This window comes from Agrococcus beijingensis, assembly GCF_030758955.1.
GTDB lineage: Bacteria > Actinomycetota > Actinomycetes > Actinomycetales > Microbacteriaceae > Agrococcus > Agrococcus beijingensis.
On record NZ_CP132360.1, the window covers coordinates 2,054,298 to 2,109,057 of the forward strand.

Sequence of the window (54,760 nt, forward strand, 5' to 3'; positions counted from 1 at the left end):
GCGCTCGCGTGCTCGAGCGGCTCGCCGGCCGCCTCACGGGCACCGTGCTCACGGTCAGCGCCTCGGAGCACCGCTCGCAGCTCGACAACCGCAACGCGGCGCGACGCCGCATCATCGCGCTGCTGGGCGATGCGGTCGTGCCTGCCTCCGTGCGGCGCGCGACCCGGCCCACGCGCGGCTCGCAGCGTCGGCGCAGCGAGGCGAAGATCCAGCGATCCGAGACCAAGCGCAACCGCAGGCCGCCGCGCCCGGAGTGACTCCTGCGCGAGCGCCGATCAGGCGGTCGCGCTGCGGATCGCCTCCAGCCGCTCGATTGCTCGGTCGATGAGGGCGGCGTCGGTGCCGCGCACGACGATGTTCGTGCCGTAGCCCGTGGTGTCGCGGAACGGGTAGGAGCCGATGCTCAACGTCGGCAGCGCGGCGGCGAGCTCGCGCAAGGGAGCCGCGATGCGGCCCTCGCCGACCTCGAAGCGCACCTCGCGCGACAGCACGGGGCTGCCCGCCTCGAGGCTGGGCAGCAGCTCGTCGAGCATCGCGACGAAGATGTCGGGCACGCCGGCCATGACGTGCACGTTGCCGACGCTGAACCCCGGCGCGCCGCTGATGCGGTTGACGATGAGCTCCGCGCCGGCCGGGATGCGCGCCATGCGCAGGTGCTCGGCGGTCAGCACCCGCCCCACGCCGACGGCGGCCTGCATCTGCTGGCGAGCATCGTCGCGCACCTCGACCGCGACGCCGAACGCGGCGGCCACGGCATCCACCGTGATGTCGTCGTGCGTCGGCCCGATGCCGCCCGAAGTGAAGACGTGCCGGTGCGCGGCGCGCAGGGCGTTGAGCGCATCGACGATCACGCCGTGGTCGTCGGGCACGACGCGGATCTCGCGCAGCTCGATCCCGACCGGGGTCAGCCGACCGGCGAGGTGGTAGGCGTTCGCCTCGCGGGTGCGGCCTGACAGGATCTCGTCGCCGATCACGAGCATTGCGGCGGTCGGGTTCGACATAGGTCAAGACTGCCGTGCCCGCGGGCCGGAAGCCAACCGACGGGGGCCGCGAATGTGGAAGCCCCTCGCGCCGAGGCGGAGGGGCTGTCACTGGGCCTTCATCCAAGACGTTTCCCGCCCCAGGAGTACCGGGATCCAGACTGCCAGCGCGCGCCTGGGCAGATGCTGGACGGCGGCTTTGAGCGCCCTCCACAGGCGACCGCTCGAGAGCAGGTCGACGGCGAACCGGGGCTCGCCCGACTATCCACAGGTGCGACTGCTGCCCACCCCGCGAGAGCAGCGGATGCGCCATCGTGCCGCTCATGACGATCACGCCGACCGAGCCACCGCACCCGACACCGCTGCAGGACGCTGAGCCGCCACGTCGAGGCAAGCCGTGGAACGAGGATGACTTCCTCGAGCTCATGCGCGCGTGCCGCGGCGGCTCCACGCTGGCCGAGATCGCTCGACGAGTCGGGCGCTCAGAGTCGAGCATCGGACCGCAGCTGCGACGCCTGCTCCCCACAGAAGAGCGGCATCTCCCTGTCGAACTCGCCCTGCCACGACTGCGTCAGCTCGACCGCGACGGCGACTACGACTGGCTCTCGGCGCTCGCCCAGCGATCGAAGTCGCCGTGGGAGATCGAGCGGGAGGCGCTGGCGGAGCGTGACGCGCGGGGCATCGGCACGTTCAACGACGAGGAGCTGCTGACCGTCGCTCTCGCCTTGGCGAGCTGCTCGCTCCCGTTGCAGACCACGGTCACGCAGCGATGCGCGCAGGAGCTGGACCGGCGACGACTCACCGACGAGCTGCACCGTCGTGCGGCGCGCCTCACCCAGGCCGCGGCGGAGCGACTGTTCGGGCGCGATCGGTACCGCGATGATTACCAGCCCTACTGGCAGGTCGAAGAGCATCCGTCGATCGTCGACGCACAGGGCTGGCTCGCGCGCGGCGGCCAGTCGCCGCAATACGGCGGCGAGTAGGCACCGGACCGAGGCCCTGTGCTCATCGCGCTACGCGCGAGCGCGCGTCGCGGCGCGAAGGGCCAATCGCAGCGCGTCCACCTCTGCCGCCACCCGCGCGGAACCCACGTCCTGGAAGGAGCCCATACCCCCGACGTAGAGCAACGACGCCTCCCGGGCGCCCTGCCGAAGCGCATCCGCATCGGCGACGTCGACGAACAGCTCCTCGAGCCATGCAGCAGTCGATCGTCGCCGCGAGTCTCCGTCCGCTGCGCACGCGTCGCGCAGCCGCTCGATCGCTCGGCGGACGTCGTCGAGTTGCGACTGCCAGCGAACCATCGTCACCCCGTCACTCCCGCCGCCACCGAGAGCGCGCGGACGCCAGCAGCAGCACTACCCCGTCGCGAAGCCTTCGGCTGGCGTTGGGACCCGTCACGGCGAGCCGGTCGCTCCCCCGGTAGGCCTGGACGGCACGATCGAACGCTTCGGCGGGAAGCTGCAGCGGCGCCATCGCCAGGTCACGTTGCGCCAATCGGTCGGCGAGCTCGGCGACCACGGTGCGCATCCCTCCGCGCCCTCGCACCGCGCTGCGGACGCGGTCGCCCTCCCCGGTCAGGCTCAGGCTCCAGCCCGAGCCGACCTCGGCGATCCCCGACCCGACCAGGATCGACCATGCCGTCTCCATGCGTTCCCGATCGGGGACATCCGCCTGCAGCATGTCCCAGCCGGACACCAAGGATCTCAGCCCTTGCGATCGCCCGGTTCCCTGCAGCAGCGTCATCACCGTGGCTGCATCGCCGATGTCGCCGCGACCGATCATGAGCGCCAGCCTAACCGCGAGCCCGACGGGCCCGGGTCGGGGGCCGAACTCACACGTCGAAGCGGAACGTGGTTCGGCACCCTGACCCGTACTGCAGCACCCCGCAGGGCCAGGGAACTAGCGGAATCACGCCAGGCGGACTCGGGTGCCCACCGCGGCTTACTGGGACTCCTGCGGACTCGGTGCGGACCGCAGGCCCCGGTCCGCTCCCCCGGTTTCCTCCCGCTCGAAGACCGCAACTCGCTCAAGCAACGCTTCGACTTCGCTCGCAAGCTCGCGCTGTCGCTTGCCCGCGCTCTTGACGTCGAGTGCCGCATGGACGCGATTGAGCAAGGCTGCAGCGTCGAGCATCAGCAACCGCCCGTCCTCACGACGGCGCATCTCGATGATGTCCCCGAGGATCACGCGAAGCCCTTCCTCGGTCCTGTCCGCGAAGCGGTCGGTCGAGTCGAAAGTGGGGTGACCCTCCGGAAGCCAGGGCTGCTCGATCCGATTCAGCAGAACCTGCTCGGCACGCTCGGCCCGTTCCGTGTCCACGTCCCGCAACATGCGACGGGCGAGTAGCGCGTCATCACGGAGCAGAGCCTGGCGTGCCAACCTAGCCACGACCGACCATCCGACAACGGTGCCGCCATCCTGCTCGAATCCAAGCGCGTCCTGAAGCTCGGAGACCGGCACTCCCACCTCCAGCGCTAGACCCTCCACATCGAACACGACGCCAGCGCCGTCTCGCCAGTACTTGTACTCCCAGTGCGGGGACTTCTCGTCTTCGAGCACCGCCATCGCAACGTCGAGCGCTGGCCAGCCCGGCCAGTCGGACGTCAATCGAGCCCAGCGAGCATCCTCATCGCGGAGGGCCTCGACGTCCGCCCAAGGCGCCTTCAGACGGCCTGGAGGCACCGCCTTCCGCCCTGTCTCGAAGCCCTCCTCGAACAGGACCACGCGCACGCGCGGCGGCCGACTGTCGGGCACGATCGCTTGGATGAGCGCCTCGAGGTAATCGCTCTTCCCGGGCTCCTTGTACGCCCAGCGTTCTCCGGGCTCGAAGTGCGCTCGCACCTCGTCGAGCGTCCACCGAGTGTCGCTGCCGCGCCTGAACTTCACCACGACCGCATCCTCCCGCATCTCGCGTCCGAACGATGCGAAGACCGGTGCCCAGCGCCTATCCGCGGAACGTCCTGCCGCTGCTGCAGGCAATCGGAGTCGGCGTTGGCGAAGGGACTGCAGCGGTGCGACGCACGCTCGCCAGTTGGTGGTGCAACGCACGCGGTCCGGGTCGTCTTCGCCAGTCGTCAGCTGAACCGCGCCAGCATCAACCCAACGATCGCGAGTACGGCCGCGACCAGACCCATCGTTGCGTACGAGCCGGTCGCGCTCGCGAGGACGGGGCCGAGCGCGGGGCCGAGCGCTGTCACCGCGGTGATCGGCGCGGCGAACGCGCCGTTGATCGCCCCGTAGTTCCGCGTTCCCCACCGATCCGCCACCGCGGAGCCCTGCACGAGGGTCTGCGCGCCGCGCACGGCGCCTGCGCCGATCCCGATGAGGATCAGCAGCCAGGGTGGGCCGGGCACGAGTGCCAGCAGACCGAGCGCGAGTGCGCTCAACCCGGCGGTCAGTGCGAGCGGCACCCAGGGCGACGCGCCGTGCGGCAGCACGACGTAGACGATGCGTCCGAGCACCTGCCCAGCACCAAGTAGTCCGAGCCCCCACGCCGCGAGCTCGAAGGTCATACCGTGCTCGGTGTACAGCGGGATGATCGCGAGCGTCACGCTGTACAGCGCCGCCGCGACCGCGATCATCGCCAGCTCCAGCGTCCAGAAGCGGCGTGTCCGCAGCACCGTCGAGACGGAGTGGTGCGGCTCCTCCGCCACTCCCGCTGACCGTGGCGGCCACATCCGCTCGAGGCTCAACCAGTGGAGCGGTGTCGTGGTCACCACCAAGACGACGGCGAGTGCGAGCATGGTCGCCCGCCAGTCGAGCACGCTCAGCATCCCGGCGACGACGGGCGCGAACACCGTCGACGCCAGACCGCCCGCGAGCGTGACGACGGTCATCGCGCGGCGCCGGCCGGATGCGTGCCTGCGCGTGATGACCGTAAACGCGGCCTGGTAGAGCACGGCGGACTGACCCAGCCCGACGACGATCCACCCGATCACGAACACTGGCAGGTCGTGCGCGGCGCTGACGACCACGAGGCCGAGCGCGCCGACGAGGCTGCCGCCAGTCATGACGACGCGGGGGCTGCCACGGTCGAGCCACCGCCCGACGAGGATGCCCGCGATCGCGGACGCCACGAGGCCTGCCGAGAACGCGAGCATCACCGTCGCGAGCGGCCAGCCCGTGTCGGTCGAGACGACCGGCGCAGCGACGATCAGCGCGTAGTACAAGATTCCCCAGCTGATCACCTGCCCGGTGGACAGCGTCGCGAGCCGCCAGCGCTGCGAGCCGGGCGCGAGACCGACCTCGTCCGGCGGAGCGTCGGTGCTCACCCGGCAGTTCCTGTCAGAACGCGCGCAGCGCGGCGGCGGCGTCGTCGAGCGCCGGGCGCACGACGGAGTAGTACGCCCACTTGCCTCGCTGCGCGCGCTCGACCAGTCCAGCCTCGGTGAGGATGCGCATGTGGTGCGAGACCGTGCTCTGCGAGAGCCCGACGGGATCGGTGAGGTCGCAGACGCAGGCCTCACCCTGCTCACCCGCGGCGATCAGCGAGAGCAGACGGACTCGCGTGGGATCGCCCATCGCTTTGAAGACCGCCGCCATGCGCACCACCTCCTGCGCCGACACCGCCGACTCTGCCGGCGTGCAGCAGGTCTCTGGAGCCTCAGCGGCGACGATTGTCGTGGGGGTCATGGCGGCAGTCTGCCACACGCATTGACAAACGTCGATACGTTGCTGGAGGATCAACGCATCGACGGACTTCAATGCGAGGAGCATCCATGTCTGACCTTCCCGTCATCGTCATCGGCGCCGGCCCTCAAGGACTCGCCGCCGCGGCGCACCTGCTTGAGCGCGGCTTCGAGCCGATCGTGTTGGAGCGGGGCGCGAGCGCGGGCGCTGCCGTGTCGGAGTGGGGTCACGTGCGGCTGTTCTCGGCCTGGGACGAGCTCGTCGACTCGGCGAGTCGACGGCTGCTGCAAGCGGAGGGGCAGGCTATCCCGACCTCGGGCTACCCCAAGGGCGAGGCGTGGGTGCGCGACTACCTCGCGCCGCTCGCCGCAGCACTGGGCGACCGCGTGCGCTTCGGCTTCGAGGTGACCTCGGTCACTCGACTCGGCCGAGACAAGGTCGTCGACGGAGGCCGCGCAGAGCAGCCGTTCGCGGTGCGGGTGATCGACCGCGAGGGAAGCGAGCAGCGCCTGCTCGCACAGGCCGTGCTCGACGCATCCGGCACGTGGACCCAACCCGGCCCAGCGGGCGCCGACGGCACGCCCGCGCTCGGCGAGCGAGCCGCAGCCGACCACATCGAGTACCGCATCCCCGCCGACGTCAGCGCGCTCGCCGGGACGCACGTGGCCGTCGTCGGTGCGGGCCACTCTGCGGTGCACGCGGTGCTGCGGCTGGCCGAGCTCGCGGAGCGCCACCCCGGCACGCGCGTCACCTGGCTCGTGCGGCGGCCCTCGGTCGAGGGCGCACTCGGCGGCGGGGAGGCGGATGCGCTCCCCCAGCGCGCCTCACTGGGCGTGCGCGCTCGCCGTGCCATCGAGCGCGGCTCGGTCGAGCTGATGACCGGCTTCCGCGTCGAGGAGATCCGACGCGCGGGCGACGGCATCGTGCTCGTCGCTGAGGACGGCCGCGAGCTCGGACCGGTCGCGCGGCTGTTCGCGCTCACCGGATTCCGTCCGGACCTCTCCATCGTGTCCGAGGTGCGGGTCGCGATCGATCCCGCCCTCGACTCGGTCGCCGGCCTCGCGGCGGAGATCGACCCCAACATCCACTCGTGCGGCACGGTCGCCGCGACCGGAGCGGCCGAGCTCGCTCAGCCGGAGCCGAGCCTGTACATCATCGGTGCGAAGAGCTACGGCCGTGCGCCCACATTCCTGGCGCTCACCGGCTACGAGCAGGTGCGGAGCGTCGTCGCGGAGCTCGCGGGCGACCACGAGGCAGCGTCCCGGAATGAACTCGTCCTGCCTGAGACGGGCGTGTGCGGCGGCAGCGGCGACTTCGGCGGCAGTAGCTGCTGTGCCGCGCCTGAGACGATTCAGCTCGCGGCCGCGGCGGTCTGACCGAAACCGTCGCGGAGCGCTCCGCGCGTCGGCTTGCTCCGTACATCTAGTTCCGTCAATATAGAGATGTGTCTATGCAAACTACAGAGCTCGTCATTGTCGGTTCGGGTCCGGCTGGTTACACGGCTGCCATCTACGCGGCGCGCGCGGGCCTGGCCCCCGTGGTGATTGCGGGATCCGTCACGGCGGGTGGTGCGCTCATGACCACCACTGAGGTCGAGAACTTTCCCGGCTTCGTGAACGGCGTCCAGGGCCCAGAGCTCATGGAGTCGCTGCGTGCGCAGGCAGAGCGCTTCGGTGCCCGCATCCTGCTCGACGACGCGATCGAACTCGATCTCGAGGCACCCGTCAAGCGCATCCGCACCGGCTCTGGCGACGAGTTCGCTGCGAGCGCCGTGATCCTGACGATGGGTTCCGCCTACCGGAAGCTCGGCCTGCCAGCCGAGGACCGCCTCAGCGGGCACGGCGTCTCGTGGTGCGCGACGTGCGACGGGTTCTTCTTCCGCGAGCGGGAGATCGCGGTGATCGGTGGCGGCGACTCGGCGATGGAGGAGGCGCTGTTCCTCACCCGGTTCGCATCCAAGGTGACGATCGTGCACCGCCGCGACGCCTTCCGTGCATCGCGGATCATGGCCGAGCGGGCCCTCACGCACCCGAAGATCGACGTGGCCTGGAACAGCGAGGTCGTCGATCTCGTCGGCGACCAGCAGCTCGAGTCGATCACGCTTCGCGACACCGTGACCGGCGCCGAGCGCGCACTCCCCGTCAGCGGCGCCTTCATCGCGATCGGCCACGACCCCCGGTCAGAGCTGGTCGTTGGGCAGGTCACGACCGACAGTGACGGCTACGTCCTCGTCGATCACCCCTCGACGCGCACCAACGTCGCAGGCGTCTTCGCAGCGGGCGACCTCGTCGACCACACCTACCGGCAGGCGATCACCGCCGCCGGCACCGGCTGCGCGGCCGCGCAGGACGCCCAGCACTACCTCGCAGCACTCGAGCTCGCGCAACCTGCCCACCTCGTCGAGAGCCTCGTCGCGTGACCGTCGCCACCAGCGCCGAGCAGGCGCCGATCGAGGCAGCTGCTCCTCGCCGCCTCTCCGCTCTGGACCGCTGGCTGCCGCTATGGATCGCGCTGGCCATGGGCGCTGGGCTGCTGCTCGGCAGCACCGTGCCCGCCGTCGGCGCGCTCCTCGCGCAGCTGGAGATCGGCGGGATCTCGCTGCCGATCGCGCTGGGCCTCCTGGTGATGATGTACCCGGTGCTCGCCAAGGTTCGGTATGACCGAGTCGCCGCCATCGCGGGCGACCGGCGTCTGCTGATCTCGTCCCTCGTGCTCAACTGGCTCGTCGGGCCGGCGCTCATGTTCGCCCTTGCCTGGCTGCTCCTGCCCGACCTGCCCGAGTACCGCACCGGCCTGATCATCGTCGGCCTCGCTCGATGCATCGCCATGGTGGTCATCTGGAACGATCTCGCCTGCGGCGATCGAGAAGCAGCGGCCGTGCTCGTCGCCATCAACTCCGTCTTCCAGGTCGTCGCCTTCGCCGTGCTGGGATGGTTCTACCTCAGCGTGCTGCCGGCATGGCTCGGCCTCGAGGTGCAGGGACTCGACATCTCCATGGGCGAGATCGCGGTCAACGTGCTGATCTTCCTCGGAATCCCGCTCGCCGCCGGGTTCGCGTCGCGCTGGATCGGCGAGCGCACGCGGGGACGCCAGTGGTACGAAGGCACATACCTCCCCGCGGTCGGTCCGTGGGCGCTCTACGGCCTGCTCTTCACGATCGTGCTGCTGTTCGCCCTGCAGGGCGAGAACGTCGTGCAGCGACCGCTCGACGTCGCCCGCATCGCACTCCCGCTGCTGGCCTACTTCGCGCTGATGTGGTCGATCGGCCTCGTCACCGGCAAGGCCCTCAGGCTCGGCTACGCGCGCTCGACGACGCTCGCATTCACCGCGGCCGGCAACAACTTCGAGCTCGCGATCGCCGTCGCGATCGGGACCTTCGGTGCCGCATCGGGCCAGGCGCTCGCCGGCGTCGTCGGACCCCTGATCGAGGTGCCGGTGCTCGTAGGGCTCGTCTACGTCTCGCTCTGGGCGCGCCGCGTCTGGTTCCGCACCGATCCTGTCCCTTCCGAGCCTGAAGTCGGCTCCCTGTCGAGCCGAGAGCGGAGCACGCCATGACGACCTTGACTCAATCGCCGTCCTGCTCGACGACGGTGTCGCACGCCATCGGTGATGCGGCTGCGGCAGCAATCGCGATGATGATGAAATCGCTCGCCGACCCGTTGCGCCTGCGCATGCTCTCCGCGATCGCTTCCGATCCCCGGGCTGAATCGTGCGTCTGCGATCTCGCCGAACTCGCTGACGTGTCGCAGCCGACCGTCTCTCACCATCTCAAGGTGCTGAAGGACGCTGGAGTGCTCGTCTCTGAGCGTCGCGGCACGTGGGTCTGGTACTCGATCGAAGCCTCGCTCCGACCGGCGATCACGACCCTGCTCGAGTCGTTCGCACCGGCTGCGCTGGCCCCGTCGGCGTTGACAGACCGCTACCAGGGCCTCGAGGACGTCGACGAGGCGCTCACGCACATGGCTGCCACCCTCTCCGCTCGGCACCCGCAGTTGAGCGCGGACGCCGTCGCCGGCGTGGTGCGCGAGTCGTATGCCGGATTGGCTCGAGCTGCGCGGATCACCACGCACCTCGTGCCGCTGACCGAGCGCTTCGCCCGGCAACGGCTGGCCGATCTCGCGCGCGACCGGGTCGCTGCGCCGCCGCAGGTGTTGTTCGTGTGCGTCGCGAACGCTGGCCGTTCGCAGCTGGCGGCGGCCATGATCGAGCGAGCCTCGCAAGGACGTGTCGTCGCCCGATCCGCGGGCTCGTCGCCAGCGGCAGCGGTCCACCCGAGCGTGCGCCCGCTGCTCGAAGAGCTGGGCGTCGGGGCACCGCTCGAAGCGTTCCCCAAGCCGCTGACCGACGACGCGGTTCGCGCCGCCGACGTCGTCATCACGATGGGTTGCGGCGACGTCTGCCCGATCATCCCGGGAGTCCGGTACGAGGATTGGGCTGTCGGAGATCCAGCGTTGGCCTCGCCTGAGGGCGCCACCGCGATCAGGGACGACATCGCCGTCCGTGTCGATGCGCTGCTCGAGAGCCTCCTCGGTCCGACCATGGACCCTGCACCGCGCGTCGCCACAGAGCAGAACAGGAGCCGAGGTGCTCGGCGATAGCATCGGAAGATGGGAGCCCGCGCGATCGACCCGGCCGATCACGCCGGCCGACGGCCCCTCGACCGCGGAAGCGCCGAGTCGATCGCGCAGACGCTGCGCGCACTCGCCGATCCGACTCGTCTGCAGTTGCTCAGCCTGATCGCCAGCGCTCCCGATGGGCAAGTGACCATCGGCGTCCTCGCTGACGCTCTCGGGCTTCGTCAGCCGACGGTGACGCACCACATCCGGATCCTGGTAGCCGATGGCGTCGTGCAGCGCGAGCCCGTCGGCCGCCAAGTCTGGATCTCCCTGAGTCCAGACCGCCGCGACGACATCCTCGATCTCCTGCGATGACCCGGCGGCCGGCGGTCTCGGGCGCTGCGCTCGACGTTGCGGCGGCGAATGCGCGCGTTATGCAGCTGAAGGCGCTCGCAGACCCTCTGAGCCTGCAAGTGCTGAGCGTCGCGGCGACACGCGGAGCTGTGCAACGAGATGCCCTCAACGAAGCCCTTGAGGCCTCAGCGTCCGACCTCGCAGCCGCCATCGAGGGTTTGTCTGCCGCTGGGCTGCTCGAGTCGCGTCTCGATGAGCTCTCCCCCACGCCCGACGCCCTCGTCCGGTTCGGGCGCATCCTCGCCGCCGACTCTCGCAGCGCGCCGCCCGCCGACCCGGTCGCGAGAGGCGCACTCCCCCCGGCGATCGAGCGGGTCGCGGCTGACCTCGGCTACCGGTTCAGCTCCACCTTCGCTGCCGAGACGGTGCATCGATACGTGGGTGAGAGCTATGACCTGCTCCGGTCGCGCGCGAGCATCTCGACGCATCTGCCTTCGCTCACCGCTCGATTCGCCGCCGACCGCCTGGGCGCGCTCGCAACCGCACGGGGACTCGTGCTCGCTGGGACGCCGGAGGTGCTCTTCGTCTGTGTGCAGAACGCGGGCCGTTCGCAGATCGCGGCGGCCACGCTTCGGCACCTGGCGGGAACTCGTGTGCATGTGCGGACCGCCGGCTCTGCGCCGGCGTCGCGGGTCCACTCCGACATCGTCGATCTGATGGACGAGGTGGGCATCCCTATGGCCGCCGAGTTCCCGAAGCCGCTGACGGACGAGGTCGTGCTGGCAGCCGACGTCGTGGTCACGATGGGATGCGGAGACGCCTGCCCAGTGCTGCCGGGGCGCCGCTATCTGGACTGGGCGCTCGACGACCCGGTGGGCAAGGACCGAGAGCAGCAGCGCGCGATCCGCGACGCGATCCGTTCGGAGGTTGAGGGCCTGCTCGACGAACTGGGCGTCACACTTCGCTGAGGCGGAGGCAGTAACCGACGCGGGCTACCGGCTCCACGACGATCCCCCCACCCGCGGCGGCGCGCAGCTCGGCTCGGACCGCGGCGATCGCGCGACGAACCGCCTTCCGCGTCACGGGCGTGCCGCCTGGGCGCAGGGCCAGTTCATCGAACCGCGCCGGCTCGGGATACGCGCGCATCAGCCGCTGCAGCTGGTCGAGCTGGCTGCGACGAAGAGGAATGTCGGTCTCCGCCCACCGCGCCAGGTCGCGATGCAGGTCGAGCGTCAGCTTGCCGACTCGGAGCGCGTTCGCCGACGCGCGAGGCGCCGCTCGAAGCGCGTGGTGGGCTGCACTGCCCAATTCCGCCGCCGTCACCGGAGCATGCAGCAGCGTGTTGACGCCCCGCTGGATCGCGATCCCGACTGCCTCGGAGGTCCATCCGTTCGCCAGGGCTAGGAGGACCGGAATGGACTCCAGACGCTGCACGAGCTCAAGGAGCTCGATGAGGAGCGCAGGCTCGAGCGACGTCGGCACGAGCAGCACCGCGTCGTGGTGCCGGATGGCCTCGGCAAGCGCCCCGAGCGGATCTGGTCGTTGCGCGACATGGAAGTGATGAAACCGGTGCTCGGCGGGGCTGCCTCGCACGAGCGACTCTCCGACCGCGACAACGGTCGCGTGGCCGGTCGCCGCCAGCATCAGCCGAACTTGCCGGAGATGTAGTCAGAGGTCCGCTCGTCCACCGGACGCTCGAAGATCTGCGAGGTGCGGCCGAACTCGACGAGCGCGCCGAAGCGATGGCCGTGCTCGTCGACCTGCGCGGTCAGGAACGCCGTCCGGTCCGCCACTCGGGCCGCCTGCTGCATGTTGTGCGTGACGATCACGATGGTGTAGTCGTCGCGCAGCGATTGCATGAGGTCCTCGATGCGGGATGTGGCAATGGGGTCCAGTGCGGAGCAGGGCTCGTCCATGAGGATCACGTCGGGCTTGACCGCGATCGTCCTCGCGATGCACAACCGCTGCTGCTGCCCTCCGGACAGGCCGAGCGCGGAGTCCTTCAGCTTGTCCTTGACCTCGTCCCACAGCGCAGCGCGCGTGAGCGCCTCCTCCACGAGGTCATCCATCGAGCCCACGCGCATGCCGGTGACGCGCGGTCCGTAAGCGACATTGTCGAAGATCGACTTCGGGAAGGGGTTCGGCTTCTGGAACACCATCCCGATCCTGCGGCGCACCTCGATGGGATCGACGTCCCGGGCATACAGGTCCTGCTGGTGGAAGAGCACCTTCCCGTCCACACGGGCGCCTTCGATCAAGTCGTTCATCCGGTTCAGCGAGCGCAGCAGCGTCGACTTCCCGCAACCGGACGGGCCGATCAGGGCCGTGATCTCGTTGAGGCCGAAGTCGAGGTCGATGCCGCGGACTGCACGGAAGTCGCCGTAGCTGACGTCGACGCCCTCGCAGCTGAGGACCGGCTGCGGCGGGAAGTCGTCGATCTCATGTCGGCGGCGGGCCTGGACGTGCACGGTGGGCTTGTGTGATTCGGTGGACATGGGTCACCAACGCTTCTGGAATCGGTTGCGGATGAGGATTGCGACGGCGTTCATCGCGAGCAGCACGCCGAGCAGCAGCACGCTGGTCGCGGCTGCGAGCTCGTGGAAGCCCGCCTGGGGCCGTCCCGTCCACCCGAAGATCTGGATCGGCAGGGTCGTGTAGCCCGAGAGCAGCCCGTTCGGGTCGAAGCTGACGAACACCAGCGCTCCGAGCACGAGTAGCGGCGCTGCCTCTCCGAGCGCTCGGGAGAGCGCCAGGATCGTGCCGGTCGCGATGCCGGGGACTGCGGAGGGCAGCGTCTGCCGCCACGTCGTCTGGAGCGGGGTCGCTCCGAGTGCGAGCGAACCATGGCGGATCTCCATCGGCACGGATCGCAGCGCCTCGCGGGTCGCGATGATGACGACCGGAAGGATGAGCAGCGAGAGCGCGAGCGCTCCCCCGATGACGATGCTCTTGTCGCGCACACCCAGCAGCGAGAGGAACGCAAGGGCGAGAAGGCCGTAGACAATGGATGGAACCGCAGCGAGGTTCTGCACGTTGAGCTCGATGAGGCGGTTGAACCAATTTCGGTGGTCGGCGAACTCCTCAAGGTGCACGGCGGCCGCGACGCCGAGCGGGACCGTCATGACCGCCGTCGTGATGATCACCCATATGGAACCGAGGATGGCGGGGCGCGCACCGGCCTCGTCGGGCGACGACGCCGGGTACTCGGTGAACAGTCGCGTCGTGAACTGCGGCATGCCCTCGAGGACGATCGTGATGATGAGCGTGACGAGCACGCTGAACGCTACGACGAGTGAGAGCCAGAGCAGTATCAGGAAGAGCACCGGTCCCGGGCGGCGTTCGCCGCCGCGCCCCGTGAGCGGTCGGGTGCCGCGGATCGCGGACTGCAAGCTCGTCATCAGTAGGCCTCTCGGAAGCGTCGCACGAGGGCGATGCTGATCGCGTTGATCACCAAGGTGATGCAGAAGAGCAGTAGGCCGACGGCGAAGAGGGTGTCGTACTCGAGCGAGCCGACGCGGGAGTCGCCGAGCGCGGCGTTCGCGATGAAGCCCGTCATCGTCTGCCCTTGCTGCAGCGGGTCAGAGACCATCACCGCCTGGTTGCCGGCGGCGATGGCGACGATCATCGTCTCACCGACGGCGCGGGACACCCCGAGCACGACCGCGGCGATGATGCCCGAGAGGGCGGCCGGGAAGACGACGCGGACTGTGGTCTGCATGCGGTTCGCACCCAGCGCTGCAGAGCCCTGTCGGAGCGCCTGCGGCACGGCGGACATCGCGTCCTCCGAGATCGACGCGATGGTCGGGATGATCATGATGCCCATCACGAGGCCTGCGGCGAGGACGCTGAACGCGCCCGTCGGCAGCTGCAGCCATTCGCGCAGCACGGTGGCCTGTACGAACTGGAGCGCGAAGAAGCCATACACGACCGTCGGCACACCCGCGAGGATCTCGAGGAGCGGCTTGAGCACCTTGCGGAGCCTGGCGCTCGCGTACTCCGACAGCAGGATTGCGGCGCCCAGGCCGAGCGGTACCGCGACCACGAGCGAGATCACCGTGGTCCAGAGAGTGGCGGTCACGAGCGGCAGGACGCCGAATGACGAGTCCGCGAAGCGGGGCGCCCAGCGGTCGCCGAACAGGAAGTCCGTCAGGGGCACCTCGGCGAAGAAGCCGAGTGACGGCACGAGGAGGGCGACGACGATGCCGAGGGTCGTGACGACGGTGATGCCGGCTGCGACCCGCAGCGCCAGCCTGACCAGCGCTTCACCCGGTCGGCGACGGCCGCGCAGGGAGGGCGAGGCCGGGAGGCCCGGGTCCAGACCCGGGCCTCCCTTCCGTGCAGTGATGCTCGTCATGTGCGTCGCTCGCCTCAGCTGAGCGTGGCCAGCTCGTCCTGGGCGACCTGGACCTGCTCCTCGGTCAGCGGCACGAAGAGCGAAGCCTCGGCGATCTCGGCGTGGCTGTCGAGCGAGAAGTCGACGAAGGCGGCGACCTGCGGCTTCTCGGCGTACGAGGCGTTGTTCACGTAAATGAAGAGCTCGCGGCCCAGCGGCGTGTAGGTGCCGTCCTGCACCGTCTCGGTCGAGGGCATGACGCCATCGACTGCGACCGCGCGGATCGCGCCCTCGTTCTCCTCGACGTAGCTGAGGCCGAAGAAGCCAATCGCGCCGACGTCGCCGGAGACTCCCTGGACCGTGATGTTGTCGTCCTCGGAGGGGCTGTAGTCGGTGCGGATCGCGCCCTCCTCGCCGTTGACGGCGTCCGTGAAGTAGTCGAACGTGCCCGAGTCGGTACCGGCCCCGAAGAGGGTGAGCGGCTGGTCGGGGAACGACGGGTCGACCTGGTTCCAGTTCATGATCTCGCCCTCGGACTCCGGCGACCAGATCGTCTGTAGCTGCTCGACGGTCAGGTCCTGTGCCCAGTCGTTCTCGGGGTTGACGACGACCGAAAGGCCGTCGTTCGCGACCACGATCTCGGTGAACTCGATGCCGGCCGCAGCACAAGCCTCTGCCTCTTCGTCCTTGATGGCGCGCGATGCGTTCGAAATGTCAGTCTCTCCCGCACAGAACGCCTGGAAACCGCCACCGGTGCCGCTCGTGGCGACGGTGACGTTGACGTCGGGCTCCACGTCGCGGAACAGGTCCGCGGCAGCCTCGCTGAGCGGAGCGACGGTGGACGAGCCGTCGGCGACGACGGGGCCCGAGAGCACGCTGTCTCCGGCGGCCGACCCCGACGGGGACTGCGGAGCTGCCTGACCACCGCATGCGGTGAGCATCAGCGCTGCGGCGCCGATGGCGGCAGTCAGCACTGCCGACTTGGTGAAGGACTTGGTCACGATGTTCCTCTCGTGTGCGGGCCATGCCGCGGAATCGAAGCCGCGATGACCGCGACAGACACATAGAAGACCTTCTATGTGAACGACGAGTGAACGGGGGCTTGCCATAGATGGTCATCTATCAATCGCTTGTTGGCAACCCGGTCGTCGCAGACGAGACAATCAAGGCAAGCGGCCCGCCGAGAACCGCTCATGGGCAGGTCGTTCACCTGCGCTTCACCTGACTGCGGTACATATAGATGAGCGTCGAGCAGACGCTTCGCCGCGCTGAGGGTCAGCGCTCGACCGAAGGGACCCACGTTGTCCGAGAACCCCACCGTCCTGTTCGTCTGCGTGCACAACGCCGGCCGCTCCCAGATGGCTGCCGGATTCGCGGCGGCGCTCTCGAACGGCGCCGTCGAGGTGCTCTCCGCCGGCAGCGCGCCGAAGGAGCAGATCAACCCCGTCGCCATCGAGGCGATGGCTGAGGTCGGCATCGATATCGCCGGCAACACCCCTAAGGTGCTCACCGTCGACGCCGTCCGCGAATCCGACGCCGTGATCACCATGGGCTGTGGTGACGCCTGCCCTATCTTCCCCGGCAAGCGCTACGAGGACTGGGAGCTCGAGGACCCGGCCGGCAAGGACATCGAGACCGTTCGCCGCGTCCGGGACGACATCAGGGGCCGCGTCGAGCGCCTGCTCGCCGAACTCGTGCCCAGCGCGAGCTGAGGATGGACCAGCTCGACGTCGGCACACGCCGCGGCCTGCCCGGGATCACCTATCCCGAGCGCTTCCTGCACGCACTCACCGACGAGCTGAGCACGGACTTCCATGGCATCTTCGCGAGCGAGACGATCGAGCGCTATGTCCTCGAGTCGTACACCGCGCTCCTGCGCACGTCGGCAGTGAAGGCGCACCTCGTCACGCGGGTCACCCGGTTCGCGAAGGACCGGCTGCACGCCCTCGCTGAGGCGAAGGGCGCAATCCCGCAGGACCGCCCCAGCGTGCTGTTCGTGTGCGTGCAGAACGCAGGTCGCTCCCAGATGGCCGCCGCCATCGCCGCCGAGCGCTCGAGCGGACGCCTGGTCGTGCGCTCCGCGGGTTCGATGCCCGCGACCTCGCTGAACCCTGCCGTCGTCTCGGCCATGGCCGAGATCGGGCTCGACTTGACCGGAGAATTCCCGAAACCGCTGACCGACGACGTCGTGCGCGCCGCGGACGTCGTGGTGACGATGGGGTGCGGCGACGCGTGCCCCATCTACCCCGGCAAGCACTACGAGGACTGGCAGCTCGACGATCCCGAGCACGCGACGCCGGAGGACGTGCGACGCGTCCGCGACGAGATCACGGTCCACGTCGACCGCATGCTGGATCAGCTCGGCATCGCATCCGTCTGAGACCCACGCTGTGAGTCGCATCGCCCGACCGCCCGCATCGGCACGCCCATGACGGCGCCGCGGTCGATCGCCGTCATCGGCGGCGGTCAGTCTGCCCTCGCGGTCGGCTACTTCCTGGCGCGGCTGCGTCGCGATGCCGCCCAAGGGCGACGAGAGTCGGCCCCGGAGTTCGAGCTCCTCGAGAGCCGCCCCGAAGGAGGCGGCTCGTGGGCCGACATGTGGCCGAGCCTGCGCCTCTTCTCGCCCGCCGACTTCTCGTCGCTGCCGGGCATGCGCATGCCCCAGTCGCGCGAGGAAACCGCTTCAGCTCCCGAGGTGGTCGACTACCTCCGCGCGTATGCGCAGCGATACGAGCTGCCCGTCTCGCACGGCGAGGAGGTCTCCCAGATCCGACGGGGCGGCGACCACAGGTTCGAGATCGACGCCACCAGCGGCACGCGCCGCGCCGACGTGGTCGTCATGGCTACGGGCACCTGGGGCCGGCCGTTCGTGCCCTCCGTGCCAGGGATCGACGACTTCGGTGGCCGCCAGCTCCACACGCGCGACTACGCCGGGCCGGCCGAGTTCGAGGGTCTTCGCGTGTGCGTCGTCGGCGGAGGCAACAGCGGCGCGCAGATCGCGGCGGACCTCGAACCGTCCGCCGACGTGACCTGGGTCACCAGACGCATCCCGCGGTTCCTGCCGGACGAGGTCGGTGGACGCGAGCTGTTCGCCGCAGCGACGCAACAGGTGGAGGGACACAGCCGAGGCGTGGCGGATCTCGGCGACATCGTGGCGCTGCCGCCCGTGCGTGCCGCTCGAGGCCGCGGGCTGCGGGCGCGCTGGAATCTCGACAGGCTCATCCCCACGGGCGTGCGCTGGACGGACGGCTCCGAGACCCTCGTGGACGTCGTCATCTGGTGCACGGGCTTCCGGCCGGACCTCGCGCCGGCGCTGTCGCTCGAGCTCGACCGCGCCGGAGGCGCGCCCCAGGTGCGCAGCGACCTCATGACCGCGTCGGCCTCTGTCCCGGGTCTCTACTTCGTCGGCTACGGCGACTGGTGCGGCCCGGCATCCGCCACGCTGGTCGGCGTCGGGCGGATGGCACGCGCCACCGTCGCCGACATCGACTCGCATCATCGATAGAAGGGCACACCATGCACGTCGTCGCCATCGGAGGCAGTGACGCGGGCATCTCCGCGGCCTTGCGCGCACGCGAGCTCGACCCGTCCGTCGACGTCACCGTCGTCGTCGCCGACTCGTACCCGAACTTCTCCATCTGCGGGATCCCGTACTACATCTCCGGCGAGGTGCAGCCGTGGCAGTCACTTGCGCACCGCACGCTCGCAGACCTCGAGGCGACCGGGATGGACCTACGGCTGAACTCGCTCGCTACAGAGATCGACGTCACTAGACGACTCCTCGCCGTCCGCGACGAGCGAGGCCGCCGCTCCGAGGTGCGCTACGACGAGCTGATCGTCGGGACGGGCGCGCTTCCGGCGCACGCGGGCATCATTGGGCTCGACGCGCTCACGCCTGAGGACGGCGTGCACGTGATGCACTCCATGGGCGACACGTTCGCGCTCGAGCGATTCCTCGACGAGCGCGAACCCACGCGCGCGATCATCGTCGGCGCCGGGTATGTCGGCCTCGAGATGGCGGAGGCATTCACCATGCGCGGCCTGTCCGTCACGCAGATCCAGCGCGGCCCTCAAGTGCTCTCGACCCTGGACTCCGAGCTCGGCTCGATCGTGCGCACCGAGGTCGAGCGGCACGGCGTCGAGGTGCTCACCGACTCGACCGTCGTCGGCGTCGAGAAAACCGACGGCGGCGTGGTCGTCCGCGGCACTCGCCGCGGCGAGCCCTTCTCGCGCGCTGCTGACCTCGTGCTCGTGGTCGTCGGCGTCCGCCCCAACACCGAGCTGCTCGAACGCGCTGGCGCACGACTCGGCGCGGGGCGCGCCGTGGTCGTCGACCGCGCGATGCGCACCGGCCTGCCGAACGTGTGGGCCGCCGGCGACGGGGTCATCACCCATCATCGCCTGCTCGGCGAGACCTACCTGCCGCTCGGCACGACCAGCCACAAGCAGGGCAGAACCGCCGGCGAGAACGCAGTCGGTGGCGACGCCCGATTTGCCGGGAGCGTCGGCACGCAGGTCGTGAAGGTCTTCGACGTGGTCGCCGCCCGGACGGGTCTCCGCGACCATGAGGCCCGCGTCGTCGGCCTCACGCCCCGCACGGCCGCGGCGGTCGCCGATGACCACAAGCGCTACTACCCGGGTGCCCAGCCCATCAGCATCCGCATCACCGGCGACGAGCTCGACGGCCGCCTACTCGGAGCACAACTGGTGGGCAGGCTCGGCACGGAGACAGCGAAGCGCGTGGACACCTATGCCACCGCGTTGTTCGCAGGCCTGACCGTCGAGCAGATCGGCGAGCTCGACCTGTCCTACACACCACCGCTCGGATCACCCTGGGACGCCGTCCAGGTCGCGAGCCAGCAGTGGAGCCGCATCCGAACGAAGGAGCCGAACTCGTGACGACACCCACCGTCCTCTTCCTCTGCACGCACAACGCCGGACGATCGCAGCTCGGCGCAGCGCTGCTCGAGCTCCTCGCTGGCGAGCGCTACACAGCCGCCTCGGCCGGGTTCGCGCCCGCCGACACGGTAAACCCAGCGGTCGCAGCTGCCGTCGCCGAGCTCGGACTCGACATCACGGATCGCGTGCCGCGCAAGGTGACGGCTGAGGACGTCGAGCGCGCCGACGTCGTCGTCGCGATGAAACCGGGACTCAACATCCCCGGCACGCCCAAGCGACTCATCGAGTGGAGCTTCCCTGACCCGGATGCTTGGGATGTCGAACACGTTCGATCCCTTCGAGAGGCGGTCGCGGCAGCGGTCACCGAGGAGTTCGCCGACTGACCAAATACCGCCGAGGAGGGACACCGACGAAGGGGAGACCCCTTCGCCGCGGGTCAGGCTAGTGACCGGCGCCGAGGTTGCCGGTCAGGCGTGTCGGCATGTGGATGCTCAAGTCGTTGAGCCGGTGCGCCTCGACCCGCTTGTCGTCGAGGTCGTATCGGGAAGTGCGCGCTGACCGGGTCCCGTCACTCCGGCCGACCGGGGCGATGCGCACGATGCGGCCGCTGAGTTGGCGGAGGCGAGCGAGATGCAGCCGCACGTCACAGGTGCGGTCCGCCCCGACGCAAACTGCACTCCTCGGGGCGTGCTGTTCAGCAGCCACTCCGTCCGCAGCCTCAGACGAGTCCCTGCACACAGGTGCAACCACGAGTCAGTGCCGACATGCGGGTACGCGAAAAAACCCCCCAGACCCGTACAGGCCGCGAGCACCAGAACGCGAAGCGGCCGGAGCGCGTACCGCTTCCTACCCTCCCTCCCCCTACTCAGCAGACCGCGCACTGAGGCCGGCCGCCGCATGGACGGAAGCCGAGCGTCACCCGCTGGCCCATGGCTGTCAAGCGCGCACACATGGTCACTCGCGGCTATCTCGAAGCGTGGTCCAACGCCCGCAGGCAGGTGCATGTGTGGGACATGGAGCACAAGATCGACGGCGTGCGCGCTCTCGGCGACGCAACGGTCATTGGCCATGCGTATCGCACGTTCGTCGTGACGCACGATCTCGAGGGCGAGTACGGGAAGATCGAGAATGCGGCCGTCCCTGCTCTGGGCGCGCTCGCCACCGGCGGAGATCCGAATCGCGCGGGCAGAGCCGTGATCATCGCGTTCTTGGACATGCACGTTGAGCGAGGACGATACGCCGACCAGGCGAGCGTCACGCTTCCAGCGGCGACCGGCAACATGGACGGCTCGATCGAGCTCGTGGAGATGGGCCTTGGTGACCGACTGTCGCTGGCTGAGGCGCTGGACCGACAAGCTCCTCGACTCAGCGGCCTGCAGCTCGAGCGCAAGCGCTGGCACGTGATCGACTTTGGCACGGATCAGCCGATCACCGGTGACGGCTCCGTCCTCCCTTTCGGCGAGCGCGATCAGACTCGAACAGTGACGTTTCCGCTGTCACCGGCGAAGCTCTTGTGATCGGTGACAACGTGCTGGGGCGCAACGTGTCATTCAACTGGCTCGTGGCGCAGCGGTCGCATCGGTGGCTCGTGAGCCATGTCGACGGTCACATCGCTCGAGCGCTTCGCTTTCGGACTTCGTAGGCGCTATTGGCGACAGCTCGCCACAGCAGAAGCACTTGGCTCGATTCCTCTGGGCGCTGACGGGACGCGCCTGCGTATTAGCCCTGGACCCGGGCGCGAAGACCACGCCGCAACCAGCGCCAGGACGATGGACGACGAGACTGCAGAACAGCCTCGATGCGCGCGACGTCGGCTTTCGACTGCTTCAGCACGCGAGCGACGGTTCTGACGCCAGTGCGCTGTCCGGCGCCGCGAAGCGTCAAATCGATCGTGCGCACGTCCGACCTCGAAGCCGGCCAGAGCGTCGACCCAGCGACGACCACGATCAGAGTGCTGACCGCGATCACCATTTCTAGACCCGACGACACCGCCGCCGCCAAGCTCCCGGCGGTCAGCGCCACTGGCATCCCCCAGATCGGTATCCGCTCGTCCAGCCCTCTCCCGGAGCTGTGTATCGACGACGCGATCCAGCACGCTCCCACGAGCAGGCAGGACGCAAGGACAAACACGGCGACGTCGCTGAGCCTGGGGGCAGCCATTGTGACGGCCCACTGAGCGACGACCGCGGCTGCGGATGCTGCCAGCACGTTCACGAGCAGAGCGGCCCACGTCGGTCCGGCCGCGGCCAGACCGAGTTGCTCCAAGCGTCGACGCGCCCAATCCATCGTGATCTTGGCCTCCACCAGTTGCTGCTCGGGGTCGAAGGTGGCCATGCGGCCGAGCATGACCGTCAGGGCAAGTGTCACGAACGCGGCCGGACCGACAACCAACAGGATGCTGGCGCGGCTCGGGGCGCTGACGGCGTACAGGGCGACAACGGCGAAGGCCGGCACGAAACTGGCAGTCACGGCCTCGGCGAGGAGAGCGAGCTTGCGCCTAGTCCGCGAGGCCCCGATGGGGTCGTCCACGAGCTGTTGGCCGACGATGAGGGCGTAAAAGCCGAGCAGTACGGGTATCAACACCCCGAAGATGAGTGCGATATGGCCCGCGACCGATTCGCCGGCCCGACGCGCCGCAACAATCAGCGCCATCGGGTCAGTGTCCGCACGAAGAAGCATCGAAGAGCTTGCCGCGATGGCGAGTGCAACGATGCTGAGCGCGAGCAACTCGGGAACGATCTCTTTAACCGACCTTCGCGTGTCAGGCGAAGCCGCCCCTGCTGCTCCAGGATGGTGAGGACGCGTGGACTTCTTGGGTCCAGCCGTAGTCGACTCGGCCGCCAAACCACTCCCCCTTGCCGACGAGCGCAGGGAGCGACTCGCCTGGGCAAGCGTAGATGCCGCCGTTGAGGTTAATGCGTCATCAGCCCTGACCAGCCGATCGAGCCGCCCGACGCAGTTATCCACAGGATCACGAAGCGACCTCGGGGAGATAGGTGTCAGATGAAGTTGGAGTTGGAGGTGTAGGTGCAGAGGGGGGCTGGAGGGGGACTCCTCTTCAGGCCTACGAGGCGCTGACTAAGCGGCTGGGGCCAGGGCTGACAGCACGCCCCGAGGCTCGAACTGACGGGCAAGCGCCTTCCCATCCATCGAGGGATGCGCCAGGATCTCGAGCATCCTCTGCTCAGACCAGCACTTCAGATCGTGCTTCTCGAAGTGCAGGCGATTCAGCTCATAGATGATCGCCGCCCGGATGGACGCAGATGCGACCTCCCCGTAAGCCTTGATCATCGACACCGAGAGGTGCTTCTGCTCCAGGACGCTGTCGTGGCGGAGGAACGAGCGGACCAGCACCTCCTCGCTGAGTTCGTCGATGACGATCCACCCGTGATCGCTCAGCTCGACGGCAGCGAGATTGACGTCGGCCTCGTCCCAGTCGCTGGCGAGACGGCAGATCCGGTTGGGCCTCCAGTCCAGCACCCCGGCGTAGGACAGGCCCGGGTTCGCGAGCAGCACGAGGTACAGGTGCTGCGCCGACGTGGAGAGAGAGCGCCAGCTCGGGTCCGAGAACAGCGACTGCTTGATCGCCGCGTACTTGCGCGCCATCAGACACCACCCCCCGCGAGCAGCACTGCGCCGCCGCGCGAGGCGAACCCGCCGACCAGGCCGCGGATCTGGCTCACGCCGCGTCCTGCATCTCGAAGGCGGCCTCGATGAACGCATGCAGATCGCTCTCCCTGAACATCCGACGACCCCCGATGAGCGCAGACCTGATCTGGCGGCTGTAGATCATCCACTCGAGCTGACGCCTCGACTTGCGCAGGCGCGCCGCGGCCTCCTCCATCGTCAGCAACACAGTGACCATGGCATCTCCAATCTCAGTTGACTTGAACGTGAAACCCAGTACAACACGCTATCGAGTTGATGTCAACTCGGAAACCCAGTACTGTGCGGATATGAGCATGGATCAGCAGATTGGCCGCAACCTCGCGCGTCTTCGAGGTGACATGACGCAGCAGGAGCTGGCGTCGAAGATGAAGGCCCTAGGACACAAGTGGTCTCAGTCGACCGTTTGGGCGGTCGAGAAGGGCGACCGCCCCCTCCGGCTCGCGGAGGCCACCTCACTCGGGTCCGCTCTCGGCGGCTTCCCGCTCGGCATGCTGCTCTGGGGCGACGGCGCCTCGCAGGTCCAACGCGAGATGCGTCGAGTCAGCGAGCTCTGGGACGACCTGAGGACCGCGTACGGTGCGTTCCGACGGGCACAGGAAGACCTCGCCTTGACCGCCGACCAAGTCGGCACCGATCAACTAGCTGAGCTGCATCCGGACGCGATCCGGGACTGGCTGGAGCAAGACGGCGCCAGGCTGGATGAGCTTCACCGCCAGGAGATCGAGATAGCGGCACTCCGGGAGGAGGTCGAGTCGGGTCCCATGCCGACCGAACCGATGGGGCCGTTTGTCACCTACTACTCGGAGCAGGAGAGCATCCGCGATGAGCGTCCAGAAGCGTCCTAACGGGGTTTGGCGCGCACGCTACCGCGACAGCGGAGGGAAGGAGCACGCGAAGCACTTTAAGCGCAAGATTGACGCCCAGGCGTGGCTGGATGAGGTGACCGCTTCTGTGGTCACGGGAACCTATGTCGACCCGGGACGCGCGCGCGTCACCGTGGAGGCGTTCTTCGCGGAGTGGTCGCAGCGTCAGGTCTGGGCTGACAACACCGTGACAGCGATGTCGCTGGCAGTCCGCACCTGCTCCTTCGCCTCGATCTCTATCGGAGACGTTCGTCGCTCCCACGTGGAGACGTGGGTGAAGCGCATGCAGGCCGATGGGCTCGCCGCTTCGACCATCCGCACACGAGTGGGCAACGTGCGCTCAGTGCTCCGCGGCGCGCTGCGGGATCGACTCATCTCTCATGACCCTTCGGATGGGGTGAAACTCCCGCGCATCCGTCGTGCCGAGCACGCGATGCGCATTCCTTCGCCCGACGAGGTGGGCGTTGTCCTTCACGCCGCACCGGAACACTTCCGCCTGTTCATCGCAGTGTGCGCCTTTGCCGGACTTCGCCTGGGCGAAGCCGCTGCGCTGCAGCTCGGCGACGTCCACTTCCTCAAGCGACAGCTTCACGTCGCCCGTCAGGTGCAGCGAGCGGTCTCGGGGCAGATCGCGCTCAGTGCTCCGAAGCACGGAAGCGAGCGCATCGTGTCCATCGCCGATGACCTCTCGACTATGATCGCTCGTCACGCGGATGAACTCGGCGTGCGGGGCCGGGAGCAGTGGCTCTTCACGGGCCCGAAGGGAGAGCCCCCGCATCAGAACACGGTCGGCTACTGGTGGCGCAAGACTCTGGAGCATGCCGGCGTAGAGCCGTTTCGCCTCCACGACCTCCGCCACTTCTACGCGTCAGGGCTCATAGCCTCCGGGTGCGATGTGGTGACGGTCCAGCGCGCTCTCGGGCACGCCAAGGCAACGACGACGCTCGACACCTATGGTCATCTTTGGCCGACGGCAGAGGACCGTACGAGGGCCGCCGCCGGCGAGCTGATGAGGGCCAGTCGTGGCCCCAGCCGGCTTCAAGCCGAGGGGGGACCTCGCCTCTGAGAACTCGCCCGAGGTTCCACGTTGAGTCCCCACGCTGACGGGGGTCGCACGTGCTGACAGGCACGCGGAACCACCAACTGAGCTTCCATGTGACCGAACGTTCACGGCGCCAGCGTTCCGGTGCCCGACGTCACGTCACGACGACCCGCCGACCTCGCTGTACGACGGCGTTACTCATTCAAGTCGAGTGCTGCCATATACGCGTCGATGTCGACCGCCCTCACTGTGCCCACACCTCTGAGGCGGTCGAATAGTCTTAACAGAAAGAAGATCAACGTCGTGTCTGCCTCGCTATACAGGATGCTTTCACTCCGATCGAGCGGAAGCTCGAACGAAAGCGCTTGCAAGGCACACCCGAGATCAACGCGGCGATCGTCCGTAAGCGACATCAGCGCTTCGGCCGCGGCACGGCCGTCTACTCCCGACCAGCCGCTCCTCGTGGTCAGCATGCCGCCGATGATATCGATCGGCGGCTTAGCAGCGAAGGTGCCGCCCGCATGAACGATCTCCACTGACGTCCGGTGCAATCGCCTGACACTTGCGATCTTCTCCGCGGCATAATCAAGCAGGGACTTATTGATTTCCTGCTTAACCTCGAAGACGGCGTAGACGGATTCAGCGGGAATGTAAAGGTCACCGCTAGAGGTCTCGGCGAAGAGGTACGTGTACTGCGGATCGTAGATTAGGACGTCGATCTGCTGACTCATCTGGCCGACTGAGTCGATTACAAATCCCTTCGAGACGCCATAACGGCCCGGCAGGAACTCGCGCAGCACACGAAGCCAGTTCGCTTCTGACTCCTCCCCGATGCTCGTTCCGTGATCGGTCAGCGCGGGGACAATCTCCATCGCAGCGAGCAGATGTCGCTGCTTACGCATGAAGGCTTTCCGGATCTCGATCTTCTCGGACAACGAGGGCTCCTCACACCTGGGCCGAGGCAAGAATGCGCCCCGCCATTGCCTCGACTGTACGCAGGTCTGGCCCGTCAACTGTTCCGAATGCCGCGCCGCACAGGATCGCGTCTCGCAGACGTCTTAGTTCCATGAGGTCGCGTGTGCCTGTGCGAGCCGACTGACGGTCGCTATGCGAAGACCCGCAGAGTGGCCCCCACCATCTCCCGCGTCGTTGCGCTCGTGCCGTTAGGCGGCGCAGCCGCCACGCGGGACGTCCGGACGTGCGGGCTTCGCATGGATCGGTGCCGTTACCGTTCGGCACAGCTAATGGACTCGCCGTTGGTGTACGTCGAGCTGCACCACCAGCGCTGAGTAGTGCCCCATAAAGTGGTGTAGCCGCTCGGTGGCTGGGACCTATCAAGTGAGACCTATGTCATGAACCCAGACACCTCACTCGCCACGCATGTGAAGCCCCGCCTCGAGCGGGGCTTCTGCGTTGCTGCGCGGGTGGTCGCTGCGACCGATGTCGCGACTCATCTGGCCACGCGGAACACGGACCCCTTCCACCGAATCCGACCCGGTGCACCAGGTCGCGATTGGTGGAACGGGTCTAGCGATCGGACCGGGAACCGCGCGGGCGGGCGACAGCCTAGGATCGGGGCATGGCAGATTCCTCGTTCGATGTGGTCAGCAAGGTCGACAAGATGGAGGCCGAGAACGCCGTCAACCAGGCGCGCAAGGAGGTCGAGCAGCGCTACGACTTCAAGGGCGTCGGCGCGGACGTCTCGTGGAGCGGCGAGAAGCTGCTGCTGAAGGCCTCCTCGGAGGAGCGCGTCAAGGCCGTGCTCGACGTGCTGCAGACGAAGTTCATCAAGCGCGGCATCGACCTGAAGATGCTCGACCAGGGCGAGCCCTACCCCTCGGGCAAGGAGTTCCGCATCGAGGTCGCCCTGAAGGACGGCATCTCGAGCGAGGACGCCAAGAAGGTCACCAAGCTCATCCGCGAGCAGGGCCCGAAGGCCGTCAAGACGCAGATCCAGGGCGACGAAGTGCGCGTCACCTCGAAGAGCCGCGACGACCTGCAGGAGACGATCCGGCTGCTGAAGGCCGGCGACTTCGAGATCGACCTCCAGTTCATCAACTTCCGCTGACGCGGTCCGTCAGCACTCGAGACCCCTGAGCCCGTGGAGCTGACCTTTTCGCAGTTCCTCGGCGGCGCCTACCTGGTCGTCGACATCGCGCTGCGCCTGCTCGCGCTCGCGGTCGTGCCCTCGAACCGGCGCCCTGCATCCGGCATCGCGTGGCTGCTGATCATCATGATCCAGCCCATCGCGGGCTGGATCGCCTTCGCGATGCTCGGCAACACCCGCCTGTCGAAGGGCCGCCGCGACAAGATGTCGGCGATCCAGGAGCTGATCGGCGAGAACACCCTCGACATCGACGACGCGACCGCGCGCGACCGTCCCGACTGGCTCGGCAGCATCATCGAGCTCAACCGCAGCCTGACCTCGATGCCGCACCTCGGCCGGGCACAGGCGATCATGTGGGGCGAGTTCGACGCGCAGCTCGAGGCGATGGCGCGGCGCATCGACGAGGCGCAGCACTACGTGCACGCGGAGTTCTACCTGATCGTGGCGAGCGAGCGCACGGAGGTCTTCTTCGCGGCGCTCGAGCGGGCCCGTGCCCGCGGCGTGACCGTGCGGGTGCTGGTCGACCACCTCACCAGCGCGCGCTACCCGCGCCGCCGCGAGACGATCGCGCGGCTCGAGGGCATGGGTGCGGAGTGGCGCGACATGCTGCCGCTGCGGCCGTGGCGCGGCCAGTGGCAGCGACCCGACCTGCGCAACCACCGCAAGCTGATCATCATCGACGGCACCGTCGGCTTCACCGGCTCGCTGAACCTGATCGACCCGTCGTATCTGCTGCGCAGCAACATCCGCCGCGGCCTGCAGTGGCGCGACTCCTGGGTCGAGCTCGTCGGCCCGCCCGTCACCCCGCTCGGCGTGCTCTTCTGGTCGGACTGGTGGGCCGAGACCAACGAGCTGGTGGAGCTCGCGGTCGAGCCCCAGAACGTCGAGGGCGACCTCAACGCATCCGTCATCCCCTCCGGCCCCGGCTTCGAGGGCGAGATCAACCTGCGCGTCTTCCTCGAGCTGGTGCACGCCGCCGAGGAGCGCATCACGATCGTCAGCCCCTACTTCGTGCCCGACGAGGCGATGCGCTACGCCATCACGTCGGCGGCGCTGCGCGGCGTCGAGGTCGAGCTGTTCGCGAGCGAGATCGGCGACCAGTTCTGGACCTACCACGCGCAGCGCTCGTACTACGAGGAGCTGCTGCGGGCGGGCGTGAAGATCACCCTCTTCGCGAAGCCGACGGTGCTGCACTCGAAGTTCATGACCTTCGACGACCACGTGTCGATCATCGGCTCGTCGAACATCGACATGCGCTCGTTCGCCCTGAACTTCGAGGTGTCGATGCTCATCGAGGGCGCGTCGTTCGTGACGCAGCTGCAGGGCACGGCGGATGCGTACCGGTTGCAGTCGACGGAGCTCACGCTCGACGCGTGGTTGGCTCGGCCGCGCATCACCCAGCTGTTCGACAACGTCGCCCGACTCACGTCGGCGCTGCAGTAGCGCCGCTCCGTCTGCTCGCTCGGGTCAGGCGAGCAGCATCGTCAGCGCCACCGCCAGCGCGAACACGATGACGACGACGCGCAGCAGCCAGCTCGGCACGCGGCGCGAGAGCCAGCCGCCCGCGAGCCCGCCGATGAGCGAGCAGCCGAGCATGATCGCGACGATGCCCCAGTGCACCAGTGGCGAGAACGCCAGGATGATGGCGCCGGTGCCGTTGATGACGCCGGCCATGACGTTCTTCAGCGCGTTGTGGTGCTGCAGCGAGTCGTGGATCAGCAGGCCCAGCATCGCCAGCATCATCACGCCGATGCCGGCGCCGAAGTAGGAGCCGTAGACGCCGATCAGCACGAATGCCGCCTTCGCGCCCCAGCCGCCGGTGGAGCCGGTGTCGAAGGCGTCGTCGGCCGAGCGTCCGAGCCGCTTCGCGACCAGCGGCTGCGCGGCGAACAGCGCCGCCGCGGCCAGCACCAGCCAGGGCACGATCGCGGTGAAGGCGTCGGAGGGCGTGAGCAGCAGCGCGACCGCGCCCACCGCACCGCCGATCGCCGCGAACGGCGCGTTCGCCACGAAGCGACGACGCTGCCGGCGCAGCTCCTCGCGGTAGCTGACCGCGCCGCCGATGGTGCCCAGCAGCAGGCCGATCGACGACGTCATGTTGGCCGCCAGCGGGCTCATGCCGGCGGCCAGCATGGCCGGGAAGGTGATGAGCGTGCCGCCGCCGGCCGCCGCGTTGATCGCGCCTGCGCCGATGGCGGCAAGCCCGATCAGCAGGTAGCCGGAGAGCTCCACCTCAGCGTTCGTCGCGCGAGATCGCGATCATCTCGTCGCGCGGCACGACCTTGATGCGCTCGCGGCCGTGCGGCTCGCCGAGGGCCTTCTCGTGGTCGTCGAGGCGGATCCAGCCGGCGATGTCGGTCCAGGCGACGCCGCGCTCGCGCAGCAGCGACGGCACCGCATCCGCGTCGTAGTCCTCCGGCTCCCACCAGGAGTGCTCGTCGCCGAGCAGCTGCTCGATGGTCTCCTTCGCGTCGGACTTCGTGTGGCCGATGAGGCCCACGGGACCGCGCTTGATCCAGCCGGTCGCATACATGCCGGGCATCGGCCGCGAGCCGTCGTGCACGCGGCCGGCGATGTTCGGCACCACGCCGCGGCGCTCGTCGAACGGCACCTCCGGCAGCGGCGACGAGAAGTAGCCCACCGCGCGGTAGACGGCCTGCACGGGGATCTCGCGGAACTCGCCGGTGCGCTCCAGCCCGTCGGGCGTCGGGCGTGTGCGCTCGACCCGCAGCGCCTCGACCTTCCCGTCGCCCAGCACCGCGTCGGGCTTCGACCAGAAGTGCAGGTGCAGCCGGCGCGACGCCTGCCCCACCTCGCGCTGGCGCCACTGGTCGAGCACGCGCGAGATCACCAGGATCTGCTTGTTCTGCTTCTGGGTCTCCTCGTCGGGGTCGACGCCGAAGTCCTCGTCGTGCAGGATCATGTCGACGTCGCGCAGCTCGCCCAGCTCGCGCAGCTCGAGCGGGGTGAACTTCACGCCCAGCGGGCCTCGGCGGCCGATCACGTGCACGTCCGTGACGGGCGATGCCTCGAGGCCGGCGACGACGTTGGCGGGCACCTCGGTGGGCATGAGGTCGGCCGGGTGCTTCACCAGCATGCGGGCGACGTCGAGCGCGACGTTGCCGTTGCCGATGACCGCGATCTCCTTCGCCTCGAGCGGCCACTCGCGCGGCACGTCGGGGTGGCCGTCGAACCAGGAGACGAAGTCGGCGGCGCCGTAGGAGCCCGGCAGGTCGATGCCGGGGATGTCGAGCGGGGCGTCCTTCGTGGCGCCGGTCGCGAAGATCACGCCGTGGTAGAGCCGCTCGAGGTCGGCGAGCGCGATGTCGTGGCCGAAGCGCACGTTGCCGAACAGCCGCACGACGCCCGACTCGAGCACCTCCCGCAGCGCCGCGATGATGCCCTTGATGCGCGGGTGGTCGGGCGCGACGCCGTAGCGCACGAGCCCGTAGGGCGCGGGCAGCTGCTCGAACAGGTCGATGAGCACCTCGCGGCCCGACGTCGCGGCCGACTTCTTGAGGATGTCGGCGGCATAGATGCCGGCGGGGCCGGCGCCGACCACGGCGATGCGGAGCGGTGCGCTCACGGTTCTCCTTGCGATGCGAGGGCGGCGCGGCCGCCCGGTCCTGCGGATGTCAGCGGGTGCGCGAGACGACCTTCTCGGCGAAGGCCTCGAGCGCCTGGCGCACGGTGCCCGCCGGCAGCGGCTCGAGCGCGGCGAGCGCCTCGCGCTGCCAGCGCTCGGCCTCGGCCATCGTCTCGTCGACCACCGGGTGCTCGGCGAGCTCGGCGACCGCGGCCGCCAGGTCGGCGTCGGAGGTCGGGGCCTCGAGCCGCGCGAGCAGCGACCGCGCGGCGTGGTCGTCGCGGCGGCCGAGCAGCAGCACGGGCAGCGTCGCGACGCCGGCGCGCACGTCGTTGCCCTGGTCCTTGCCGGTCTGCGGGTCGGCCGAGAGGTCGATCACGTCGTCGACGAGCTGGAAGGCGACGCCGATGCGCTCGCCGAAGGCGCGCAGCGCCGTGCGGTGCGCAGCGTCGGCGCCGGCGACGAGCGCGCCGCACTCGGCGGCCGCGGCGATCAGCGAGCCGGTCTTGTCGGCGAGCACCTGCAGGTAGTGCTCGACCGGGTCGGCGTCGCCAGGGCCGAGCGTCTCGTGCAACTGGCCGAGGCAGAGCCGCTCGAAGGTGCGCGCCTGCAGCTCGGCGACCTCGGCGCCCAGCGGCGCGGCGATGCGGCCGGCCCGGGCGAAGAGCAGGTCGCCGGCCAGGATCGCCACGGAGTTGCTCCAGGCGACGTGCGCCGAGGGCACCCCGCGTCGGGTCTCCGCCTCGTCCATGACGTCGTCGTGGTAGAGGCTCGCGACGTGCGTGATCTCCACCAGCTCGGCAGCCGAGAGCACGTCATCGCTGATGCCGTCGCCGAGGTGCGCGGTGAGCAGCAGCAGCAGCGGTCGTGCCCGCTTGCCGCCGGCCTCGAGCAGGTAGCGCGTCACCGCATCCGCCACCGGGTCGGCGATCTGCAGGTGCGCGCCGAGCCGCTGCTCGACGACCTCGAGCCCCTGCTCGACGGCGTCGATCATGCGCGCAGCAGCGGGCGGTGCGAAGCGCGGCCCCCGAAGACCGAAGGTCTCGGCGATGGTGGCCATCAGGCGTCCTGCTCCCCCGCATCGGCGTGCTTCGCGAGGCGCAGGGCGCCCGTCTGCTCGCTGGGCTTGCGACCGCGGTGCAGGGCGACCACGCCCATCGTCAGGTTGCGGTGGGCGACGCGCGTGAAGCCGGCGCCGCGGATCCACTGCGAGAGCGCCTGCTGGTCGGGCCACGAGCGGATCGACTCGACCAGGTAGCGGTAGGCCTCGGGGTTGCTGCTGGCGAGCTTGGCCATGCCGGGCAGCATCGTGCCCAGGTAGAGCTCGTAGCCCTTGCGCACGACGTTGACGGGCGGCTGCGAGAACTCGCAGATGACGAGGCGCCCCTGCGGCTTCAGCACTCGGTAGAACTCGCTGAGCGCGGCGCGCGGATGCTGCACGTTGCGCAGCCCGAACGAGATCGTGACCGCGTCGAACAGGTCGTCGTCGAACGGCAGCTCCTCGGCGGAGCCGTGCACGAACTCGATGTCGGGGTGCCGCTCGCGGCCCACCTCGAGCATGCCCTGGCTGATGTCGAGCGCGGTCACGAGCGCGCCCGCCTTCGCCATCGGCGCGGCGGAGGCGCCGGTGCCCGCGGCGACGTCGAGGATCCGCTCGCCCGGCTGCGGCCGCACGGCGCGCTGCATGTGGATGCGCCAGAGCTTGTCGTTGCCGCCCGAGAGCAGCGAGTTCAGCAGGTCGTAGCGCTTGGCGGTCGCGTCGAACATGCCCGCGACCTCTTCCGGGTCCTTCTGCATGTCTGCTCGGCTCACACAGCCCATCCTAGGCGAGCCGGCTCGCGCCTCCCTCGGCCTCCGCTCAGGTCGCGCGGCGGCGTAGGGTGGCAGGCATGCCAGGCCTTCGGGTGCGCACCAAGCGCGCGGAGCCCGGACGCCTGCTGGAGCACGCAGACCCGCGCGCCCCCCTCGCGATCCGGCGCGGCGCCGACGGCATCGTCGGCCGGGGCGTGGCCATGCGGCTCGAGTTCCACGGCCCCCACCGCTTCACCGATGCGGCGGATGCGTGGCGTGCGATCGCGCGCGACGCGCACGTCGACGACGCGGTCGCCGTGCCCGGGACGGGCCTCGTCGCGTTCGGCGCGTTCGCCTTCGCCGACGACTCGGCCGCGACCAGCGTGCTGATCGTGCCGAAGATGGTGGTGGGACGCCGCGGCGACGACGAGTGGGTCACGTGGATCGGCGACGAGGGCCGCCTGCACCCGACCGCGATCGACGAGGTGCGCGTCGAGCTGACCGACGGCGCGATCGACGGCGAGCGATACCGGGCGATCGTGCGCGAGGCGACCGAGCGCATCCGCGCCGGTGATGCCGAGAAGATCGTCGTGGCGCGCGACCGGATCGGCGAGCTGCCGTCCGACGGCGACGTGCGCTCGGTGGCGGTCGGCCTCGTGCAGCGCTACCCGGATGCCGTGACGTATGCGGTCGACGGCGTGATCGGCGCGAGCCCGGAGACCCTGGTCGCCGCCGACCGCGGCCACTTCTTCTCGCGCGTGCTCGCCGGCACCGCCTCGCGCGGTGCCACGCCGGCGCGCGACGCCGAGATCGCCGAGGCGCTCGCCTCGGGCGACAAGGACCTGCGCGAGCACCGCTTCGCCGCCGACTCGGCGATGGAGGTGCTGCGCGAGCTGGCGCCGGACGCGCGGGCGTCGGAGCCGTTCCCGCTGCGCCTGCCCAACCTCTGGCACCTGGCGACCGACATCACCGGCACGCTCGAGCAGCACCGCTCGACGCTCGACGTGCTCGCCCGCCTGCACCCGACGGCGGCGGTGGCGGGCACGCCGCGGGCGGCGTCGCTGGCGATCATCGGCGAGCTCGAGGGCATCGACCGCGGCCGCTACGCCGGGCCGGTCGGCTGGATCGACGGCGATGGCGGCGGCGAGTGGGTGATCGCGCTGCGCGGCGCCGAGATCGCCGCCGACGGGCAGATCCGGGCGTTCGCGGGCGCCGGCATCGTCGCGGGCTCCGACCCGGCGGCGGAGCTCGCGGAGACCGCCGTGAAGCTGCGCCCCATCACCGACGCGCTGGCCGACCCGCTGCCGTAGCGGGGCGCGAGCGCGAGCGCGAGAGCAGCTACTCCTTCGCGGCCTTCGCCTTCTTCTTGTCCTTCTTGGCCCGCTTCTCCTTGGCCTTCGCCTTCTCCTTGGCCTCGGCCTCCGCGTCCTCGGGCTGCGGCACGCCGCCCAGGGCGATCAGCTTCGCGCGCTCGACGGCGACGTCGAAGTCGGCCTCCGGCCACTGCGGGTCGATCGCCTCGAGCGCCTCGACCAGCAGCTCCTGCACCGCCAGCCGCGCGAACCACTTGCGGTCGGCGGGCACCACGTGCCAGGGAGCCGCAGCGCGGGCGGTGCGGTTGATGGCGATCTGGTACGCCTCCATGTAGTCGGGGAAGCGGGTGCGCTCCTCGACGTCGTTGGGGTTGTACTTCCAGTGCTTGTCGGGGCGGTCGAGCCGCTCGAGCAGCCGTGCGCCCTGCTCCTCGAACGAGACGTGCAGCATCACCTTGATCACGGTGATGCCCCGCTCGCTGAGCCCGCGCTCGAACTCGACGATCTTGCCGTAGCGCTCCTGGATCACGTCGGGCTCCGAGAACCCGCGCACGCGGTGGATCAGCACGTCCTCGTAGTGCGAGCGGTCGAAGACGGCGATCTGACCCGGCTCGGGCAGCGCCGGCTCGAAGCGCCACAGGAAGTCGTGCCGCTTCTCGGCATCCGAGGGCGCCTTGAACGAGGTGATCCTCACCCCCTGCGGGTCGACCTGGCCGAGCACGTGGCGCATGATGCCGCCCTTGCCGGAGGTGTCCATGCCCTGCACGACGAGCAGCACCGAGCGCTCCTCGCCGGCCTTGCTGGCGGCGAACAGGCGCTCCTGGAGCTGCGAGAGGTGGCCGGCACCGGCGGCGAGCGCCTCGACGCCGGCGAGCTTGTCGCCCTCGAACCCGGGCGTGGATCGCGGATCCACCTGGTCGAGGCGGACGGAGCGGGTGATGCGCAGCGCATCGGTGATGGCGGTCATGCGCTGACACTAGTGGTCAGCGCCGGGGCGAAGCCCCGATCAGCGCCCCGGCAGCTTCGGCGCGGGCGGGGGCGTCTCCTTGGTGCGCGGCCGCATGCCCGGAGAGACGGCGCGCCCCAGCCGCGGCGGCGGCAGCGGATCGATCTTGTTCGACATCAGCTTCGAGACCCAGGCGAGCTTCGGGTCGGGGTCGACGAGCAGCGTCTTCACCGCGAGCGTCGCCGGCAGCGCCATGAGCGCGCCGATCGGGCCGAGCGCGAACGCCCACACCAGCAGCGACAGGAACGAGGTCGCCGGCGTGACGCCCACCGCGTCGCCGGCCACCTTCGGCTGGATCAGCGACTGCATCACGAAGTTGATGACGCTGAAGAGGATCGCCGTCAGCAGCGCGTTCACCGGGCCGTTGGCGAGCAGCGCCATGAGCGTCGGCGGCACCACGCCGATCACGAAGCCGATGTTGGGGATGTAGTTGGTCACGAAGGCGAACACGGCCCACACCAGGGCGAGGGGCACGCCGAGAGCCGTCAGGGCGACGAGGTCGAGGGCCGAGACGATCAGGCCGAACAGGGTCGTGACCACCCAGTAGCGCTGCACCCCGGCGGCGAAGCGGTCGACGCCGCGCACGATGCCGGGGTTCGTGATCGCGATGCGCTGCATGCGCTCGGGCAGGTACATCGAATCCCAGGCGAGGAAGAAGACCACCACGAACAGGGTCGCGAGGAAGGCGAGCACGACGCCGGCGTCAGAGGCGATCGCCCCGATGGCGCTGGCGATCGCGCTCGGGCTGAAGGCGTTCTGCAGCTGCTGCAGCGCCTCGTCCTGCGAGACGCCGAGGCTCTCGAGCCATACGAGCGTCTGCTGGTAGAGCGCGTTGAACTCGGCCGAGTAGCCGGGCAGCTCGGCGACGAGCGACTGCACCGACCAGTAGATCGACCAGAAGAGGGCGACGAGGAAGGCGTAGACCGTCAGCAGCAACGCGAGCGCGGCGACGATGCGCGGGGCGCCGGCGCGCAGCAGCGCCTGCTGCAGCGGCATCACCGCGAGCACCAGGTTGAAGCCCAGGAAGATCGGCGCGACGAACGAGGCGACCTGGTTCACGAGGATCAGCGACGCGATCACGGCGATCACCGACAGCAGGATGATGAGGGTGCGCGGCAGCGCCCAGCGCGGCTGGGCCGGCTCGTGCACGTGCTCGACAGCGGGCAGCTCGGCCTTGCGGCGCTGCCACGGCCAGCGCATCAGCGGCCCGCCTCGTCGACGCGGGCGGGCGAGACGGCACCGGTGCGGCCCGTGAAGCCCTCCATGCCCTCGTTGACGCCCAACGCATCCGCCACCCAGTCGGCCACTCGCACCGGCAGCACCTTGATGGCCGGCACCAGTCGCACGAGCGGCGGCAGCGCGAGCAGCGTGCGGCGGGAGTCGATCGCGCCGAGGATCTGCGTCGCGACGGTCGCCTGCGACAGGATCGGCAGCAGTGATGGGGCCTTGGTGGTGACGCCGGCGAACATGCCGGTGTCGATGTAGAACGGCGCCACCGTGAGCGTCGTGATCGGCGACCGCTCCTTGCGCAGCTCGGCCCGCAGCGACTCCATGAAGCCGACGGCCGCGAACTTGCTGGCGGCGTAGTCGGTCTGGCCGGCGACGCCGATGAAGCCCGCCGCGCTGGCGACGGTGACGATGCGGCCGCGGCCGGCGTCGCGCATCGCGGGCAGCAGGGCTCGCGTGACGAGGATCGGCGCGATCGCGTTGACCCGCATGGTGAGCTCGATCTGCGCGGTGCTCAGCTGCGTGAGCGGCCTGCCCGAGACGACGCCCGCGTTGTTCACGAGCACGTCGACCGGACCGAGCATGAGCGTCTCGGCGGCGGCCAGCTCGATCGCGTCGGCATCGGCGAGGTCGACGACGACCACGGTGGCGCGGCCACCGGTGGCGTGCACCTCGGTCGCGACCGCGCGCGCTGCGGCCTCGTCGCTATCCCACAGCATCACGCGCGCGCCCTTGCGGGCCGCGCCGAGCGCGACCAGGCGGCCGATGCCGCTGGCGCCGCCGGTGATGACGATCGTCGATCCGGCGTGCAGCATCGAGGCGGCCTCGCCCGAGCGATCAGAGCTGCTGCGCATCGGCGTCTCCTTCCAGCACTGCCTCGATGATGCCCGGTGTCGACTGCGAGAGCGCCCGACGCAGCCCTGCCCGATCCGTGACGCGATCGTATGGCCAGCCGTACGCCGCCGCGAGGTGCTCGAGGCTCACGTCGTGCGGCGTGCGCTGCACGCGGGCGAAATCGTCGGGGTCGGCAGTGCCCGCGACCTCGAGCAGCTCGAAGAGGCTGCCGCCGTTGTCGTTGCCGACGATGATCTGCAGGCGCGGGCGCTCCTCGCCCGGCGGCACGTGCAGGCCGCCCGCGTCGTGCAGCAGCGCGAGGTCGCCGATCAGCAGCCGGGTGAGGCCGCCGGTGGCGTCGCGCTCATGGGCGATGGCGATGCCGGATGCGGTGCTGACGGTGCCGTCGATGCCCGCGAGACCGCGGTTGGCGTGGGCGCGCACCGCCTTGGGGCTCGCGAACGCGTCGAGCTCGCGGATGAGGCGCGAGGCCGCCACCATCAGCCGGTCGTGCGGCCAGGTGCGCTCCCACACCTGCGTCACGAGGTCGCGGCGCGAGAGGCGTGTGCGGCCCTCGGCGAGCTCGGCCCTCGCGTAGTCGGCGCGGCTGAGGCCCGAGTCGGGGGCCCGCTCGGCATCGCGCTCGGCGGCGAGCGCGCGGCCCGCGCCCACCCAGCGGTCGATCCAGCCTCGGTCGGCCTCGTCGGCCTCCTCGACCTCGATGCGGCCCGCGAGCACCGTCGAGACGCCGGTGCCGCGCACGTTGTCGAGGCCGGCGCGGCCGAGCACCACCACCTCGACGTCGGGGCGGCGGATGAGGCCGGTCACCGCGCGCGAGAGGGTCGGGTGGCCCATCACCACCACCCGGCGCACGTCGGCGCCGAGCCGGCCGATGACGTCGCGGCCGTGCTGCACGAGCACGGGGCCGAAGCGGGCGCCGGAGGTCGGCTCGGCGATCAGCGGCGCGCCGATCGCCTCGGCGACGTCGACCGCTGCCGCGCCCGCGTCGGCGCCGGCGAGCACCACGGTGCCGGGCGCGGGCCGCAGCACCGAGGTGGGCATCGGCGGGCGGCCGACGCGCTCGACCGGCACCGGCACCGCGGGCTCGCCGCCCGAGAGCGGGTCGCGGAAGGCGACGTTCAGCTGCACCGGGCCGGGCTCGGTGTGCGCGTCGTCGCGCCATCCGAGGGCGGCTGCCACGGCGGCGACCGCGTCGCCCTCGGGGTCGAGCAGCGCATCCGCCCCCACGTCGACGACGACGCGCGCCGCCTCGCCGAAGATGCCCGGCTGGCGGGTGGTCTGGTTGGAGCGGATGCCCTGCAGCTCTGCCGGGCGATCGGCGGTGATCGCGATGAGCGGCACGTCGCTGTGGTGCGCCTCGAGCATCGCCGGGTGCAGGTTGGCGAGGGCGGTGCCGCTGGTGACGACGATGGCCGCCGGCTGGCGCGTCTCGCGCGCCAGGCCGAGCGCGAGGAAGGCGGCGGAGCGCTCGTCGATGCGCACGTGCAGGCTCAGCGCGCCGGCGCGCGCCATCCGCGCCGCTGCCAGCGCGATCGCCTGCGAGCGCGAACCCGGGCAGACGACGATATCGGCGACCCCTGCGGCGGCGAGGGCGGCGACCAGTCGATCGGCGTATGCGGCGGCCGGAAGGGCCTCAGGCACGCGCGCCGTCGCCGTCGTCGGGCGAGCGGCGGCCAGACCCGTCGACATCATCAGCGGCGGCGTCGGCGTCGGGGTCGACCTCGATGACGGGCGTGCTGGGCGGGCTGGGGGTGCCGGGCGTGCCCGGCACGGTCGGCGCCAGGGGGTCGGAGACCGGAGGCACGGGGGTCGGCCGGTCGGCGTCCTCGGCGTCGAGCGCCGCGAGCTGCTGCTCGAGCTCGGCGATGCGGCGGTCGGCCTCGGCGTCGGTCACGTCGCTCGAGCGGCCGAAGGCGGGGTCGTCGTCGGGCGCCATCGGGCGCGCGTCGGAGCGCGGCCCCTTGCCCCACGCGAGCCACGCGATCGGCCCGATCACGGGCAGCACGACGATCAGGACGACCCACAGCACCCGGTTCAGGCGGCGGATGCGCCGATCGTCGGTGACCGTGAGGTCGACCAGCGCATACACCGTGACCACAAGGGCCAGGATCCCGCCGATGATTGCCCACCTCATGCCCCCAGCGTAGGCCCGTTCGCTGTGTGCGCTCATAGGATTGAGCCATGGGACCTTCGATGCGCTACCTCGTCGTGCGCGCGGCACTGTTCGTCGTGCCGTTCGCTCTGCTGATGATCGCGCAGGTGCCGTGGCCGCTGTCGCTCCTGATCGCGCTGGCCTTCGCCTTCGCCGCGTCGATCGTCTTCTTCCCGAAGCTGCGCGAGGAGGCTGCCGCAGACCTGCGTCGGATGCGTGACGGCCGCAAGCGCGATGGCGTCGGTCCCGATGACGCCGACGTCGAGGACGGGGTGCTCGACGAGCCCGCGACGCCGGTGCGCGATGCCGATGGTGCCGCCGACAGCGCGACCGATGGCGCGACCGAGCCGCAGACCCGGGCGACCCGCGACGGCGACGACCCGGACGCATCCGCCCGACCGTAGGTCAAGCGCACGCCTCCCAGTCGCGCTCGGTCGGCGGGGTGCTGCCGCGCGGGATCGGCGCGCTGCACAGCCAGTCGATGCCGCCCGCGGCGCCCACCGCCGCGCGGACGCCCACCTCGAGCTGCGTCGGCCCCGACGTGCCGTCCTGCAGCACGCGCACCGGCACGTCGAAGTCGACCGCGCTGTCGGGCGCGAGGCTCGAGGTGGTCTGGTCACCCAGACCGAGCAGCGCCGGGGAGGGCAGCCCGCACGAGCCGCTCGCCTGGCAGGCCACGGCGTGCGACAGGGCCAGCGCCCTGACCTGCTCGACCAAGCCGTCTGGCACGCTCCAGCGCGCCGGGTTGCTGAACTGCGCCGTGCTCGGGTCGCCGTCGATGACGACGGTCGCCGCCTCGACGTTCGCGACGCCGTGGTCGAACGCCTCGACGCGGTACATGCCCGGGTACAGCGGCGTGGCCTCGCCGCCGGCGACCTCGGCGCCCAGCTGACGCGGCAGCGCCCCGAGCCCGGCGGCGTCGAGCAGCACCGGCTCGGCCACGGTGGTCGTCAGGCGCCAGGATCCGCCCTCGCGCACCGCATCGAGCTGCCGCTCCACGCGTCGCTGCCCGGTGCGGAAGTCGACGACCACGGTGGCGGTGTCGCCGTCGAGCTCGACCGCCTCGACGCCGAACGCCGGGAGGCGAGCCGCTGCGGCGAGCGCCGCGGCGGTGAGCAGCGGTGCCGGGCCGTCGACGGGCACCAGCGCGGTCGCGGCATCGCCGCGGCCGTCGGCGATCGCCCCGAGGTAGTCGACGGCGACGGCGGTGAGCGCCTCGGTCGCGGCCGCTTCGGCCTGGCGCTCCACTGCCTGCACGATCGCCGCCGTGGCGCCGCCGATCACGGCGAGCCCCACCAGGACGCCGCCGACCATCATCCGGCGGCGGGCCGCCGTGCGCGGTGCGGCCGGGGCTGGGTCTGGTTCAGCAGCCGCAGGCTCGTTCGCCGCTGGAAGCGATGCGTCGGCGCGCTGTCGGGCCTCCGGCCGTTGCGGCGGCATCTCGAACTCCGGCATCCCCGACGACACGCCTCCATCATCGCCCAGGGAAGAGGCTCAGGCGCACGCCCCCAGCAGCGCGCCGGGGGGCACCGCGCACGAGCCGGCCGACTGGCAGGCGGTGGCGTGCGACAGCGCGCGCTCCGGAGCGCCATCGAGGACGTCGGTCGGAGCACTCCACGCAACGGTCCACCCAAGCGATTGGAAGTCGACGGTCGTGCGGGGGTCGCCGTCAACCACGAGCGTGACCGGGCTGATCTGCACGAACCCGTGCTCGATCGCCTCGGTGCGGTACATGCCGGGGTAGAGCAGCGTGCCGCCATCGCGGCCGATCTCCATGTCGAGCAGCCTCGGGAGCGGACCGATGACAGACTCCTCGAGCACGACGCGCTCGGCGAGGCTGGTCGTCAGCCGCCACGTGCCGTCCTGGCGCACGGCGTCGAGCCGCCGCTCGACGCGGCGCTGCCCGCTGCGGAAGTCGACGACCACGGTCGCGCTGTCGCCGTCGAGCTCGACCGCCTCGACGCCGCACTCCTGGATGCGAGCCGCTGCGGCGCGCGCCGCGTCGGTGAGCAGCCGTGCCGGGCCGTCGACGGGCACCATCGCGGTCGCGGCATCGCCGCGGCCCTCCGCGATCGCCCCGAGGTAGTCGACCGCGACGGCGGTCAGCGCCTCGGTCGCCGCGTCGTCGACCGCGCGCTGCACGCCCTGGACGATCGCCGCCGTCGAGCCGCCGACGATCGCGAGCGCCGCGAGGACGGCGCCGACGATGAGCCGGCGGCGAGCGACTCCGTGCCCGGAGCCCTCCCGGGGGAGGTCTTCCTCGTCCCGCTCGTCAGCAGGCGCTGCAGGCTCTGCCTCGACCGTGCGCGCAGGGCTCGCCGCTGTGCCCGGCTGCTCGGGCGGCATCTCGAACTCCGGCATCGATGTCGGCACGCATCCATCATCGCCCAGTCCGCTGTGGCGGTGCCGCGCGGCTCGCTCAGGCGGCGGGCACGAACCCGGCCGGGCCGCCCCAGATGGCGACCGCGAGGCCGACGCCGTAGAGCAGCGCGGTCGCGCCGGTGAGCCCGAGCGCGGTGATGAGGTCGCGCGGCGAGCGCGCCATCACGACGATCACCATCGCGGGACCCGCCAGCAGCAGCACGGCGAAGACGACGAAGCCGTAGGCGAGCGCGTACGAGAAGACCCAGAGGATGACGAACGGCACGAGCATCAGCGCGACGTAGAGCGCCTTCGAGGGGCCGCGGCCGATCAGGGTCGCCAGGCTGCGCTTGCCGGCGGCGCGGTCGGTGTCGATGTCGCGCAGGTTGTTGCACACCATCAGCGCAGCCGAGATGCAGCCGATCGCGACACCCAGCGCGATGGCGTCCTCGGTGACGCGACCGATGATCGCGTAGACGGTGCCGCAGACGGCGACGGGCCCGAAGAAGAGGAACGCCATCAGCTCGCCGAGCGCGTAGTACCCGTAGGGACGCTTGCCGCCGGTGTAGCCCCAGGCGGCGAGCAGGCACACGACGCCGACGAGCAGCAGCAACCAGCGGCCGCTCAGCAGCACGACCACCAGCCCCGCGAGCGCACCCGCGGCCAGGAAGCCGATCGCGACATTGCGCACCGCCTTCGGCGCCGCCTTGCCGGCACCGACGAGGCGGCCGGGGCCGACGCGCACCGCGTCCGTGCCCTTCACGCCGTCGGAGTAGTCGTTGGCGTAGTTCACGCCGATCTGCATGCAGATGGCGAGCGCCAGGCAGGCGAGCGCGATGCCGAGGTGGTAGCCCTCGGCGTTGAACGCCGCGGCGGTGCCGAGCACGACGGGCGCGATCGCCATGCCGAGCGTGCGGGGGCGGGAGGCAGCGATCCAGTCGCGCCAGGTCGCGGGGCTCGGCGCGGTGCCGTCGTGCTGGGCGCGCTTGGCCGGGTTGCCGGAACGAGGAGAGGACATCACCTCGATGGTAGTCAGCCGGCGCGGCCCTCCTAGCCGAAGAGGCCTCGGCGGCGCTCCTGCGTGCGGCTCGCCACGAGGCGACCCAGGCGCTTGCGGTCGGGCTTGCCGGAAGGCGTGGTCGGCATCACCGACACCGTCACCAGGTGGTTGGGGCGGGCCGGCTTGCCGAGCGCGTTGCCGACCGCCGCGCGGATCTCGGCCAGCGACGGCTTCAGCGTCGTGACGACCGCCGGCACCTCGCCCCACTCGGGGTGCGGGGCGGCGACGACCACCGCATCCGCCGCGAAGGTCTGCACCACGTGCTCGACCGCGGCGAGCGAGATCTTGATGCCGCCCGAGTTGATGACGTCGTCGATGCGGCCAGAGACCTGCAGCGTGCCGCCGATCAGGCTGCCGGCGTCGCCGGTCTTGTACCAGCGGGTGCCGGAGCCGTCGGTGACGAAGCGCTTCTCGGTGAGCGCGGCGTCCTCATAGCCGTCGGCGAGCTGCGGAGCCGCGATCTCGATCTGATCGGTGAGGCGGATCTTCACGTCGCGCAGCGGCTGGCCATCCCACACGCAGCCGCCGACCGTCTCGGTCGCGCCGTAGGTGCGGGTGATGCGCCAGCCGAGCCGTGCGGCGCGCTCGATGAGGCCGAACGGCGCGCGCTGGCCGCCGAGCAGGATGCGGTCGAGGCGCGCGATCGGCCCGATGAACGAGCGGTCGAGCGCGGCCGCGTCGACCAGCCGGGCGAGCTGGGTCGGCACCAGCGAGGTGTACTTGCGGTCGTGCTCGAGGCTCTGCACCGCCTCGACGAAGGCCTCGGCCGTGAAGGCGCCCTCGGTGCGCACGAGCGGGGCGCCCGAGACCTCGTTGCGCCAGACCACGTTCTTGCCGGCGATGTAGTGCTCCGGCAGCGCCAGCACCCACTGACCGGCGCCGCCGAGCCGCTCGATGGCCGCGTCAGTGGACGCGGCGATCGCCTCGTCGGAGATGATGACGCGCTTGGGCACGCCGCTCGATCCGCTCGTCTCGACGACGATGCCCATGGTCACACCTCCGTTCGCGTCGGGATCCTGCTCGTTCAGTACTGCCAGGGGAAGGGCGACCAGTCGGGTTCGCGCTTCTCGAGGAAGGAGTCGCGCCCCTCGACCGCCTCGTCGGTGCCGTAGGCGAGGCGGGTGGCCTCGCCGGCGAAGATCTGCTGCCCGACCAGGCCGTCGTCGACGGCGTTGAAGGCGAACTTGAGCATGCGGATCGCGGTGGGGCTCTTCGTCAGGATCTCGCGCGCCCAGTCGAGGGCGGTCGCCTCGAGCTGCTCATGGGGCACGGATGCGTTGATCGCGCCCGCCTGGAGCGCCCGGTCGGCGTCGTACTCACGAGCGAGGAAGAAGACCTCGCGCGCGAACTTCTGCCCCGTCTGGCGGGCCATGTACGCCGAGCCGTACCCGGCGTCGAACGACCCGACATCCGCATCGGTCTGCTTGAAGCGCGCATGCTCGCGGCTCGCGATCGTGAGGTCGCAGACCACGTGCAGCGAATGGCCGCCGCCCGCCGCCCAGCCGGGCACGACCGCGATGACGACCTTGGGCATGAAGCGGATCAGGCGCTGCACCTCGAGGATGTGCAGGCGGCCGCTCCTCGCCGGGTCGATGGTGCCGGCCGTCTCGCCCTCGGCGTACCGGTAGCCGTCGCGGCCGCGGATGCGCTGGTCGCCGCCGGAGCAGAACGCCCAGCCGCCGTCCTTGGTGCTGGGCCCGTTGCCGGTGAGGAGCACGACGCCGATGCGACTGTCCTGCCGCACCTCGTCGAGCGCGCGGTAGAGCTCGTCGACCGTGTGCGGGCGGAAGGCGTTGCGCACCTCGGGGCGGTCGAAGGCGACGCGGGCGATGCGCCCGTCGCGCGAGCGGTGCACCGTGATGTCGTCGTAGCCCGGCTCGGCGTCGGCCCACTCTGCGGCGTCGAAGAGGGGCGAGATGGTCACCCGACCACCCTAGCCATCGGAGCGCCCCGATTCTGGGTGCCGGATCCTGGGTGTCAGGGCTCGCAGGTCGAGGTCGGGCCGCCGAGCACGCCCGGCTGGCCGCACTCCCAGCGCAGGGGCTCGTCGCGGTCGTCGAGCACGGCGCGCAGCTGCATCTGGAAGAACGGCTGCGCCGGGGCGTCGAGCGCCGTGAAGCCCACGATCAGGTCGATGGTGCGCGCCACCGGATCCGACGCCGTCAGCGTCACCCGGTCGACGAAGCGGAGCCGCGATCCGGACGGCACGAGGCAGCCCGGACGCTCCCGGCACGACTCGATCGCAGCCTCGGCGAGCTCCGTGGCGCGCTCCGCCACCGCAGGCACGACCGTCACGGTCACCTCGGGAGCGGTCGGCGTGCGCGGGTCGCCGTCGACCGCGAAGACGTCGCCGCCGACGACCAGCACCGGCCCCGCTGCCGCGTCGAAGGTGTAGACGCCGGGGTACAGCATGACCGGCAGGAAGCCGCCCAGCCGCACGCCCGCGACCGTCGCGCGGAGCGAGTTGCCGGGCTCGCGGGCGTCGACGACCTCGGCGAGCGAGGTGCGCAGCTGCCACGCGTCGTCGACCCGCTCGGCCTGCAGCGTGCGATAGACGTCGACGCCGTAGACCCGGTAGTGCACCTCCGCGGTGCCGCGGTCGCCCTCGACGTGCACCACCTCGACCTGCGGCACCTCGATCGTCCGCGCGGCGCGGAGCACCTCGGGCGGCGCCGCGTAGGCGAGGCCGCGGATCGGCACCATCTCGGTCGCGGCGCGCGAGTCGCCGGCCGCGATCGCGTCGACGTAGGCGAGCGCCGCCGCCCGCAGCTCCTGCGCGGCGGTGTCGGCACCCGCGCGCTCGGCCGCGACGAGCGCGCCCGGCACACCGATCCCGGCGACCAGGCCCAGCACCGCTGCGGCGGCGAGGTGCGTCCACCTGAGCCGCCGCCGGCCTCCGTGCTCGGTCGGGTCGAACCCGTCGGGCTCGAGCACCGCCGGGTCGGGAGGCACGATCTCCACCGGCCGCCGCGCCTGCTGGGCCTCCGAGCGCATCGACGCCGCAGTCGACTCCGGCGGTGGCATCACGAACTCCGGAGAGCCGGTCGACATGGCGACATTCTCCCGCCGGCGCGGCCTTCCGGCCAGTGTCCTCTTGCCGACAGTCCGGCGCCAGCTGCGCGCATCAGCCGAGCGCCGGGCAGGGCGTGAGCGCTCCCTCGTACTCCCCCGGGCGCCCGCACTCCCACCGGGTCGGCACGCCCTCGGCGTCGTAGTGCATCCGCACCTGCATCTCGACCGCCGGGCCGCGCACCCCCGACGTCAGCGGCACCACCAGCTGCACCGTGCCCGCGGCCCCGTCGTGCCACAGCACGTAGGCGCCCTGGTTCGCGTCGAGGCCGTCGGTCGACTGCAGCGGGCAGTCGGGGGCTGCGACGCACTCGACCGCCGCCCGGAACGCCATCTCGCCGGCAGCGGTCGCCAGCGCCGGCTCCAGCGACATCGTGGGGAAGATCTCGACCGCGGTGCGGGGATCCCCGTCGACGGTGAAGCGCTCGCCGGCGGTGCGGAGCACCGGCCCGGACGTCTCGTCGAGCGTGTAGCCGCCGGGGTAGAGGAGGAGGCGATCGATCAGCGGCGTGCCGGCGATCATCGCCACATCGCCCTGCTGGCTCGCGAAGACGCTCACGGGCTCGGCCAGCGAGGTGACCAGCCGCCAGGCGCCGTCGACGCGCTCCGCGTCGAGCAGGATGCGCGTGCTGCCGCGACCGGTGCGGAACGAGATCGCGACGCTCGCCGCGTCGCCGTCGACCTGCACCTGCCAGGTCTTCACGCCCTCGATCGGCGCTGCGGCGGCGAGCACCGCGTCCGGCGCGACCTCGTCGCCCGCCGACCCCGGCGGCACCATCGCCGTCGCGTCGGCGGCTCGGCCCTCGACGATCGCCCGCATGTAGTCGTCGGCGAGGGCGCGCACGGCATCGACCTCCCCGGCCGCCGCGGCGCGCTCGAGGCCCTGCACCGTCGCGGGGATGCCCGCGCCCAGCAGCGCGCCGACGAGCCCGGCGACCAGCAGGTGCCGCCACACGAGCCTCGGTCGCTGCGCGACCCGGTCGTCGGATGCTTCGGGCTCGGCCGTCAGGTCGGTCGCGTCGCTGGCGGGGCGGGGCGGGGCCTGCACGTGCGGCGCAGTGCCCGGATGCCGCTGCGCAGTGCCCGGATGCCGCTGCGCGGTGCCGGGATGCTGCTGCGCCGTGCGATCGAGAGCGGCACTGGTCGGCGCCCGCTCCCCGGCAGGCATCTCGAACTCCGGCATCGCCGTCGACACGACACCATCTTGGCCCTTCCGCGGCGCGTTGGCGCCTGCGGAGATCCGTCGTCGGTGCGCCCGCCCGGCCAGCTCAGTCGATGGTGGGGCACGGCGCGAGCTCGACCTCGTAGGAGCCGGGCAGGCCGCATTCCCACCGCGTCGGCGTGCCCGCGTCGTCGTAGTACATCCGCATCTGCAGATCCAGGTACTGGGCGGCCGCGCCGTCGTTCGCCATCATCTGCACCGACAGCTCTGCGAAGCCGAGGCTCTCGTCGCGGCGATGCACCCACACGTTGTTGGCCGAGCCCGTCAGCTGCGCGCCAGGAGGCACGCGGCACTGCGGGGTGCCGGCGCACGCCTCGACCGAGCGCAGCGCTATCTCGACCGCCTGATCCTGCACGCGAGGCACCAGCATGATGCTCGTGTAGACCTCCACCGGCGAGCTCGGGTCGCCGTCGACCACGAACGGCTCGCCGCTGGTCATGAACAGCGGCCCCGCGGCCTCGTCGACCGTGTAGCGGCCGGGATACAGGTGCGTGCGCCGGTCGACCAGCGGCGTGCCGGCCACCGTGGGCTCCTGGCCGGGCTGATTCGCGTAGACCACCACCGGCTCGGCGAGCGAGGTCGTCAGGCGCCACCCGGCGTCGGAGCGCTCGGCCTCGAGCGTCAGCGTCCTGTCGCGACCCGCGGCGCGATATTCCACCGAGACGGTCGCCAGGTCGCCGTCGATGTGCACCTGGCGCGTCTCGATCTCGGCCGTCGGCCGCGCCGACGCCAGCACCGCGTCGGGCGCCGCCACGGCGCGCGCCCCGTCGAGCGGCACGATCGCGGTCGCGTCGTCGGCGCGCCCCTCGGCGATCGCCGTCAGGTAGTCGGTCGCGAGCGCCCGCAGCCCTTCGACCTCGGCGGCGGCGACTGCCCGGTCGACCACCTGGAAGGTGGCCGGCACCGCGGCACCGATGACCGCGCCGATCAGGCCCGCGACCAGCAGGTGGCGCATGCCGAGGCGCCGACGTGCCGGCAAGGGTTCGTCGGATGCGTCGGGCTCGGTCGTCAGGTCGTTCGCGTCGAGCGGGGCCGGGCCGCCGTCGCGCACCGGCGGCGCGCCGAGCGGGTGCCGTGCCGCGCCGTCGGCTGCGCGCGCGGGCAGCGTCTCCGGCGCAGCGGCAGGCATCTCGAACTCGGGCATCGGCGTCGACACGAGTCCATCTTGGCCCGTGCGGCCGCCGGAAGCACCCCGCGGGAGCGAATCGTCCACCGCCGTGTCCAGCGGGTGCGCCCCGGCCTCGTCGACGAACGGTCAGAGCGGTGCCGAGGCGTCCGCTCAGGCCCGACGCATCCGCTCAGACCCGACGCGTCAGATCGGCCCGACGCGTCAGATCGGCCCGACGCGTCAGATCGGTGCCGAGAGCGCTCCGAGGAAGCCCCAGCCGAACCAGCTCGCCGCGCCGAAGAGCACGAGGAACCCGAGACCCAGGGCGCTGCCGAAGACGCCCGCTCGTCGCCCATCCGCCTTGGTCGCGGCCATGCAGCCGACGACGACGCCGACCAGCCCGACGATCACCGCGGTCGCCAGCACCGCGATCACGATCGGCAGCTCGCCCGGGCGCGGAGCGAACAGATAGCTGAACTGCTGCACGAGCGAGAGCACCTGCAGCACGAGCGCCGCCCCGAGCAGCCAGATCGACAGCGCACCCAGGAACGCGGCGCGGCGGTCGTGCACGACACGGCGCGCGGGCCGTTCGACTGCAGCGGCTTCGTCGAGGAGATCTTGGAGCATCGGTCGATGCTACGAGCGCGACCGAGCGCGGCACGGAAGGCGCGCGGACGCATCCGTCACGGGCCGCAGGGCCGCGGCTCGTCGCCCGCCAGCGCGCAGCGCATGCCCTCGAAGGTGCTCAGCGACGGGTTCATGAAGCCGACGATCTCGAGCGACGTGCCCACCTCGCCCGAGGCGACCGGCACCTGCACCGCCACCTCACCGGCCTGGCCGATGCGCGGCACGACGATCGGGTCGGGCAGCTCGGCATCGATGCCGGCCGGCAGGGCGCAGGTGCGCGCCGCGCTGCACTCCGCCACGAAGGCGCGGCCGGCGGCGGCCAGCTCGGCGATCGCCGCGGCCGACAGGGTCGGCTCCAGGTCGATCGCCACCTGCGAGCGCGGATCGCCGTCGACGTCGACCGTCGTGCCCGCCATGCTCACCAGCGGCGTCTCGATCGGCTCGACCCTGTGGCGCCCCGGCAGCAGCAGCAGCGAGCGGGTGGCCGGAACCACGCCGATCGCGTCGACCTGCACCGGCACCGAGAGCGTGCTGCGCACCGGCACCACCTCGCCGAGCGTGCGCTGCATGCGCCAGGCGCCGTCGGCGAAGACCGCGTCGATGCGCCGCAGCACCGTGCGGTCGGCCACCGCGTAGGAGACGCTCACCTGCGCCGTGCCGTCGCCCAGCTCGACACCGGTGATGCGGGGGCTGTGCAGCCTGCCCTCGGCGGCGATCGAGCTCGGCAGTGCCGCGGCCCGCTCGGCGGAGGAGAGCAGCGATGCCTCGGCGACCGCGTCGTCGCCCGCCGCGATCGACTGCAGGTACGCGCCGACCGCGTCGCGCGCCGCCTGCTCGGAGCGCGGACCGCCCTGCGCCGCGAGCGCCTGCACGCCCAGCGTGCCCGCGACCCCCACCAGCAGCGCGATCAGCGCGACGGCGACGTACGAGCGCCATGACGGCCGCGCACGATCCGCGTCGACCCAGCCCTCATAGGGCATCTGGAACTCGGGCGCCGTCGCCATGCACCCAAGGATGCCACCGCATCCGCCCCGCTCCTTCCGGACTACTGGAGCAGCCCGAGCGCGAACCCGATGATGAGGAAGACGACCGGGTTCGAGATGACCAGCATCGCGCCCGTGATCGCCGCCATCGTGACGTTCGCGGTGCCGCGCTTCGCGAACGCGGTGATCGCGAAGGCCAGGCCCAGCAGCGTGAAGACGCCCCAGACGGGCAGCATCCAGACGACCAGGCCGTCGAGGTCGACGTAGGCGATGCCCATGCACAGCAGCAGCATCGCGCCGCACAGCACGGCCGCGACCAGCGCGAGGATGCCCCACGTCGGATTGCGGCGGCGGTCGCGCGCCTGGCGCGTCTCGATCACCCAGGGCAGCTCGGTCACCCGACGATTGTGGCAGGCGTGCGAGCATGGGCGCGTGGACCTCGCCTACGAGCGGCTCGCTGACCGCATGCACGTCGTGTCGCTGCCGCTGACCACGAGGTTCCGCGGCGTCTCGCACCGCGAGATCGCACTGTTCTCGGGGCCGGCGGGCTGGGGCGAGTGGAGCCCCTTCCTGGAGTACGAGCCGGTCGAGGCCGCGCGCTGGCTGCGGGCCGCACTCGAGGACGCCGAGCTCGAGCGCCCGACGCCGGTGCGGGATCGGGTGCCGGTGAACGCGACGCTGCCGGCCGTCGCGCCGGCCTCGGTCGCCGGCGTGCTCGCGCGCTACGACGGCTGCCGCACCGTGAAGGTGAAGGTGGCCGAGCGCGGGCAGCTGCTCGCCGACGACGTCGCGCGGGTCGCCGAGGTGCGGTCGCTGCTGCCCGACGTGCGGATCCGCGTCGACGCGAACGGCGGCTGGACGGTCGACGAGGCCGAGACCGCCGTGCGGGCGCTCGAGCGCTTCGACCTCGAGTACGTCGAGCAGCCGTGCGCGACGGTGCCCGAGCTGGCCGAGCTGCGCATGCGCGTGCACCGGCTCGCGATCCCGATCGCCGCCGACGAGTCGGTGCGCAAGGCCGACGACCCGCTGCTGGTCGCCCGCGCGGGCGCCGCCGACCTGCTGGTCGTGAAGGCGCAGCCGCTCGGCGGCGTGCGCGCGGCGCTCGCGATCGTCGCCGAGGCCGGGCTGCCCGCGGTGGTCTCGTCAGCGCTCGACTCGTCGGTCGGGCTGTCGCTGGGCGCCGCCCTCGCCGCCGCGCTGCCGTCGCTGCCCTACGACTGCGGGCTCGGCACCGGGGCGCTGCTGGCCGCCGATGTCGCCGAGCCGCTCGTGCCGGTCGGCGGCTCGATCCCGGTCGCGCGCGTCACGCCCGACCCCGAGCTGCTGCGTCGCCACGCGGCCTCCCCCGAGCGCACCGCGCACTGGCGCGCCCGTCTGGCCGCCGCCCTCCCCCACCTCTGACCTCAACGTGCCAGGTGCGGGGCAGGCGCGAATATCGCGTCATCGCAGCACCTGGCACGTTGAGTTGAGGGGTCAGAGGCCGCTGTAGGCGTGCAGGCCCTTGAAGAAGAGGTTCACGACCGTGAAGTTGAAGATCACGGCGGCGAAGCCGACCAGCTGCAGCCACGCCGAGCGGGTGCCGCGCCAGCCGCGCGTCGCCCGCGCGTGGATGTAGCCCGCGTAGATCACCCAGATGACGAAGGTCCAGACCTCCTTGGTGTCCCACCCCCAGTAGCGGCCCCACGCGTGCTCGGCCCAGACGGCGCCGGCGATGAGCGTGAAGGTCCAGGCGATGAAGCCGATCACGCCGACGCGGTAGGCGAGGTCTTCGAGCTGCACGGTCGAAGGCACCGAGCGCAGGAACGCGTTCGAGCGCCGCTCCTTGATGAGCTGCAGGATGCTGAGGCCCGACCCGAGCGCGAACAGCCCCGTGCCGAGCGTCGCCACGAACACGTGGATCACCAGCCACGGCGACTGCAGCCCGGGCTGCAGGGGCGCGATGCTGACATAGAAGTTGACGGTCGCGGCGCCGAGGAAGACGGTCGCGAGACCCGTGATGAAGACGCCCAGGAAGTTCATGTCGCGCCACAGCCGCGACACCAGGAAGACGCCCACGATCATCGCGACACCGGTCAGCGCGAACTCGTACATGTTCGCCCACGGCACCCGCTCGGCCGCGATGCCGCGCAGCACCACGCCCACGACGTGGAGCGCCCAGGCGAGCACGGTCAGCGCGAAGCCGATGCGGGCCCCGCGTCCGGGCGGCGCGACGACGGATGCGTCCGCCCGCTCGGGCGCATCGGTGACGGCGGGTGCACCGACGGGAGCGCCGGCGCCCACCAGCTCGCGCGCGGCCGCCGGCACGGCCTTCGCCGCCGAGCGGCGCGCCACGTCGACCGCGTAGGCGATGAACGCGATCGTGTAGACCGCCATCGCCGAGTAGACCAGCAGCAGCGAGTAGGAGTCGAGTTCGGGGGGAGTCACCTGTCGATCGTACTCTCGCGCTCGTTCGCGCCCATAGCCGGCCGGTGCTCCGCGGGCGCGTCGTCAGCGTCACTCGCGGTGCCCGCCGCGGCACCAGCGGCGGCCGCCGCATCGCTCGTCGCGGCACCGTCAGCGCCCGACCCCGCGCCGCCGCGCGCCTCGGCGACCCGCGTCGCGAGGTCGTCGACCGCGCGCTCGAGCGCGGGGTCCTCGCCGCGCGCGAGGCCCGCGAGCTCGAGCCGCCCGCCGGCGACCGCCTTCACCCACATGCGCCGGCGCGGGATCAGCAGCGACGCCAGCAGCGACAGGAACAGCACGATCGTGATCCACAGCACCGGCGTCTGCGTGTAGTCGAGATGCACCTCGATGACGCCGTAGCGGCGCACGTCCTCGAAGGTGATCGTGCCCAGCCCGCCGGGGATCTCGATGCTGTCGCCGACGAACATCGTGAGCGATTCCGCGCCGGAGTCGCCCCCGGCGATCTGCGTCATCTCGTCGGTCTCGAGCGCGTACACCGAGCGCGGGATGCCCGCGTCGAGGCCGAGGTCGCCGGTGAACGCCTGCAGCGACAGCACCGGGTTGGCGAGGTCGGGGTAGGCCGACGCGAGCGCCCCCGTCTCGAGCGCCGCAGCCGTCGGGTAGAAGAAGCCGCGCAGGCCGACCTGCTCATCGAGGCCGTCTGGCAGCTTGATCACGCCGAGGCTCGTGTACAGGTCGTCCTGCGCGAGGAACGGCGTGTACTCGTCGTAGACGACCTGCCCTGCCGCGTCGCGCACCGAGATGCGCGGGGCGTAGCCGTTCGAGATCAGGTAGAGGTCGGAGCCGGCGACGCGCAGCGGCTGGTTGACCTTGATCTGCGCCGGCCGCTGCTGACCGTCCTCGGTGACGGTGACGGACGCCGTGAAGTCGATGGGCGTGCCGGCGGCCTGCGGGTTCTCGGTCTCGTAGACCACATCGAGGTCGTCGAGCTGCACCGCGAAGGGCGCGACGGTCGCGTCGTCGAACCACTGCCCCGCCGAGAACGAGTCGTAGCTCGACAGCGTGTTCGCGAACCCGCGCCCCTCGACCACCAGCCGCTGCCCGTTGTAGCCGAAGCCCGAGCCGAGCCCGATGACGAGCAGCAGCGCCAGCATCGAGATGTGGAACAGCAGGTTGCCGGTCTCGCGCAGGTAGCCGCGCTCGGCCGAGATCGAGTCGCCGTAGCGGGTGGTGCGGTAGCCCAGCCGCCGCAGCACGCCGTTCGCGGCATCGAGGTCGGATGCGTCGCCGGCGACGGTCTGGAACCCCACGAGCCGAGACAGGCGCGCCGGGGTGCGCGGCGGGAGCGCCCGCATGGCGCGCCAGTGGTGGACGAGGCGCGGGATGACGCATCCGACCAGTGACGTGAACAGCAGCAGGTAGATCGCCGAGAACCAGGGGCTCGAGTAGACGTCGTGGAGCGAGAGCGCGTCGTAGAGCCACACGAGCTCGGGGTTGTCGGCGCGCACCTGGATGACGCCGTTGGGGTCGGAGGAGTTCTGCGGCACGAGGCTGCCGGGGATCGCCGCGACGGCGAGCAGCAGCAGCAGCACGATGGCGGTGCGCATCGAGGTGAGCTGCCGCCACATGAAGCGCGCCCAGCCGCGCACGCCGAGGATGGGCCCGTTGCCGGAGCCCTCCGGCGAGTGCGACTCGATGTGGTCGCTCGGCCGCAGCGGGTCGGCGTCAGATGATCGTGACAAAGGAGGCGATCCAACCCTGGAGCGACTGCATGATGGCGTTCCATGCACCGGTGACCATCAGCACGCCGATGGCGATGAGCATCGCGCCGCCGGCGATGTTGATGGCGCGGATGTGGCGGCGCATCCACGCGACGGCCCCGCCGGCCCAGCCGAGGCCGAGCGCGATGAGCAGGAAGGGGATGCCGAGGCCGAGCGCGTAGGCGAGTCCGAGCACGGCGCCCTGGCCTGCCGAGCCGGTGGTGACGGTGAGCGCGCTGATGGCGGCGAGCGTGGGGCCCGAGCAGGGGGTCCAGCCGAGCGCGAACACGACGCCGACGACGGGCGCGGTCCACATGCCGCCCGACTTGACCTGCTGCGGCTTCCAGATGCGCTGCATGAACGAGAACTGGCCGACGAACACGAGCCCCAGCACGATCAGCAGGCCGCCGAGGATGCGCACCAGCAGGTCGCTGTACTGCAGCAGGAACGAGCTGATGCCGCCGACCAGCGCGCTGCCGAGCACGAACACGAGCGTGAACCCGGCGATGAAGAGCCCGACGCCCGCGATCATGCGGCGACGGCTGCCGTCGGGGCCGACGAGCGAGCCGACGAGTCCCAGGTAGCCGGGCACGAGCGGCAGGATGCACGGGCTCGCGAACGAGATGAGACCGGCGAGCAGCGCGATCGGCACCGACACGAGCAGCTGGCCGCTGAGCACCGCGCCGGCCGGGTCGAACCCGGCCGCGGCGGTCGACGAGATGGCGGATGCGGTCGGCAGCAGGGCAGTGATCACCGCTCCAGCTCCTCCCGCAGCAGCGTGGCGAGGATCGAGGTGTCGGTCACG

General features: G+C 70.7%; 60 protein-coding genes (2 of these 60 only partly in view). 21 read left to right on the plus strand and 39 right to left on the minus strand.

What is annotated here, in order from left to right:
- On the plus strand, positions 1-257 hold the 3' portion of the coding sequence (arfB, locus tag Q9250_RS09945) for an alternative ribosome rescue aminoacyl-tRNA hydrolase ArfB (RefSeq protein ID WP_306231742.1). 184 nt of this gene lie to the left of the window's left edge; only the last 257 of its 441 coding nucleotides appear in the window; its start codon lies beyond the left edge, outside the window; the stop codon is at positions 255-257.
- A gap of 18 nt (positions 258-275) precedes the next feature.
- Here arfB and Q9250_RS09950 read toward each other — a convergent pair whose 3' ends face one another.
- Positions 276-1,001: a competence/damage-inducible protein A gene (locus Q9250_RS09950; RefSeq protein WP_306231744.1), complete on the minus strand. Its 726-nt coding sequence runs from the start codon at positions 999-1,001 to the stop codon at positions 276-278.
- A gap of 302 nt (positions 1,002-1,303) precedes the next feature.
- Between Q9250_RS09950 and Q9250_RS09955 the strand changes: the two genes are divergently transcribed.
- Positions 1,304-1,963 (plus strand): hypothetical protein, encoded by a 660-nt coding sequence (locus tag Q9250_RS09955; RefSeq protein ID WP_306231746.1) that lies wholly within the window; start codon positions 1,304-1,306, stop codon positions 1,961-1,963.
- Between the two features lie 30 nt (positions 1,964-1,993).
- Here Q9250_RS09955 and Q9250_RS09960 read toward each other — a convergent pair whose 3' ends face one another.
- The 5 genes from Q9250_RS09960 to Q9250_RS09980 form a co-directional block, all read right to left on the minus strand.
- Positions 1,994-2,281 (minus strand): hypothetical protein, encoded by a 288-nt coding sequence (locus Q9250_RS09960; protein ID WP_306231747.1) that lies wholly within the window; start codon positions 2,279-2,281, stop codon positions 1,994-1,996.
- 10 nt (positions 2,282-2,291) lie between these two features.
- Complete coding sequence (locus tag Q9250_RS09965; protein ID WP_306231749.1) at positions 2,292-2,762, minus strand: hypothetical protein; 471 nt, start codon at positions 2,760-2,762, stop codon at positions 2,292-2,294.
- Positions 2,763-2,921: 159 nt separating this feature from the next.
- Positions 2,922-3,869 carry a hypothetical protein gene (locus Q9250_RS09970; protein WP_306231750.1) on the minus strand — a complete coding sequence of 316 codons (948 nt, stop codon included), beginning with the start codon at positions 3,867-3,869 and terminating at the stop codon, positions 2,922-2,924.
- A gap of 185 nt (positions 3,870-4,054) precedes the next feature.
- On the minus strand, positions 4,055-5,251 hold the full coding sequence (locus Q9250_RS09975; RefSeq protein ID WP_306231752.1) for an MFS transporter: 1,197 nt from the start codon (positions 5,249-5,251) through the stop codon (positions 4,055-4,057).
- A 13-nt stretch (positions 5,252-5,264) separates the two neighbouring features.
- A complete protein-coding gene (locus Q9250_RS09980; protein WP_306231753.1) occupies positions 5,265-5,612 on the minus strand; it encodes an ArsR/SmtB family transcription factor in 348 nt (115 codons plus the stop codon).
- Positions 5,613-5,698: 86 nt separating this feature from the next.
- On the opposite strand from Q9250_RS09980, the gene Q9250_RS09985 reads away from it, so the two are divergent.
- From Q9250_RS09985 to Q9250_RS10010, 6 genes are all read left to right on the plus strand, one after another.
- Positions 5,699-6,985, plus strand: a complete 1,287-nt coding sequence (locus tag Q9250_RS09985; RefSeq protein WP_306231755.1) for an NAD(P)-binding domain-containing protein — start codon at positions 5,699-5,701, stop codon at positions 6,983-6,985.
- 74 nt (positions 6,986-7,059) lie between these two features.
- Entirely contained in the window at positions 7,060-8,028 is a 969-nt protein-coding gene (gene trxB, locus Q9250_RS09990; protein ID WP_479688790.1) for a thioredoxin-disulfide reductase, read from the plus strand.
- Entirely contained in the window at positions 8,025-9,164 is a 1,140-nt protein-coding gene (gene arsB / locus Q9250_RS09995; RefSeq protein WP_306231758.1) for an ACR3 family arsenite efflux transporter, read from the plus strand. Before trxB ends, arsB begins: the two co-directional genes overlap by 4 nt.
- Positions 9,161-10,207 (plus strand): metalloregulator ArsR/SmtB family transcription factor, encoded by a 1,047-nt coding sequence (locus Q9250_RS10000; RefSeq protein ID WP_306231760.1) that lies wholly within the window; start codon positions 9,161-9,163, stop codon positions 10,205-10,207. Before arsB ends, Q9250_RS10000 begins: the two co-directional genes overlap by 4 nt.
- Before the next feature lie 9 nt (positions 10,208-10,216).
- Positions 10,217-10,540 (plus strand): ArsR/SmtB family transcription factor, encoded by a 324-nt coding sequence (locus Q9250_RS10005; protein ID WP_146792724.1) that lies wholly within the window; start codon positions 10,217-10,219, stop codon positions 10,538-10,540.
- A 59-nt stretch (positions 10,541-10,599) separates the two neighbouring features.
- On the plus strand, positions 10,600-11,487 hold the full coding sequence (locus Q9250_RS10010) for an arsenate reductase ArsC (RefSeq protein ID WP_306231763.1): 888 nt from the start codon (positions 10,600-10,602) through the stop codon (positions 11,485-11,487).
- Here Q9250_RS10010 and Q9250_RS10015 read toward each other — a convergent pair.
- From Q9250_RS10015 to Q9250_RS10035, 5 genes are read right to left on the minus strand one after another with little or no spacing between them, the layout of a single operon-like run.
- Positions 11,474-12,163 carry a response regulator transcription factor gene (locus Q9250_RS10015; protein ID WP_306231764.1) on the minus strand — a complete coding sequence of 230 codons (690 nt, stop codon included), beginning with the start codon at positions 12,161-12,163 and terminating at the stop codon, positions 11,474-11,476. The genes Q9250_RS10010 and Q9250_RS10015 overlap by 14 nt on opposite strands.
- A complete protein-coding gene (gene pstB / locus Q9250_RS10020) occupies positions 12,163-12,957 on the minus strand; it encodes a phosphate ABC transporter ATP-binding protein PstB (RefSeq protein ID WP_306233979.1) in 795 nt (264 codons plus the stop codon). The genes Q9250_RS10015 and pstB overlap by 1 nt, the downstream gene beginning before the upstream one ends.
- Positions 12,958-13,017: 60 nt before the next feature.
- Positions 13,018-13,917 (minus strand): phosphate ABC transporter permease PstA, encoded by a 900-nt coding sequence (gene pstA / locus Q9250_RS10025; protein WP_306231765.1) that lies wholly within the window; start codon positions 13,915-13,917, stop codon positions 13,018-13,020.
- A complete protein-coding gene (gene pstC, locus Q9250_RS10030) occupies positions 13,917-14,873 on the minus strand; it encodes a phosphate ABC transporter permease subunit PstC (protein WP_306231767.1) in 957 nt (318 codons plus the stop codon). Before pstC ends, pstA begins: the two co-directional genes overlap by 1 nt.
- A gap of 14 nt (positions 14,874-14,887) precedes the next feature.
- Positions 14,888-15,853 carry a PstS family phosphate ABC transporter substrate-binding protein gene (locus tag Q9250_RS10035; protein WP_306231768.1) on the minus strand — a complete coding sequence of 322 codons (966 nt, stop codon included), beginning with the start codon at positions 15,851-15,853 and terminating at the stop codon, positions 14,888-14,890.
- Between the two features lie 300 nt (positions 15,854-16,153).
- Between Q9250_RS10035 and Q9250_RS10040 the strand changes: the two genes are divergently transcribed.
- The 6 genes from Q9250_RS10040 (at position 16,154) to Q9250_RS10065 (ending at position 21,268) form a co-directional block, all read left to right on the plus strand.
- Positions 16,154-16,564: an arsenate reductase ArsC gene (locus tag Q9250_RS10040; protein ID WP_306231769.1), complete on the plus strand. Its 411-nt coding sequence runs from the start codon at positions 16,154-16,156 to the stop codon at positions 16,562-16,564.
- A gap of 2 nt (positions 16,565-16,566) precedes the next feature.
- A complete protein-coding gene (locus tag Q9250_RS10045) occupies positions 16,567-17,232 on the plus strand; it encodes an arsenate reductase/protein-tyrosine-phosphatase family protein (RefSeq protein WP_306231770.1) in 666 nt (221 codons plus the stop codon).
- Positions 17,233-17,280: 48 nt separating this feature from the next.
- Entirely contained in the window at positions 17,281-18,357 is a 1,077-nt protein-coding gene (locus tag Q9250_RS10050; protein WP_306231771.1) for an NAD(P)-binding domain-containing protein, read from the plus strand.
- A gap of 11 nt (positions 18,358-18,368) precedes the next feature.
- Entirely contained in the window at positions 18,369-19,751 is a 1,383-nt protein-coding gene (locus tag Q9250_RS10055) for an FAD-dependent oxidoreductase (protein ID WP_306231772.1), read from the plus strand.
- Positions 19,748-20,134 carry an arsenate-mycothiol transferase ArsC gene (locus Q9250_RS10060; protein WP_306231773.1) on the plus strand — a complete coding sequence of 129 codons (387 nt, stop codon included), beginning with the start codon at positions 19,748-19,750 and terminating at the stop codon, positions 20,132-20,134. Before Q9250_RS10055 ends, Q9250_RS10060 begins: the two co-directional genes overlap by 4 nt.
- Before the next feature lie 546 nt (positions 20,135-20,680).
- A complete protein-coding gene (locus Q9250_RS10065; protein ID WP_306231774.1) occupies positions 20,681-21,268 on the plus strand; it encodes a hypothetical protein in 588 nt (195 codons plus the stop codon).
- A gap of 202 nt (positions 21,269-21,470) precedes the next feature.
- Here Q9250_RS10065 and Q9250_RS10070 read toward each other — a convergent pair whose 3' ends face one another.
- From Q9250_RS10070 to Q9250_RS10080, 3 genes are all read right to left on the minus strand, one after another.
- Entirely contained in the window at positions 21,471-22,478 is a 1,008-nt protein-coding gene (locus Q9250_RS10070) for a hypothetical protein (protein WP_306231775.1), read from the minus strand.
- Positions 22,479-22,829: 351 nt separating this feature from the next.
- Positions 22,830-23,357 (minus strand): hypothetical protein, encoded by a 528-nt coding sequence (locus tag Q9250_RS10075; protein ID WP_306231776.1) that lies wholly within the window; start codon positions 23,355-23,357, stop codon positions 22,830-22,832.
- Between the two features lie 73 nt (positions 23,358-23,430).
- A complete protein-coding gene (locus Q9250_RS10080) occupies positions 23,431-23,616 on the minus strand; it encodes a helix-turn-helix domain-containing protein (protein ID WP_306231777.1) in 186 nt (61 codons plus the stop codon).
- 97 nt (positions 23,617-23,713) lie between these two features.
- Here Q9250_RS10080 and Q9250_RS10085 point away from each other — a divergent pair, with 97 nt between their 5' ends.
- Positions 23,714-24,265 (plus strand): helix-turn-helix transcriptional regulator, encoded by a 552-nt coding sequence (locus tag Q9250_RS10085; RefSeq protein ID WP_306231778.1) that lies wholly within the window; start codon positions 23,714-23,716, stop codon positions 24,263-24,265.
- A complete protein-coding gene (locus tag Q9250_RS10090; RefSeq protein WP_306231779.1) occupies positions 24,243-25,349 on the plus strand; it encodes a tyrosine-type recombinase/integrase in 1,107 nt (368 codons plus the stop codon). Before Q9250_RS10085 ends, Q9250_RS10090 begins: the two co-directional genes overlap by 23 nt.
- 170 nt (positions 25,350-25,519) lie before the next feature.
- Here the strand turns inward: Q9250_RS10090 and Q9250_RS10095 are convergent, their stop codons facing one another.
- Positions 25,520-26,260 (minus strand): DUF6602 domain-containing protein, encoded by a 741-nt coding sequence (locus tag Q9250_RS10095; protein ID WP_306231780.1) that lies wholly within the window; start codon positions 26,258-26,260, stop codon positions 25,520-25,522.
- 644 nt (positions 26,261-26,904) lie between these two features.
- On the opposite strand from Q9250_RS10095, the gene Q9250_RS10100 reads away from it, so the two are divergent.
- Both Q9250_RS10100 and Q9250_RS10105 read left to right on the plus strand, forming a co-directional pair.
- Complete coding sequence (locus Q9250_RS10100; RefSeq protein WP_306231781.1) at positions 26,905-27,393, plus strand: YajQ family cyclic di-GMP-binding protein; 489 nt, start codon at positions 26,905-26,907, stop codon at positions 27,391-27,393.
- Positions 27,394-27,426: 33 nt separating this feature from the next.
- The gene (locus Q9250_RS10105) at positions 27,427-28,875 is read left to right on the plus strand and encodes a phospholipase D-like domain-containing protein (protein ID WP_306231782.1); all 1,449 of its coding nucleotides are present in this window, start codon (positions 27,427-27,429) and stop codon (positions 28,873-28,875) included.
- A 24-nt stretch (positions 28,876-28,899) separates the two neighbouring features.
- Here the strand turns inward: Q9250_RS10105 and Q9250_RS10110 are convergent, their stop codons facing one another.
- Genes Q9250_RS10110 through ubiE form a run of 4 tightly spaced genes read right to left on the minus strand, consistent with a single transcriptional unit; the run spans position 28,900 to position 32,839 of the window.
- On the minus strand, positions 28,900-29,664 hold the full coding sequence (locus Q9250_RS10110; protein ID WP_306231783.1) for a sulfite exporter TauE/SafE family protein: 765 nt from the start codon (positions 29,662-29,664) through the stop codon (positions 28,900-28,902).
- A 1-nt stretch (position 29,665) separates the two neighbouring features.
- Positions 29,666-31,018 (minus strand): FAD-dependent oxidoreductase, encoded by a 1,353-nt coding sequence (locus Q9250_RS10115; protein WP_306231784.1) that lies wholly within the window; start codon positions 31,016-31,018, stop codon positions 29,666-29,668.
- 49 nt (positions 31,019-31,067) lie between these two features.
- Complete coding sequence (locus Q9250_RS10120; protein WP_306231785.1) at positions 31,068-32,078, minus strand: polyprenyl synthetase family protein; 1,011 nt, start codon at positions 32,076-32,078, stop codon at positions 31,068-31,070.
- Entirely contained in the window at positions 32,078-32,839 is a 762-nt protein-coding gene (gene ubiE, locus Q9250_RS10125) for a bifunctional demethylmenaquinone methyltransferase/2-methoxy-6-polyprenyl-1,4-benzoquinol methylase UbiE (RefSeq protein ID WP_422665039.1), read from the minus strand. The genes Q9250_RS10120 and ubiE overlap by 1 nt, the downstream gene beginning before the upstream one ends.
- A gap of 68 nt (positions 32,840-32,907) precedes the next feature.
- Here ubiE and Q9250_RS10130 point away from each other — a divergent pair, with 68 nt between their 5' ends.
- Positions 32,908-34,119: an isochorismate synthase gene (locus tag Q9250_RS10130; RefSeq protein ID WP_306231787.1), complete on the plus strand. Its 1,212-nt coding sequence runs from the start codon at positions 32,908-32,910 to the stop codon at positions 34,117-34,119.
- Positions 34,120-34,147: 28 nt separating this feature from the next.
- Here the strand turns inward: Q9250_RS10130 and Q9250_RS10135 are convergent, their stop codons facing one another.
- From Q9250_RS10135 to Q9250_RS10155, 5 genes are read right to left on the minus strand one after another with little or no spacing between them, the layout of a single operon-like run.
- Positions 34,148-35,089 (minus strand): PPK2 family polyphosphate kinase, encoded by a 942-nt coding sequence (locus tag Q9250_RS10135; RefSeq protein ID WP_306231788.1) that lies wholly within the window; start codon positions 35,087-35,089, stop codon positions 34,148-34,150.
- Positions 35,090-35,128: 39 nt separating this feature from the next.
- On the minus strand, positions 35,129-36,328 hold the full coding sequence (locus Q9250_RS10140) for an AI-2E family transporter (protein ID WP_306231789.1): 1,200 nt from the start codon (positions 36,326-36,328) through the stop codon (positions 35,129-35,131).
- Entirely contained in the window at positions 36,328-37,209 is an 882-nt protein-coding gene (locus tag Q9250_RS10145; RefSeq protein ID WP_306231790.1) for an SDR family oxidoreductase, read from the minus strand. Before Q9250_RS10145 ends, Q9250_RS10140 begins: the two co-directional genes overlap by 1 nt.
- Positions 37,193-38,851 carry a 2-succinyl-5-enolpyruvyl-6-hydroxy-3-cyclohexene-1-carboxylic-acid synthase gene (menD, locus tag Q9250_RS10150; RefSeq protein WP_306231791.1) on the minus strand — a complete coding sequence of 553 codons (1,659 nt, stop codon included), beginning with the start codon at positions 38,849-38,851 and terminating at the stop codon, positions 37,193-37,195. The genes Q9250_RS10145 and menD overlap by 17 nt, the downstream gene beginning before the upstream one ends.
- A complete protein-coding gene (locus tag Q9250_RS10155; RefSeq protein ID WP_306231792.1) occupies positions 38,844-39,344 on the minus strand; it encodes a PLDc N-terminal domain-containing protein in 501 nt (166 codons plus the stop codon). The genes menD and Q9250_RS10155 overlap by 8 nt, the downstream gene beginning before the upstream one ends.
- Before the next feature lie 47 nt (positions 39,345-39,391).
- Between Q9250_RS10155 and Q9250_RS10160 the strand changes: the two genes are divergently transcribed.
- Entirely contained in the window at positions 39,392-39,766 is a 375-nt protein-coding gene (locus tag Q9250_RS10160; protein WP_306231793.1) for a DUF4229 domain-containing protein, read from the plus strand.
- Between the two features lies 1 nt (position 39,767).
- Here Q9250_RS10160 and Q9250_RS10165 read toward each other — a convergent pair whose 3' ends face one another.
- From Q9250_RS10165 to Q9250_RS10215, 11 genes are all read right to left on the minus strand, one after another.
- A complete protein-coding gene (locus Q9250_RS10165; RefSeq protein WP_306231794.1) occupies positions 39,768-40,829 on the minus strand; it encodes a hypothetical protein in 1,062 nt (353 codons plus the stop codon).
- A gap of 27 nt (positions 40,830-40,856) precedes the next feature.
- Positions 40,857-41,735 carry a hypothetical protein gene (locus Q9250_RS10170; RefSeq protein WP_306231795.1) on the minus strand — a complete coding sequence of 293 codons (879 nt, stop codon included), beginning with the start codon at positions 41,733-41,735 and terminating at the stop codon, positions 40,857-40,859.
- A gap of 46 nt (positions 41,736-41,781) precedes the next feature.
- Entirely contained in the window at positions 41,782-42,741 is a 960-nt protein-coding gene (locus Q9250_RS10175; protein ID WP_306231796.1) for a 1,4-dihydroxy-2-naphthoate polyprenyltransferase, read from the minus strand.
- A gap of 32 nt (positions 42,742-42,773) precedes the next feature.
- Positions 42,774-43,772 carry an AMP-binding protein gene (locus tag Q9250_RS10180; RefSeq protein ID WP_306231797.1) on the minus strand — a complete coding sequence of 333 codons (999 nt, stop codon included), beginning with the start codon at positions 43,770-43,772 and terminating at the stop codon, positions 42,774-42,776.
- 35 nt (positions 43,773-43,807) lie between these two features.
- Complete coding sequence (locus tag Q9250_RS10185; protein ID WP_306231798.1) at positions 43,808-44,707, minus strand: 1,4-dihydroxy-2-naphthoyl-CoA synthase; 900 nt, start codon at positions 44,705-44,707, stop codon at positions 43,808-43,810.
- Between the two features lie 53 nt (positions 44,708-44,760).
- Positions 44,761-45,834 (minus strand): hypothetical protein, encoded by a 1,074-nt coding sequence (locus tag Q9250_RS10190; protein ID WP_306231799.1) that lies wholly within the window; start codon positions 45,832-45,834, stop codon positions 44,761-44,763.
- A 73-nt stretch (positions 45,835-45,907) separates the two neighbouring features.
- The gene (locus Q9250_RS10195; RefSeq protein WP_306231800.1) at positions 45,908-47,047 is read right to left on the minus strand and encodes a hypothetical protein; all 1,140 of its coding nucleotides are present in this window, start codon (positions 47,045-47,047) and stop codon (positions 45,908-45,910) included.
- A 73-nt stretch (positions 47,048-47,120) separates the two neighbouring features.
- Entirely contained in the window at positions 47,121-48,230 is a 1,110-nt protein-coding gene (locus Q9250_RS10200) for a hypothetical protein (RefSeq protein WP_306231801.1), read from the minus strand.
- A gap of 192 nt (positions 48,231-48,422) precedes the next feature.
- Complete coding sequence (locus tag Q9250_RS10205) at positions 48,423-48,809, minus strand: hypothetical protein (RefSeq protein ID WP_306231802.1); 387 nt, start codon at positions 48,807-48,809, stop codon at positions 48,423-48,425.
- 56 nt (positions 48,810-48,865) lie between these two features.
- On the minus strand, positions 48,866-49,813 hold the full coding sequence (locus Q9250_RS10210; protein ID WP_306231803.1) for a hypothetical protein: 948 nt from the start codon (positions 49,811-49,813) through the stop codon (positions 48,866-48,868).
- A 41-nt stretch (positions 49,814-49,854) separates the two neighbouring features.
- Complete coding sequence (locus Q9250_RS10215) at positions 49,855-50,190, minus strand: hypothetical protein (protein ID WP_306231804.1); 336 nt, start codon at positions 50,188-50,190, stop codon at positions 49,855-49,857.
- 34 nt (positions 50,191-50,224) lie between these two features.
- Here Q9250_RS10215 and Q9250_RS10220 point away from each other — a divergent pair, with 34 nt between their 5' ends.
- Positions 50,225-51,193, plus strand: coding sequence for an o-succinylbenzoate synthase (locus tag Q9250_RS10220; RefSeq protein ID WP_306231805.1), 969 nt, complete (start codon positions 50,225-50,227; stop codon positions 51,191-51,193).
- 72 nt (positions 51,194-51,265) lie between these two features.
- Here Q9250_RS10220 and ccsB read toward each other — a convergent pair whose 3' ends face one another.
- The 4 genes in view from ccsB to Q9250_RS10240 are tightly spaced (at most 47 nt apart) and all read right to left on the minus strand, a layout consistent with a single transcriptional unit that may run on beyond the window.
- Entirely contained in the window at positions 51,266-52,165 is a 900-nt protein-coding gene (gene ccsB, locus Q9250_RS10225) for a c-type cytochrome biogenesis protein CcsB (protein ID WP_306233980.1), read from the minus strand.
- 47 nt (positions 52,166-52,212) lie between these two features.
- On the minus strand, positions 52,213-53,937 hold the full coding sequence (gene resB, locus Q9250_RS10230; RefSeq protein WP_306231806.1) for a cytochrome c biogenesis protein ResB: 1,725 nt from the start codon (positions 53,935-53,937) through the stop codon (positions 52,213-52,215).
- Positions 53,921-54,709, minus strand: coding sequence for a cytochrome c biogenesis CcdA family protein (locus tag Q9250_RS10235; RefSeq protein ID WP_422665040.1), 789 nt, complete (start codon positions 54,707-54,709; stop codon positions 53,921-53,923). The genes resB and Q9250_RS10235 overlap by 17 nt, the downstream gene beginning before the upstream one ends.
- Positions 54,706-54,760: the final stretch of a TlpA family protein disulfide reductase gene (locus Q9250_RS10240; protein ID WP_306231807.1), read on the minus strand. The gene runs 533 nt beyond the window's last position; only the last 55 of its 588 coding nucleotides appear in the window; its start codon lies beyond the right edge, outside the window; it ends in the stop codon at positions 54,706-54,708. Before Q9250_RS10240 ends, Q9250_RS10235 begins: the two co-directional genes overlap by 4 nt.

Excerpts from the sequence above, each read along its gene's own strand:
- Q9250_RS10090 (WP_306231779.1), top strand. The coding sequence starts at position 24,243 with ATGAGCGTCCAGAAGCGTCCTAACGGGGTTTGGCGCGCACGCTACCGC.
- pstA (WP_306231765.1), bottom strand. The coding sequence starts at position 13,917 with ATGACGAGCTTGCAGTCCGCGATCCGCGGCACCCGACCGCTCACGGGG.
- Q9250_RS10065 (WP_306231774.1), top strand. The coding sequence starts at position 20,681 with ATGGCTGTCAAGCGCGCACACATGGTCACTCGCGGCTATCTCGAAGCG.
- Q9250_RS10155 (WP_306231792.1), bottom strand. The coding sequence starts at position 39,344 with ATGAGGTGGGCAATCATCGGCGGGATCCTGGCCCTTGTGGTCACGGTG.
- Q9250_RS10010 (WP_306231763.1), top strand. The coding sequence starts at position 10,600 with ATGCAGCTGAAGGCGCTCGCAGACCCTCTGAGCCTGCAAGTGCTGAGC.
- Q9250_RS10145 (WP_306231790.1), bottom strand. The coding sequence starts at position 37,209 with ATGCGCAGCAGCTCTGATCGCTCGGGCGAGGCCGCCTCGATGCTGCAC.
- Q9250_RS10055 (WP_306231772.1), top strand. The coding sequence starts at position 18,369 with ATGCACGTCGTCGCCATCGGAGGCAGTGACGCGGGCATCTCCGCGGCC.
- Q9250_RS10135 (WP_306231788.1), bottom strand. The coding sequence starts at position 35,089 with ATGACCGCCATCACCGATGCGCTGCGCATCACCCGCTCCGTCCGCCTC.
- Q9250_RS09980 (WP_306231753.1), bottom strand. The coding sequence starts at position 5,612 with ATGACCCCCACGACAATCGTCGCCGCTGAGGCTCCAGAGACCTGCTGC.
- Q9250_RS10100 (WP_306231781.1), top strand. The coding sequence starts at position 26,905 with ATGGCAGATTCCTCGTTCGATGTGGTCAGCAAGGTCGACAAGATGGAG.
- Q9250_RS10190 (WP_306231799.1), bottom strand. The coding sequence starts at position 45,834 with ATGTCGACCGGCTCTCCGGAGTTCGTGATGCCACCGCCGGAGTCGACT.
- Q9250_RS10160 (WP_306231793.1), top strand. The coding sequence starts at position 39,392 with ATGGGACCTTCGATGCGCTACCTCGTCGTGCGCGCGGCACTGTTCGTC.
- Q9250_RS09950 (WP_306231744.1), bottom strand. The coding sequence starts at position 1,001 with ATGTCGAACCCGACCGCCGCAATGCTCGTGATCGGCGACGAGATCCTG.
- Q9250_RS10050 (WP_306231771.1), top strand. The coding sequence starts at position 17,281 with ATGACGGCGCCGCGGTCGATCGCCGTCATCGGCGGCGGTCAGTCTGCC.
- Q9250_RS10075 (WP_306231776.1), bottom strand. The coding sequence starts at position 23,357 with ATGGCGCGCAAGTACGCGGCGATCAAGCAGTCGCTGTTCTCGGACCCG.
- Q9250_RS10000 (WP_306231760.1), top strand. The coding sequence starts at position 9,161 with ATGACGACCTTGACTCAATCGCCGTCCTGCTCGACGACGGTGTCGCAC.
- Q9250_RS10080 (WP_306231777.1), bottom strand. The coding sequence starts at position 23,616 with ATGGTCACTGTGTTGCTGACGATGGAGGAGGCCGCGGCGCGCCTGCGC.
- Q9250_RS10210 (WP_306231803.1), bottom strand. The coding sequence starts at position 49,813 with ATGGCGACGGCGCCCGAGTTCCAGATGCCCTATGAGGGCTGGGTCGAC.
- Q9250_RS10120 (WP_306231785.1), bottom strand. The coding sequence starts at position 32,078 with ATGGCCACCATCGCCGAGACCTTCGGTCTTCGGGGGCCGCGCTTCGCA.
- Q9250_RS10140 (WP_306231789.1), bottom strand. The coding sequence starts at position 36,328 with ATGCGCTGGCCGTGGCAGCGCCGCAAGGCCGAGCTGCCCGCTGTCGAG.
- Q9250_RS09965 (WP_306231749.1), bottom strand. The coding sequence starts at position 2,762 with ATGATCGGTCGCGGCGACATCGGCGATGCAGCCACGGTGATGACGCTG.
- Q9250_RS10130 (WP_306231787.1), top strand. The coding sequence starts at position 32,908 with ATGCCAGGCCTTCGGGTGCGCACCAAGCGCGCGGAGCCCGGACGCCTG.
- Q9250_RS10045 (WP_306231770.1), top strand. The coding sequence starts at position 16,567 with ATGGACCAGCTCGACGTCGGCACACGCCGCGGCCTGCCCGGGATCACC.
- Q9250_RS10180 (WP_306231797.1), bottom strand. The coding sequence starts at position 43,772 with ATGGGCATCGTCGTCGAGACGAGCGGATCGAGCGGCGTGCCCAAGCGC.
- Q9250_RS09985 (WP_306231755.1), top strand. The coding sequence starts at position 5,699 with ATGTCTGACCTTCCCGTCATCGTCATCGGCGCCGGCCCTCAAGGACTC.
- Q9250_RS09955 (WP_306231746.1), top strand. The coding sequence starts at position 1,304 with ATGACGATCACGCCGACCGAGCCACCGCACCCGACACCGCTGCAGGAC.
- Q9250_RS10005 (WP_146792724.1), top strand. The coding sequence starts at position 10,217 with ATGGGAGCCCGCGCGATCGACCCGGCCGATCACGCCGGCCGACGGCCC.
- ubiE (WP_422665039.1), bottom strand. The coding sequence starts at position 32,839 with ATGGGCTGTGTGAGCCGAGCAGACATGCAGAAGGACCCGGAAGAGGTC.
- Q9250_RS10205 (WP_306231802.1), bottom strand. The coding sequence starts at position 48,809 with ATGCTCCAAGATCTCCTCGACGAAGCCGCTGCAGTCGAACGGCCCGCG.
- pstC (WP_306231767.1), bottom strand. The coding sequence starts at position 14,873 with ATGACGAGCATCACTGCACGGAAGGGAGGCCCGGGTCTGGACCCGGGC.
- Q9250_RS10175 (WP_306231796.1), bottom strand. The coding sequence starts at position 42,741 with ATGTCCTCTCCTCGTTCCGGCAACCCGGCCAAGCGCGCCCAGCACGAC.
- Q9250_RS10085 (WP_306231778.1), top strand. The coding sequence starts at position 23,714 with ATGGATCAGCAGATTGGCCGCAACCTCGCGCGTCTTCGAGGTGACATG.
- ccsB (WP_306233980.1), bottom strand. The coding sequence starts at position 52,165 with ATGGCGGTCTACACGATCGCGTTCATCGCCTACGCGGTCGACGTGGCG.
- trxB (WP_479688790.1), top strand. The coding sequence starts at position 7,060 with ATGCAAACTACAGAGCTCGTCATTGTCGGTTCGGGTCCGGCTGGTTAC.
- Q9250_RS09960 (WP_306231747.1), bottom strand. The coding sequence starts at position 2,281 with ATGGTTCGCTGGCAGTCGCAACTCGACGACGTCCGCCGAGCGATCGAG.
- Q9250_RS10015 (WP_306231764.1), bottom strand. The coding sequence starts at position 12,163 with ATGCTGGCGGCGACCGGCCACGCGACCGTTGTCGCGGTCGGAGAGTCG.